Raw genomic sequence first — 54,975 nt, forward strand, 5'->3', positions numbered from 1 at the left:
GAGCGCGACCATGAGCAGGAGCGGCGAACGTGAGGCTCGAGAGCGGTAGCTTGCGTGACCAGCGAGGGCCAAGTGAGCGCGACCATGAGCAGGAGCGGCGAACGTGAGGCTCGAGAGCGGTAGCTTGCGTGACCAGCGAGGGCCAAGTGAGCGCGACCATGAGCAGGAGAGGCGCTCATGACGGCGGTGGCCACGCGCCGGGCGGTCTTCCCCTGGCTGCGGCTCGGGCTGCTGATCCTCTTCGTGGTGATCTTCCTGATCCCCATCTACGTGCTGCTGGTCACCAGCTTCAAGCCGCTCACGGAGGCCGACCCCGGCCAGGCGTGGAACCTGCCACAGACCTGGACGACCGAGGCGTGGCGGGTGGCCTGGGAGAAGCTGGCCCCCGGCCTGTGGAACAGCGTGCTGCTGGCCGTGCCCGGCTCGCTGCTGTCGTGCGCGCTCGGTTCCATGAACGGCTACGTGCTGTCCAAGTGGCGCTTCCCCGGGGCGGACGTGCTGTTCACGCTGTTCCTGTTCGGCATGTTCATCCCGTACCAGGGGGTCATGATCCCGCTGGTGCAGCTGCTCGTGGGGCTGAACGAGCTGACCGGGCTGCAGGGCGTCTTCTACGGCGGCATCCCCGGGCTGGTGCTGGCCCACGTCGTGTACGGCATCCCGATCTGCACGCTGATCTTCCGCAACTACTACGTCACGATCCCCGACGAGCTGATCGAGGCCTCCCGGGTGGACGGGGCCGGCATGCTGCGGACGTACTGGTCGGTGGTGCTGCCGGTGTCGGCGCCCGCCATCGCGGTGGTCGTCATCTGGCAGTTCACCTCGCTGTGGAACGACTTCCTGTTCGCCGTCTTCCTGACCGGGCCGACGAGCTGGCCCACGACCGTGATGCTGAACAACATCGCCGGTGCGCAGGCCACCCCGTACAGCCAGCAGATGGCGGCGGCCATCCTGTCGTCGATCCCGACGATGCTGATCTACGTCCTGCTGGGCAGGTTCTTCATGCGCGGGCTGATGGCGGGGGCGCTCAAGGGGTAGCCGCGTGGGCCAGGGGTTCGCCGCGGACGTAACGGGCCACGTCGGCGGCCACGATCGAGGCCGCGTTCATGGCCGTCTGCTTGCTGGCCCCGGCCAGGTGCGGGGTCATGATCAGGTTCGGGGTGGTGAGCAGGCGCGAGCCGGCCGGGATGGGCTCCTCCGGGAAGACGTCCATGGCGGCCCCGAACAGCTGGCCCGACACCAGGGCGTCGCACACGGCGTCGTAGTCGACCAGCGCGCCCCTGGCGCAGTTGACCAGGACCGAGCCGCGCGGCATGGCGGCGATCTCGGCCGCGCCGATCATGCCGTTGGTCTCGGGGGTGGCGCGGGCGTGCAGGGAGACGAAGTGGGAGCGCCGCAGCAGCTCGTCCAGCTCCACCCGGCCGGGCACGTCCACGTACGGGTCATAGACCAGGACCTCCGCGCCGAAGCCTTCGAGCATGCGGGCCACGCGGCGGCCGATGGCGCCGTAGCCGACCAGGCCGACCGTGCTGCCGTCCAGCTCGGGGCCGACGTTGTCGTACATGTAGTAGTCGCCCCGCCACACGCCCCCCGCCAGGTCGTTGTGCGTCTGGGGGATCCTGCGGGTGGCGGCCAGCAGCATGGCCAGGGTGTGCTCGGCGGTGGCCACCGCGTTGCGCCCGGGCGCGAACGTCACCGCCACGCCCGCCGCCTTGGCCGCCTCCAGGTTGGCGTTGACCGGGCCGCCCCGGCTCACGCAGAACAGCCGCAGGTCGGGGGAGGCGTCCAGGACCCGCTTGGTCAACGGGGCCATCTGGGTCACGCAGACCTCGACGCCGCGTAGCGCCTCGATCAGCTCGTCCTCCACGTCGGAGGCCTCGTCGACCTCGCCCACCCGGCCGAACGGCTCGACCGGCCACGGGAGCGTCAGCTCGCTGATGTCCACCTCGCCGGGGACCTCGCGCCTGAGCGCGTCGATGAGCAGGCGGTTCTGGACGAAGTGGTCACCCGCGGCAAGGACTCGGATGGTCAACGAACGGCTCCAATCGGGGAGTTGTACTGCAGCATCGCGGCCCGCCGTCCGTCGCGCAGGCGCAGCTCGGTGAGTGCACAGTTGTCCAGGCGCGGGAACAGCCGCCGGTACTCGCCGAGCGGCACCCCGATCAGGCGGCACAGGGCGAGCCTGATGGCGGTCGTGTGCGCGACCACCAGCACGCGCCCGTCGGGGTGGGCGGCGGCGATGTCGTCGAGGGCGGCCACGAACCGGTCGGCGGCCAGGTGCGGGTCCTCGCCGCCGGGCAGCGGGTGCCCGGCCGGGTCGGACTCGAACGCGGCGCGCGCCTCGGGGAAGCGAGCCGCCATCTCGGCCGAGGTCAGGCCCTCGCCCTGGCCGAAGTCCAGCTCGCGCAGCCTCGGGTCGGTACGCGGCTCCACGCCGGCCTGGTCGGCAGCGGCCGCGGCGGTGATCCGGGCCCGGCTGAGCGTGGAGGCCCACACGGCCGCCAGGCCCGCCTGACCGGCCCACTCGGCCAGCTGGGCGGCCTGGGCGTGGCCGCGCGGGGTCAGCTCGATGTCGCTGACTCCCGCGTAGCGGTTCTCGGCGTGCCAGACGGTCTCGCCGTGGCGGACCAGGACGAGGTCGGTCATCGGGTGGTCCTCTCGCGCGCGTGTCCGGCGGCGGCCGGGTCGAGCCAGCCGCGCCGTTCCAGCTCTGTGACGAAACGCAGGTAGGGCTCGGTGAGGTCGGCGCCCGACGGGTCGACGACCGCGCGGGTCCTGATCATCTGTTCGGGATCGCCGCCCGCCAGGACGGCCATGCCCAGGGCGGGCTCGGCGTTCTCCCGCAGCGTCACGGGACGTCCCAGGACGTCCGCCCTGAGCCGGGTCCAGTACGCGCTGCGGGTGGCGCCGCCGGTCAGGATGATCTCGCCGTCCACGGGGGCGCCGAGCAGGTCGAGGTAGTCGAAGCAGAGGCGTTCGACGAAGGCCGCGCCGAGCAGGATCGCCGCGTAACGCTCGACGTCGTCGGCCGGGTCGCCGAGCGTGAACCCCTCGGCCTCGGGGGCGTCGAACGGGAAGCGCTCGCCCCGCGAGACCAGCGGGTACGTGACGTTCGCGGGCGGGCCGGGGCGGGCGGCGGCCTGGGCGCTCAGCGCGTCGAGGTCGCGGCCGGGCAGGTCGCGGGAGAGCACGCCGGCGCCGGTGCTCGACGCGCCGCCCGGCAGCCACGAGCCGTCCGGCGCGCGGTGCGAGTAGACGACGCCGAGCGGGTCGTGGATCAGCTCCTTCGTCACGCCCTTGAGCACCAGCGTCGTGCCCAGCACGGAGTTCCAGCTCCCGACCCGGGTGGCGCCCGCGCCGAGCTGGGCGGCGCACCCGTCGGTGGTCCCGGCGATCACGGGCGTGCCGGCGGGGAGGCCGGTCTCCTCGGCGGCGGCCGCGCAGACCACGCCCAGCCGGGTGCCGGGCCGTACGACCTCGGGGAGCAGCTCCGCGGGCACGTCCAGGGCGTCCAGCACCTCGGACGGCCAGCGTTCTTCGATGAGGTCCACGCCGGTCTTGAGCGCGTTGCTGAGGTCGGTGGCGACCTCGTGGCCGACGAGGCGGCGGTTGACGAAGTCGTTCTGGTGCGCGAGCCGCGCCCCCGCGGGGGCGTCCCGGAGCAGCCACAGGAGCTTGGGCAGCGCCCAGTTGGGCTGCATGCGCCGGTAGCCGAGCCGCTCCCACACGGCGGCGCCCACCTCGTTGGCGCGCCCGGCGTCGGCGCGCCGGTCGTCGTACATGAGCGCGGGCGTCAGGGCCCGGCCGTCGGGGTCGGTGAGCAGGATCGTTCCAGATGTGGCGGCCACGGCCACGCCCGCGACCTGCTCGGACGGCACGTCGCGCAGCGCCTCGCGGGTGGCGGCGGCCAGTTCGCGCCACCACTGCTCGGGGTCCTGCTCGTGGCGGGGCCCGTCGCGGTGGCTGGTCAGCGGCCGGGCGGCCGTCCCGACCATCCGCCCGTCCCCGGCGACGGCCATCGCCCGCACGCTCTGGGTCCCGAGATCGATGCCTATCCAAACGTTCATGCGCCCTCCTTCGTCGGTCGCATGAACGTCAAACGGCTGCGTTCGATTGTTCGCTCGCTGCGCTCACTCATGTACGGCCCCTCATCTCGGCCAGCAGCGGCCAGGAGACCGCGTTCGTCTGGCGCAGGGTCAAGAAGTCGTCGAACAGCCGGTCGTACAACGCCTGGCGGGCGGGGTTGGGTTCGAGCGCGTCGCGCAGCCGTACATGCTCCGAGGCGGCCGCCGCGACGGACGGGGCGGCGGCGGTGGCGGCCAGCCCCACCAGGTACGCGCCCCGCGCGCCCACCTCGGTGTCGGCCGGGCGGCGCACGGGCAGCCCGGTGACATCGGCGATCAGCTGGAGCCAGGCGGTGCTGTTCGAACCGCCCCCGCACACGCGCAGCTCCGTGGGCGCGGCGCCGGTGGCGGCAAGGCAGTCGCGGATGACCATCGTCAGCCCTTCGAGCACCGCCCGCGCCACGTCCGGGCGGCCGTGCTCGAACGACATGCCCAGCAGAGACCCCCTGGCCAGCGGGTCCGAGAACGGCGCCCGCTCACCGGCGGGCGACATGTACGGCAGGAATGTCAGCCCGCGCGCGCCCGGCTCGCTCAGCAGGGCCAGGTCGCCCAGCTCGGCCGGGCCGCTCAGCCCCATCATGCGGCACGTCCACTGCACCACCTCGGTGCCCGCGAACGTGGGGAAGGCCCGCAGATAGCCGCCGGGCAGCGCGATCGTGATCCCGATCGGCTCGCCCGCCAGGTCGGCGGAGTCGACGATGACCTCGGTGCACAGCGTGGTGCCGAGGATGCCGCACGCCTGCCCGGCCCGCACCGCGCCCGCGCCCAGCGCCGTGGCGGCGATGTCGTACGGGGCCATCACGACCGGCGTCCCGGCGGGCAGCCCGAGCGCGGGAGCCGCGTCCCCGGACAGCTCGGCGACGTGGCCGGAGCGGATCGGGGGCAGCAGCCGCTCGGCCCACTCCGTCCCGAACAGGGCCAGCAGCGCGGGGGAGTACGCCCGCGCCCGCAGGTCCATGTACGGCGCGGAGGCGTCGGACTCGTCGGCGACCAGCTCTCCGGTCATCCGCGCGAAGATCCAGCCGCCGCAGGTGAGCATGGCGCTCGACCGGTCCAGCCGCTCGGGGTCGTTCGCGCGCAGCCAGGTCAGGATCGCGTGCGGCAGCCCGGAGGCGGCCGACGAGCCGTTGAGCCGGAACGCCTCGGCCGCGGTCCCGGAGCGGGTCCAGCCGTCCACGGCGGAGGCCGCCCTGGCGTCGTTCCAGAGGATCGCGGGCCCGGTCGGCTCGCCGTCCGGGCCGACCAGCCAGCAGCCGTCGCCCTGGGCCGTGACGGCCACGAAGTCCACCGTCCCCACCTGGGCGGCGACCTCGCGCACGGTGGCGGCGACCGCGTCCCAGACGGCGTTCATGTCCTGCTCGGCGTGGCCGGGCAGGGGCCTGGAGACCACCGTCTCCCGCCGGGCGACGGACGCCTCCGCGCCCTCGTCGTCATACCCGACCGCCTTGATGACCGTGGTGCCCGCGTCCACGCAGATGATCGCCATCAGGCCCTGCCGTGGGAGGTCCTCGACCGGCGCGACACGGAGTCGACGATCACGGCGAGTAGCAGCACCGCTCCGGTGACCACGAACCTGATCGACGAGTCGAGGTTGAGCAGGGTCAGGCCGCTGGAGATGGACTGGATGACGATGATCCCGAGCAGCGCGCCGAACGCGGTGCCGCGCCCGCCGAACAGGCTCGTCCCGCCGATCACGGCGGCCGCGATGGCGTTGAGGTTGACGTCGCCCGAGCCGCTGGACTGGTTGGCCGCGGCGAGCCTGGCCGCGGCCAGGATGCCGCCGACCGCGGCGAACGTCGAGCAGAGCACGAACACCGAGGTGTAGACGGCCCTGACGTTGATGCCGGCCCGGCGGGCGGCCTCCACGTTGCCGCCGACGGCGTAGACGGCCCTGCCCCACTTCGTCCGCGACAGCAGGTAGTGCATGATCAGCACGAGCGCCACGAAGAAGACGAACATCCAGCCCACACCGCGCGTCTGGCCCAGGTACCAGACCACGAACGCCAGCACCGCCAGCAGCGCCACGCTCCTGACGGCCAGCGTGGACACGCTCCTGGCCGAGAGCCCGGCCTTGCGCCGCTCCTGCGCGTGCAGGTATCCGGTGACGAACAGCCACACGGCCGCGATGGCCGCGAACGTGTACGACAGCCAGGCCGGCACGAAGTCGAGCTGCGCGAAGTTCACCAGGCCCGAGTCGAAGGGCAGGTTGATCGACCCCTTGGTGCCCAGCACGTACAGCTGGAGCCCGAGGAAGGCGAGCAGGCCGGCCAGCGTGATCACGAAGCTCGGAACGCCGAACCGGTTGAACAGCTGCCCGTACACCCAGCCGATGACCGCTCCCATGATCACCGCGGCGGCGATGGCCAGCCAGACCGGCAGTCCCTGACCCACGAACAGCACCGCGAGCACGGCGCCCGACAGCCCGCTGACCGAGCCGACCGACAGGTCGATCTGGCCTACCAGCAGGACGCAGACGATGCCGAGCGAGATGATGCCGACGGCGGCGGACTCCAGGGTGAGGTTCACCAGGTTCGCGCTGGACAGGAAGATCGGGTTCAGGATCTGCAGGACCGTCCAGATGACCACGAGCCCGACCACGACGGGGATGACGCCCAGGTCGCCGCCGCGGGCCCGCTCGACCACGTCGGCGAGCGCGCCGCGCAGCCCGTCGCGGTTCTGCAGCCGCTCGTCCTGACGGTCTGTCGTCACTGTGCTCAAGACCGAGCTCCCTTCTGCGCCCGCCTGGACACCACGTTGTCGGTGGCGCCGGTGATGGCGGCGATGATGTCCTCGGTGGAGACCTGGTCCACGTCGAACACGCCGTTGTTGCGGCCCAGCCGCAGCACGGCGACGGTGTCGGCGACGGCCTTCACGTCCGCCATGTTGTGGCTGATCATGATGACGCCCAGGCCGTTCTCGCGCAGCCGCTCGACCAGGTTGAGCACTTCCGCCGTCTGCGCCACGCCCAGCGCGGCGGTGGGCTCGTCGAGGATGATGACCTTCGGGTCGCCGAGCAGCGATCTGGCGATGGCCACCGTCTGCCGCTGACCGCCCGACAGCGCCGCGACCGGCACCCGTACGCTCGGGATCTTGGCGGAGAGCTGGCGGAGCAGCTCCCACGAGCGGGTCTCCATGGCCACGTCGTTGAGGCGCAGCGGGCGGATCTCCTGGCCGAGGAACAGGTTCTGGATCACGTTGAGGTTCTCGCAGAGCGCCAGGTCCTGGAAGACCGTGGCGATGCCGAGCTTGTGCGCGGCGGCCGGGGTGGGGATCTCGACCTCGTTCCCCTCGAACGTGATCGTGCCGCCGTCCGGCGGGTGCACGCCCGAGAGGATCTTGACCAGCGTCGACTTGCCCGCGCCGTTGTCCCCGACGACGGCGACGACCTGGCCGGCGGCGACGTCGAGCTCGATGTCGGTCAGCGCCGCCACCGCGCCGAAGGTCTTGCTGATCCCGCGCAGGGAGAGGACGGTCATCACTTGATTCCGAGCTCGGCGCAGCCCTTGGCGTACTCGCCGGTGCAGGCCTCGGCGGCCTTCATGATGCCGCTGTCGAACAGCACTTCCTTGATGTTCTCCGTGGTCACCACCGTGGGCACGAACAGCTCCGACGGGGTGTTGTAGAGCGTGGTCTTGCCCGCGGGCTTCTTGCCCTGCATGAACTCCCACGCCACGTTCGCGGAGGCCTCGGCCACGATCTTGATCGGCTTGGAGATCGTGTTGTACTGGTCGCCCGCGATGATGCGCTGGGCGGCGGCCAGCTCGGCGTCGTTGCCGGTGATCGGCGGCACCTTCACGCCCGCGGCCTTGAACGCGGCGATCGAGCCGCCGCCGGTGCCGTCGTTGGCCGCGACCACGCCGGCGATCTGGTCCTTGAACTGCGTGATCTGGCCGCTGACCCAGGTCTGCGCCTTCTCCGGCTGCCAGTCGGGGGTGTCGTACTCGGCCAGCAGCTTGAACCCGCTCGGGTCGACCGCGCTGTGGATGCCCTTCTTGATCAGACCGGCCGCCGCGTCCGTGGGCGAGCCGTTGACCTGGAGGATCCCGCCCTTGGCGTTCTCCTTCTTCAGGTGGTCGACCAGGGACTGGGCGATCATGGCGCCGATCTTCTCGTTGTCGAACGAGATGTAGTAGTCGGCGGGCGTGGCCGGGATCGGCCGGTCGTAGGCGATGACCGCCACCTGCTGCGACTGGGCCGTCTTGACGATGGTGGCCGCGGCGGCGGAGTCGACCGGGTCGAGCACGATGGCCTTGACGCCCTGGGCGAGCGCGGAGTTGGCCTGTTGCTGCTGCTTGGCGGCGTCGGAGTCGGCGTTCTGGTAGATGACCTCGCAGGTCGGGCAGAGCTGCTTCATCTTGGCCTCGAACAGCGGCTTGTCCGCGAGCTCGTACCGGGTCGAGGCGAGGTCGGGCATGAGGAAGGCGACCTTGGCGCTCTGGACGTCGCCGCCACCGCTGGTGTTCCCCCCGGTCGAGCCGGAGCCGGAGCCGGAGCCGGAGCCGCACGCGGCCAGCACCGAGCCTGCGAGCACTGCCACTGCGGCGAACGCGGAGGTCCGCATCTTAGCTCTGTTCACGGGTTTCGTTCCTCACTTGCTACCGGGATTCCTGACGCAAAGCCCCCGAAACAGGACAATGCCCTGCACAACCAGGCACATCCTGTGGTGCGGCTCACGGTAGCGCGCGTTCTGAAACTTTGTCCAGCAAAAATGTTCAGAGCTGGTGTGCGGCGGCCACCAGGCCCTCTGCCGTCGGGACATCCGTGACGAGCTGGTTGAAGTAGCCGCCCTTGGCGCCCGCGACGATGGACAGCACCTTCTCGGCGCCCACCGCGACCGCGATCGTGGCGGGGATGCGGCGCAGCTCCTCCGGCTGGGTGGCGACCAGGCGCTCGCTGCCCGGGTAGGTGACGGGCCGGCCGTCGCGGTCGTAGACGCGCATGCACACGTCGCCCACGGCCTGGCGCAGGCTGTCGGCGTCGCGCGGCATGAGGGCGGGCGTCATCTGCCGCATCAGCGGGGCCGAGCCGACGCCGACGATGGCGCACTTGGCGTGCGCCCACAGGTCCATGACCCGGCGTACGGACGGCTCGTGCTGCAGCGAGTAGAACAGCTCGGGGCCGGGCAGGGCGGGCGCGTAGAGGTAGGCGGGCACGCCGCCGGCGCGTTCGGCCAGGATGCGGGTGGTCTCGTTGGTCTGGAACCAGGGCTGCGGCTCCTCCTGGCCGCCCACCGCGGGCGCGATCGTGACCCCCGGATACTGGCCGAGCCCTTCGCGGGCGCACTCGTAGACCGTGGTGCCGGACGAGACGAGCACGACGTCGCCGGACTCCAGCCCGACCGCCGCCAGCGCGCGGGTCACGGCCGGTGCCAGCCACGGGCCCAGGGTCGGGCCGCTGACCTTGGGCACCAGGTAGACGCGCTGCAGGTCGAGCGCCTGCGCCACCTCGGCGGCCAGCGGGCCGTCCGCGAGCGCGGCGGGCCGGTGCACCTTGATCTCGACGATGCCCTGCTTGCGGGCCTCGGTGAGCAGCCGGCTCACGGTCGCCCTGGAGACGCCGAGCCGCAGGGCGATGTCGCCCTGGGTGGCCTCCTCGATGTAGTACTGCTGGGCGGCCGCGTACATCAGCTCAAGCGGGAACCTGGCCTGCGTCTCGGGTGCGACGTCGGCGGCATTCATGCGCGCGCTCCTGTGAACATTTTTGCTGAACCGATGCGCAAACGACTATAGGCGGTGATGTCCCGGGGGGCCAGCGCCGCACCCTCCGCTGAAAAGGCTAGCCGCCATTGGGGAACTCTAGGCAGGACAACTACTCTGCGCTTACGATCGACTGCGCAAGGTAGTGCTTCGGTGGGGGAGGGGCAATGTCCAAGGGGATGCTCGTCGTCGCGGTGGCCGTCGGTCTGATGGCCGGGAACATGGCGCCGCCCGCCGTGGCGGCGGCCACGGTCCTGCGCTGCGACACGTACGTGCACGCGCAGGACAACGACCTCGGCATCGCGTCCTGCACCAACCCCACGGGCCAGACCTGGAAGTTCCGGGCCGTGGTGGTCTGCGGCCGGGCGCCGGACGTCGTGGGCGAGTGGGTGACGCTCCCGCCCGGCGCGTCGGGGGAGTCGCAGGGATACTGCGGCGGCATCTTCACCAGCGGCGTGGGCGCCGTGGGCGTGGACGAGCGGGTCGTCTGACCGGTCAGCCCACCGGGGACAGCTCGCCGGAGCCGCGGGCGATGAGCCGTACCGGCAGCTCGATGTGCTCCGGCGGGCCCGCGTCGCCGCGCAGGCGGCGGAAGAGCAGCTCGGCCGCCACCCGCCCCATCCACGCCGGATCCTGCGCCACCACGCTCACCCCCGGGGTCAGCAGGTCGGCCAGCTCGAAGTCGTCGAAGCCCACCAGCGCCACCCGGCGCCCCGCCAGCGCCCGCAGCGCCGTCACGGTGTAGCGGCCGTTGCCGGTGAACAGCGCGGACGGCGGGTCGTCCAGGGCGAACATGCGGGCCAGGTCCGCGCGTACGGCCTCCGGCGAGGGCGGCCGCATCGACACCAGCCGCTCGTCGAACAGCCCTCCGAGCGCCTGCCGGTAGCCGTTGAGCCGCTCGGCCGCGGTGAAGATGCCCGAGGTGTCCCCGAGGAAGGCGATCCTGCGGTGGCCGTGTTCCATGAGGTGGCGGACCGCCTCCCCGGCGCCGCCCAGGTTGTCGGCGAGCACCGTGTCCACGTCGATCCCCGCGCCCGGCGGCCGGTCGGCGAACACCACCGGCGTGCCCGCCTCCAGTTCGGGCCGCAGGTACGTGTGGTCCTCGCCGGCGGGCACCACGATCAGCCCGTCCACCCGGCGCGCGCAGAACGTCTCGACCAGCTCGCGCTCCCTGAGCGGCTCCTCGCTCGACGACCCGCTCAGCAGCAGGCAGCCGTGCTCGATGACGACGTCCTCGACCGCCCTGCTCAGACCTGAGTAGAACGGGTCGGCCACGTCCTCGATGACCAGCCCGATCGTGGCGGTCCTGCCCCTGCGCAGCACCGCCGCGCTCTCGTTGCGGCTGTAGCCCAGCCGCTCGATGGCCACGCGCACCCGCTCGGCCGTGGCCGGGTGGACGCCGGGCTCGCCGTTCACGACCCGCGAGACGGTCTTGAGCGCCACGCCCGCCGCCGAGGCGACGTCTTTCATCGTCGGTCTCACGCCAGGATCATTCCTCACCCGGACCTGGTAGACAACGTTGTCAAGCGTTATGCGAGAGTGGTCCTCTATGTCGTTGAGATCTGCGGCGCTGGTGATCGGGGTCGTGCTGGCCGCGCTCAACCTGCGCCCCGCCATCGCCGGTGTCTCCCCGCTCCTCGACGAGATCATGAAGGACGTGGGCCTGTCGCCCGCCGGCGGCGGCGCGGTGACCACGGTCATGGTGGTCTGTCTCGGCGTGTTCGGGCCGCTCACGCCGCTGCTCGCGCGGCGCCTCGGGCTCGACCGCACGCTGCTGGCCGGCCTGCTGGTGATCGCGGTGGGCGTGACGCTGCGCGGCCTCGACGGCGCGCCCATGCTCTACCTCGGCTCGGCCCTCGCCGCCACGGCCATCGCCGTCATGAACGTCTCCATGCCCGCCGTCGTCAAGGAGCACTTCCCCACCCGGGTCAACCTGATGACCGGCGTCTACGTCGCCTCGGTGGTGGCCGGCGCCACCCTCGCCTCGGGGCTGGTCATCCCCGTCGAGCACGCCACCGGGTACGGCTGGCGCGGCGTCTCCGCGCTGCTCGCCGTGCCCGCCCTGCTGGCCGCGCTGTTCTGGCTGCCCCAGGCGCTGCGCGGGCAGAGCGGGGCGCAGAACGGGCCCAGGCCGTTCGGCGCGGTGCTCAGGAGCCCCGTGACCTGGGCCGTGACCGCCCTCATGGGCCTGCAGTCGCTCACCTTCTACGTCATGCTGGCCTGGCTGCCGACGATCTTCCTGGAGGCCGGACTCCCCGCCGACCAGGCCGGATACCTGCTCAGCCTGACGAACCTGGTCCAGGTCGTCACCTCGCTGGCCATCCCCGTGCTGGCCGGTCGGCGGGACTCCCAGGTGCCGTACGTGGTCGGCGCCGGGGTGCTGACCGTGCTCGGCTACCTCGGCATGCTGCTGGCCCCCACGACCGCGCCCTGGGTGTGGATGATCGTGCTGGGGATCGGGCAGGGGGCCTCGTTCGCGCTGGCCTTGCTGATCATCGCGCTGCGGCCCGCCGATCCGGCCACCGTGACCGCGCTGTCGGCCGTGGCTCAGTCCGTCGGGTACGTGATCGCGGCGCTGGGGCCGATGCTGTTCGGGCTCCTCAGGGAGGTCTCGGGCGGCTGGACGGTGCCGCTGCTGGCGGGACTGGGGGTGCTCGTGGCGCAGATCGCGGCCGGGTGGTTCGCGGGACGGCCTGCTACCTTAGGTAAGGCTAACCTTTAGGGGGATTCAGGGTGCTGACCGAGACGCTCCAGCGGGTCGCCGACGCGCGTGGCGGGGTGCTGGGCGTCGAGCCACGCCTGGTCATCGAGCCCGACGAGAGCTGGACGCCGGTCGCCGAGCTGCTGCGGGAGCCGTACCCGCGGCTGCTTGAGCTGATCGACGAGACGGCGGCGCGCTGGAACGCGCCACGCCACGTCGGCGCCGCGCTGTTCTGGAAGACCTACGGCTACTGGCACACGATGCCCATGGCGCTCGGCTGGGCGCTGGACGGGCGGGTGCCGGTCATGCGGCCGGCGGACACCTACTTCAAGGTGTCGGAGGCCGGGGTGACGATCGCGGCCACGCGGGTGAGCTGGTCCGCCGGCGCCGCCGCGATCCGCGAGGCGCTGGCCGAGTCGCAGCAGCCGCTGGTGACGGCCATCGGCGCGCTCGCCAAGGTGGGCGAGCGGACGCTGTGGGGATCCACCGCGGAGGCGTTCGCCCATCCGCTGACGTCGATCGTGCCGGGCGACTACCTGCGGCTGCTGAAGGAGATCGGCCCGCCGGTCGACGGGCTGATCGAGCCCGCCGGCGACGGCTACTTCCGCAGGACCTGCTGCTTGTGGATCACGCTGCCCGACGTCGAGCCCTGCGGAAGCTGCTGCGTGCTCAGGCCACCACGACGTCGTCCAGCGGCCTGAGCTCGTCGGCGTAGCTGACCGAGACGCGGCGCATGACGCCGGTGTCGTCGATGGAGTACTGGCCGAGCCGCCACAGCGGTGGCGAGTAGGCGTGGATGGAGACGCTCTTGTCCACCGCGCCGTTGAGCCGGTGGATGTGGTCGGGCCCGAACGAGAACGACTGCCCTTCCGAGACCACGGTCTCCAGGTGCTCGCCGCCGATGCGCGGGTTGCACTCCGCCAGCGCGCCCTGCACCACGTGGACGGCGCCGGAGGAGATGTCGTGGTCGTGCCAGCCGGTGTCGTCCTCGGGGCGCCAGCAGAGCAGCCAGACGTCCACGTACGCGTCGCGGTAGAGCGAGGCGTAATGCCTGCCGCCGTCCTCGGGGAACTCCACCTGGTCCCGCCACTCCTCGGGATGCGCGGCCAGTTCGTTCACCAGGTCGCGCAGTTCGCGCCGGTCGAGCGTGCGTTCGGGCAGTTGGGCACAGGTGCCCCCGTCCTGGATCTGCTTCGTGCTCACGTACGAGTCTCCTTTCTGCTCAATAGACGACGGGGGTTGGCGACCCGGATGGCGTGGCCGGCGGCCGCGCCGAGCCCGGGGTCGGGTGCGGTGGCGTAAGGGGCGTCCGAGCCGTTGACGACGACGTCGATGCCCAGCTCGCGGACGATCGCGTCGATCGCCCGGGGGCCGTAGGAGGAGGTCTCCACGAAGAAGTCGGGATCGACCAGGCCGCGGGTGCCGCCGCCCCTGGCGATCAGGCGCTCCGAGTGCAGCGGGGCCAGCCCCGCGAGCGCCGCGAAGCAGACCCGCAGCTCGGGGTGCCTGGGCCGGACGACGGCGTGGAAGTAGTGCCAGGCGGCGTGCAACTGCTGCACGTACGACACCACGGCCGGCCACCAGGGCGGCGTGCCCGGGGTCTTCGCGGCAGGGCCCGGGTGGACGAACAGCGGCAGGTCCCTGTCGGTCAGCACCTCGAGCAGGCCGTCGTCGGGCACGGCCGTCGCGGGGATCTGCAGCCCGGCGAAGCCGCGGTCGAGGTCCCGGGCCAGGCGCTCGGGGTCGGGCCGGCTGAGGCACGTGGACGCCCAGGCCCCGAACGGCTCGCCCAGCGCGAGCGCGCCGTCGTGGTAGGCGTCGACGACCGGCCAGGACTCCTCGGGCGGCAGGAACTCGATGCCCAGCGGGCTCGACGGCGACACCAGCGCCAGCTCCAGGCCGGTGGTGTCGCGGTGCTCCAGGTCATGGGGGTCGATCTCGTACGGGGCCTCGCCGTCGAGGAACAACGTCCAGCCGTCGACGTGGGGAGGGGCCGAGCGAGCGCGCAGCGCGTCGACGAGCGGGCGCGTCCAGACGTGCTGATGGACGTCGATGCTCACGGCTCCTCCTTCCCCTATTCCCTACTAACATTACAGGTAACCCGCGCCACCTTGCGACACCGGGCTGTGAAGCGTTTCAGTGATACGGTTCAGTGAACCGCTTCACAAGGCTGTTGTCAACGGCTCGGACGGCTGTCGCCGGACCCCGGGAACGCCGACCGGCCCGGCCTTCCCGGTGCGGCATCGGTTCGGCGGGAGATGTTCACTATGGAGGGCAAAGCCGACAATCCCGTGACGCGAAATCGGTTCTGTCGCTGCCAGCGAATAGGCTGGCTTAATGCCTCGCAAGAGAGCCACTATCCGGGAGGTGGCTCAGGCCACGGGCCTGTCACCGGCTGCCGTCTCGTATGCGCTGCGTGGCCTGCAGGTTTCCGAGGAGACCATGGAGCGCGTACGCGCCGCGGCGGCCGAGCTGGGCTACGAGGCCGATCCCATCGCCAGGGCCCTGGCCAGCGGGCGCACCGGCATGATCGGCCTGCTGTGCGGCTCGCTGGAGGACCTGTGGCAGCAGTCCCTGGCGGTCGGCATCAGCCGGGGGCTGCGGGAGAAGGATCGCTATGCCCTGATCCTTGACGCGGTGGGCGACCCCGCCCGCGAGCGGGCCTTCGCCCAGCGGCTGCGCGACCAGCGCGTCGACGGCCTCATCGTCCAGCCGATCGATCCGGCGGCGGCGTTCTGGCCCGAGCTGTGCGAGTCGCTGCCGGTGGTCGCGATCGGCGACTCGATCGCGGGCACGGCCGGGGAGGTCGTCTTCGACAACCGGCGGGGCGTGACGCTGGCGCTGGAGCACCTGCGCGCGCTGGGCCACCGGCGCGTCGCCGTCCTCACCCCGACCCGGGCCAGCACGCCCGACCGGCCCGCCGACCTGCACGTCACCGCCGAGGCCGACCGGCTGGGGCTGGACATCGAGGTCGCCACCGCTCCCCAGGGGCTGGCGGGGGCCACGGCCGCGGCGCGGGAGCTGCTGGCCGGCCAGGGGCCGAGCGCGGTGTTCTGCTTCGCGGACTCGATCGCCTACGGGGTTTACGCGGCGGCTCAGGAGCTGGGGCTGTCCGTTCCCGAGGACGTTTCGGTCATGGGGTATGACGACCACCCGATGTCCGGGCTGCTCACGCCGGGCCTCACGACCGTCGATTGGGACATCGACGGGATCGTCAAGGCCGCGGTCCGCCTCATCTCGGCCGCGACGGACGGGGGGACCCGGCGCCGGCGCGTCGTCCAGGCTCCCACCCTCCGCGAACGGGGGTCGGTGGCCCGGGTGCCCTGACGCCCCTTCGGCCGTCCGTGCGCTTGCTCGCCGTGACCCCCCGGGTGGCGGGTGGGTCAGAGGGGTGGGTGCTGGGTGAGGGCGTGGCGGGAGGTGGTGAGGTCGTCGGTGAGGGGACGGTCGGGGGTGGGGGTGTTGAGGGCGCGCAGGGCGGCGGTGCGCTCGCAGGCCAGGACGATTTCCAGGGGCTCCAGGCAGCGCAGCGCGTGGCGGGCCGCCTGTGTGGCGAAGCCCGCGTGGTCCTCCGTGCCCAGGGAGATCACCGCCACCCCCGTCGTCACCGGAGTCGCGAGGTGGCGGAGCTCGGCCAGGGCGTCCTGAGCCACGTACTCCAGGATCAGCGCCCCCGACGCCCCCGGGCGGTCGGCGAGGAAAGGGTGGCGGCCGGTGTAGGCGGGGTCCATGAGGGTGGCCAGGCGCGCGGCGCTGAGCTGGGCCGTCTGTACGAGCGCGGCGCGCAGCGCGTCGAGCGCCAGCGCCACCGGGGCCGAGTGGAAGTTGCCGTTGTGCCAGGCCAGGGAGCCGGAGATGAGGGGGTTCTCGGCGGCGGCGTTGAGGTCGATCTCGATGGCGGCCGTGGCCCGGTCGAGGGCGTCCACGGCGGTCCCGTGGACCTGGGCGAAGGCCCGGTAGCCGTACGGGTCCTGCACGCGGGTCGCCAGCTCCTGGGTGAGCAGGCCGCGCAGGCGGGCGGCCACGGCGGCCTGGCCGGGGTGGGGACGGGCCTCCTGTACGGCGGCGGCCAGCGGCTCGGCGGAGGCGCCCACGGCGGTGAACGACATCGCGGCCACGTCGACGACGGCCTCCAGGAGAAGACGGAGGCGGTGGCAGGCGATGGCGGCGTCGGCCAGCGTGGCGGCTCCCGAGCTGATGAACGGCAGCGCGTCCTCAGGGGCGAAGAGGAAGTGGGGAGCGGGGGAGGCGGGGGATTCGGGGTGCCAGGGGAGTTCGCCCAGCAGGCACAGGGCCGTGGTGGCCAGGGCGGACAGGTCGCCGGTGCCGATGGCGCCGTACGTCTGGATCGGCGGGGTGAACCCGCCGTTGATCGCCTCGGCCAGCACCGGCAGGACGGCCGGGTCGATGCCGGAGCCGCCGGCGAGGAGCTGGTTGAGCCGCACCACGAGCATGGCCCGGGCGCGGGCCGGCGGGATCAGCGGGCCGGCTCCGCACACGTGGCTGCGCAGCAGGTCGAGGCCGGGTTTTTCGAGGATGACGCCTCTGTTGGCCCCCACGCCGGTGCTCCGCCCGTACACGGGGCCGGTGAGTTCCTGGGCGGTGGCCCACGCGGCCCGGGCCCGATCGAGGGATGCGATCGTGACCCGGGCCCCGTCGTACGCGGCCTCGTGGACCTGCGCGCAGGTCAGGCCGGCGCCGTCGAGCTCCACCGGCGGCTCAGTCGCCGTCGGGAATGAACAGGCCCAGCAGCCAGCTCACCACGCTGATGATGATCGCGCCCCAGAAGGCGGCCGGGTAGAAGTTGTCGACGTGGAAGGGGATGTCGAGCTGGGTCGAGATCCAGCTCGTCAGCAGCAGCATGGCCGCGTTGATCACGAGGAGGAACAGGCCCAGCGTCAGGACGATGATCGCGCACCCAAGGGCCTTGACGATGGGCTTGACGATCGCGTTCACGATGCCGAAGATCAACGCCACGATCAGGAGGACGCCCCAGTATTTGGCGGAGTTGGGGGAGGTGCTGACCTCGATGCCGGGGACGAGCTGGATGGCCACCCACAGGGCCGCCGCCGCGGCGATGGTTCTGATGATGAATCTCACGCTGCTTGATCCTCCCACTTCAGAACGGCACTCCGATAGTGGCGCGGCCACTACGATTCCCAACGGTTACCGTGAGTAGTCGCCGGTTATGATCGGTCCAACTCGGGAAGAGGCGTCCATGGGGAGGGAGCGAGATGGACGCGAACGGGCTCGAGTCGTTGCCGGCCGACGAGTTGCACGATCGGGCGGTGCGCTACGCCGTACGTCACGGGGATCTGGGGTTCCTCTGGGACCTGCTGAAGGTGATCCCGGCCGCCGAGGCCGCCAGCGGTCACGGCACCGAGACCGCCAACGACCTCAGCAGGGTCTCCGCGCTGCTCAGCGATGCCATCGCCTCCGGCGAGGGCCAGCTGGGCGAGGCACTGCGCCCGATCTACATCGACTATTTGCGCAAACACCCCGACGCCTGACCGCGCGGCAGGGGGCGCCGGGGGTGACCGCGCGGGGTCGACGCGGGCCACCCTCCGTAACCATGCGAGCGCGCTCAGCCCGCCAGGCGGGCCTCGGCTCCGCTGTACTCGGCGAAGCCGGGCGTGCTGACCTCCTGCCCGTCCCGGGTGATGATCATCGTCTGGTACGGCCCCGCCGCCGCCAGGTCGGCCGCGAAGCGCCTGGCCAGCATGGGCCCCATGGCGTAGGCGGCAGTGGCGTACGCGTCGGCCATGCCCAGGTCGGGACCGATCACGGTGACCGAGCCGAGCCCCTCCTCCACGGCCCCCGTGTGCGGGTTGACGATGGGCGCGCCGCCGGAGGTGGCGATGCCGAGGTCGTGGGCGAAGACGACCTTGCGGACCAGGTCCTTGCGCGGATCGCGGATGCCGACGCGCCAGCGCTTGCCGGGGGCGGCCGAGCCGCGCACCCTGATGTCCTCGCCCGCGCTGATGCGGTGGTCGCCCGCGCCCGCGTTGACCAGGGCGCGGGAAAGCCGTTCGAGCGCCCAGCCCTTGATGTAGCCGGACGGGTCGATGACGCCGTTGATGCGGGCCTCGAAGTAGCCGTCGGTGGCCAGGCTGATCTCGTCGCAGCGGTGGAGGACCTCGATGAGCTCGGGGATCTGCCTGATCGTCTGGCCGCGGTTGAGCCGGCCGATCTGGCTGTCCTCTTTTACCGGGCTGAAGGTGTCTTCCACCCACCTCAACCAGGAGAACGCGTCATCCAGCAGGGGCGCCAGCTCGCGTGCCGGGAGAGCGGTGCGGATGTCCACACTGACCGGCATGCCCATGACCATCTCGACACGGGCGCTTCCGGGGAAAGTCGTCACCTTGCCTCCTTGTCCGCAGCCCACCGTTGCAGATGGCGCGTAATGTGGAGCTAAACCTTTTGCCGAGATTTGAAATGAACCTGTGATCTCGGGACAGCGAGGCGTGACAATGCGCCGCCCACGTACCTCTTGAACTGCCGCGGACCGGCCACCACCACGTCGCGCTCGGCGATGTCGGGAATCTGGCGGCTCAGGCCGGAGGCGCTCAGCCGCTCCTTGGCCCGCGGGTCGTGCTCGGCGCCCTCGATGAGGATAAGCCCGTATCGGGCCTCCAGGTCGCGCAGCTCGTCGGTGGCCCGCTCGGTCCGGTAGACGGCCACGGTGTCGGGCGCCCCGGTCAGCCGCTCGCGCAGGGCGGCCGCGTCGAGGCCGGTGGCGATCAGCAGGGTCGGCCTGGTCGTGTGGACGACCTGGTGGCTCCAGACCGCCATGACGGCGGCCATCGCGTACAGGATGAGCGAGCCCGCGCGGCTCAGCTCGGTCACATATGCCGAGGAGCTGAACTGGTGGGCCACCAGCAGCGCGCCGGCGAGATAGCTGCCGAGCCGCAGGCGCTGCCTGGCCTCCTCGGTACGGAGGTAGTCGGCGGCCTTGACGGTGAGCACGCCGAGCGCGACGAGCAGCGCCGCGGCGGCGTAGGCGGTGGGCCGCCACGGATAACCGAAGCCCGGCTGGATCGCCCCGAACTCGGCAACCGCGACGCCGCACCAGAACAGGACGGGACCGTGGTTCGCATTCGCCTCGCTAGCCATGCCTCTCACGATCCTGAACGAACATTAAAGGTTTCTGAGTAGGGTCTGAAACATGGCTAACGTGCGTGTCGAACGGACTGACGACGGCGGATTCCGGGCCACGAACGCCCGCGGCGCCGAGGTGCGGATGGGTGGCGGGGACGAGGACGGGGTGTTCACCCCGGTGGAGTTGCTGCTGGCGGCGATAGGCGGATGCAACATCGTGACGGTCGAGCCGTTGACCGCCAAGCGGGGCCACCGGCTGGTCCGCCTGGCGATGACGGTGCAGGCGGAGAAGGTCGAGCCGAGCAAGCTCGGCCCGGTCACCGTCACGTATGACGTCGAGCTGCCCTCGGAGGAGGCCGGCGAGGTGTTCAGGGCGGTCGCGGAGCGGGTGCACGAGAAGTACTGCACGGTGAGCAGGTCGTTGCAAGAAGGTACGGAGGTTCGGTTGGAGCTTCCGTAGTCGGATTAAACAGATATTCGACCCCGTTATGACGCGACCGTTGCATTCGTCTCGGTAACGTTGTAGCAGGTCAAGAGGCCAATAGACCTTCACCGAAGCGGACGCGGAGGGGGACCGCGGTTCGCCAGTGCGGGACCGCCGGCGTTTTGGGGGAATCGCCGGCCTGGACCGCCAACGATCGGGCCGGGCAGCTTTGGGGGAACTGCCCGGCCCGATCTATGCGTAAGCTCCCCTTACGTGAAGAAAGTCCTCATTGACTGCGACCCCGGCATCGACGACGCGCTCGCCCTGGCCCTGGCGGCCGGATCCCCTTCCCTGGACGTGGTGGGCGTGACCACCGTGGGCGGCAACGTAGATCTCTCCTTGACCACCGCGAACGCCCTCGCCCTGCGGGAGTTCCTGGAAATGGGGGATGTCCCCGTGACGCCGGGCAGCGCCGGCGCCCTGCTGGGCGAGGCCGTGCGCGCCACCCGCGTGCACGGCACCACGGGCCTGGGCGGCGCGGTGCTCCCCACGCCGCAGCGGGGGCCCTCCGACGGCCACGCGGTGGACTTCATCGTGGACACCCTGAAGGCCGCCCCGGGCGAGATCACGCTGGTGGCCGTGGGCCCGCTGACGAACATCGCCCTCGCCGTACGCCGCGAGCCGCGCGTCGTGGAGTGGGCCCGCGAACTGGTGATCATGGGCGGCTCGTTCACACGCGGCAACTCCAACCCGGCGGCCGAGTTCAACATGCTGGCCGACCCGGAGGCGGCCGCCATCGTCTTCGGCGCCGGGTGGACGGTGCGGATGCTGGGGCTGGACGTGACCTTGTCCGCCGTGGTGACCTCGGACGTCCTGGACCGGATGCGGCCCCTCGGCAAGCTGGCCGAGCTGCTGGTGCCGGCCGCGCAGTTCTACGGGGTGGTGACGGCCGAGGGGGGCCCCGCCATCCATGACGCGTGCGCGGTGGCGTACGTGCTCGACCCCTCCCTCTTCACCTGCGTCCCCGCCGTGGTGAACGTCGAGACCGCCGGGCTGTACACGCGGGGGATGACCGTGACGGACTTCAAGGTGAGCGAGCAGGACGCGAACGCGCTCGTGGCCACGTCGCTCGACGTCAAGGGGTTCTGGGACCTGGTGCTGGGAGCGTACGGGAGGTTGGCGGGGCGGCTCGGATGATGTGCGGGCAGGGCTCAGCGGCTGATACAGTTACACCTGTTGCGCCGCTAGCTCAGTTGGTCAGAGCAGCTGACTCTTAATCAGCGGGTCCGGGGTTCGAGTCCCTGGCGGCGCACAGCGAAAGCCCAGGTCACCCAGGTGGCCTGGGCTTTTTTGATCGTACCGGAGGCCGGGCTCAGCCGCCGGCGCCCGGCCGCAGCAGGCCCGTCTCGTAGGCGGCGGCGACGGCGGCCGCGCGGTCGTTCACGTCGAGCTTGGCGAAGATGTGCAGCAGGTGCGTCTTCACGGTGGCCTCAGTGATGAACAGCTTCTTGGCCACCTCGCGGTTGGTGGCGCCCCGGGAGATGAGCGACAGGACCTCCAGCTCGCGGGGGCTGAGAGGCTGCTGACGCGGCGCGCGCAGCTTCTGCGCCAGCACGCCGGCGACGGAGGAGGACAGCACGGTCTCGCCGCGCGCCGCCGCCTGCACGGCGCGGCGCAGCTCGGCGCGCGGGGTGTCCTTGAGCAGGTAGCCGGTCGCGCCCCCCTCGATGGCCGGCAGCACGTCCGCGTCGTCATCGAACGTGGTCAGCACGAGCACGCGCACGCCGGGCGCCTGCTCGCGCAGCCGGCGGATGAGCTCCGCGCCCGTCATCCTCGGCATGCGCAGGTCGGTGAGCACGACGTCGGGGTCGGTCCGCTCCACCACGGCCAGCGCCTCGAGCCCGTCGCCCGCCTCCCCGACCACCTCGAACCCGTCGCCGGTGAAGATCCCGCGCAGCCCGTCGCGGACCACCGGATGATCGTCCACGATGATCAGCCGAATCGGCATGTCTCACCCGGCGTTTCCGGATCGGCCCGACGGCTCTTCTGCGGGAACGGCGGGGAGGGCGGGGAGGGTGGCGGAGACGCCGGTGCCCTCGCCGGGGGCCGACTCGATCTGGAAGTCGCCCGCCAGCCTGGTCACGCGCTGGCGCATGGAGAGGAGGCCGAAACCGCCCGTCTCTGAGGCGGGCGCGGCCGGGCGGCCAGGTGGCTCGGGGGCGAAACCGGCTCCGTCGTCGCGTACGTCCAGCACCACGACATCTTCCATGTACGACAGAGTGAGGGCAACCCGTCCGGCCGAAGCGTGCTTGGCGACGTTCGACAGCGCCTCCTGCGCCACCCGCAGCAGGGTGACCTCCACCTCCGCGTGCAGCGGCCGGGCCTCGCCGGTGACCTCCACGGACGAGGGCACGCCGCCGGCCCGCGACCACTTGGCGGAGACGTCCCGGAGGGCGGCGGGCAGCTGCGACCCGGCCAGCGGCGCCGGGCGCAGCGCCTGCACCGAGCGGCGGGCCTCCTGCAGGCTGTCCCTGGCCAGCGTGCGGACCGTGTCGAGGCGGGCGCGGGCGGCCTCGACGTCGTCGAGCGCGTCCTCGGCGGCCTCCACCTGGGTGACGATGGCGGTCAGGCTCTGCGCGATCGTGTCGTGGATCTCCCTGGCCAGCCGCTGCCGCTCCCCGAGCACCCCGGCCTCGCGGGCCCTGGTCAGCAGCTGGGCCTGCAGGTCCGCGTTCTCCGCCGCGAGGGCGGCCAGCTTCGCGCCGGTCTCCTGGAGTTGCGCGATCATCACTCTGCGGCTCTCGTTCTGGTCGGAGATGGTCTGGACCACCAGGCCGACCGTGGCGGCGACCAGCGTCGCGACCAGGAACGAGAAGAGCAGCTGACCCGGGCTCCGCCCGGCCTCCGGCCGCGTCGAGACCAGCACTCCGGCGGTCGCGACCACCCCGGCGTAGGCCCACCAGCGGGGCAGCAGCGCGAAGGACTGGATGAACACCGCCGGACCGGCCACCGTGAACACCGAGTCGATGCTGACCAGCGCTCCGACGACGGCGAGCAGGCCGACGAAGTAGACGAGCGCGACGGGGCGGCGCCTGGTCCACTCCGGGTGCGCCCCGACCAGGTACCAGTGCCAGGCCACCCCGATCAGCGCCAGGACCAGCGTCTCCAGCCGCCAGTCCCGCAGCAGGGAGAAACCGGCAGGGAGCGCGATGAACAGGTAGGGCAGGAAGGGCCAGACCCGGTCCCACCGGGAAGGGCCGGGGCCGGCGGACGTGTCCACCGGCCCCGGCCCGACGCCGCTCACCACCGGAAGGCCTTCACGGCGACGCCGCCGGCGACGAGGCAGATCGCGATCATGATGGCGAGCGACAGCGGGGAGGCCGCGTGGCCCTCCCAGCCGTCGCGGATCGCCTGGACGGCGGGGGCCATGGGGGTCAGGTCGCCGATCGCCCGCATGCTCTCGCCCATGGTCTCGCGCGGGATCACCGCGCCGGAGATGAAGACCATCGGGAAGAACAGGCTCAGCCCGATCACGGTCGCGGCGCGTCCGGAGGGGACCACGGCCCCGAGGAGGAAGCCGATGCCGCTGAGGCTCAGCGCGGCCAGGAGCCAGGCCACGACCACGGCGCCGAGGTCGGCGGGGGTCGTCAGGTCGTAGGCGACGAGGCCGATGGCGACCAGCAGCACCGTGCCGAGCACGGCCAGCAGCATGTGCGCGACCCATTGGGCGCCGAACAGCATGCCGGGCGAGGCGGGGGTGGCCAGCAAGCGCTTCAGCACCCGGCGCTCGCGGTGGTTGGCCAGGGTGGCCGGCAGGATGACCAGCGCCGCCAGGCCGATGACGAAGACGCTCAGCATCGGCACCGTGGCGTCCACCGCCGGCAGCCCGCCGGGAAGGGGTTTGCCGCTGCGCAGCTTGACCCAGAGCATGATCACCGGGAAGGCCAGCGCGAAGAACGCCGACATCGGATCCCGCACGATCAGCTTGAGCTCGACTCCGATGGTCTGGGTGATGCCTCTCATCATGCCGCCTGCCCTTCCGTCAGCGCGAAGTACGCGTCCTCCAGCGATTCGGCACGCCCCTGGGCGATCAGCTCGCCCGGGGTGCCCTGGGCGATGACGCGGCCGTGATCGATGATCGCCATCCGGTCGCACAGCGCCTGGGCCTCGTCCATGAAGTGGGTGACCAGCACCACGGTCACGCCGCGGTCGCGGATGCCGCGGACCAGACCCCACGTCATGCGGCGGGCGGCGGGGTCCAGGCCGGTGGTGAGCTCGTCGAGGAAGACCACCTCGGGGTTGCCGACCAGGGCCAGCGCGATGAACAGGCGCTGCTTCCAGCCGCCCGACAGGCTCGCGAAGCTGGAGCGCCGCCGCTCGGTCAGCCCCCACTCCTCCATGAGCACCCGCCAGTCGGCGGGCCTGTCGTAGAAGGAGGCGTACAGCTTCAGCGCCTCGCCGACCTTGAGCGCGTCGGGAAGGGCCGCTTCCTGTAACTGGACGCCGATGCGCGGAAGCAGCCGGCGCCGGTCCGCCCGCGGGTCCAGCCCCAGCACGCGCAGGACGCCGCCGTCGCGGTCACGCAGGCCCGACGCGCACTCGACGGTGGTGGTCTTGCCCGCTCCGTTGGGGCCGGCGATCCCGAAGATCTCGCCTCTCTCCACCTTCAGGGACACGTTCTCCAGGACCTGCCTGCCTCGGTAGCTCTTGCTCATGCCCTCGATCTCGATGACTGTCATGTCTAAGAGCATCATCGGGGCCGGCGGCCGCCAACATCCTCCGAACGGTTGATAGGGGGTCAGCCCGTCGTCGGGATAAAGCCGAGCTCATATTGAATCGCGGCTTTCCCACCCCTAGCGAACCCTTAAACGGTCATGCGCCGAGATCTAGGAGTTCGCGGCGCGCCGGCCGGCTCCGGCGCCGGACGACCCCTACCGCCGCGTACCGCCACCAGGGGACGGCTCCGATATAGGGGGGTCATGGGGTAACCGGGAATTGCCGACCGTGTGACACTCGGGATGTGCTGTTAATCACATCCAGGGGAAAGGCCCGGACGTCATGAAACGCATACGGCTGAGAAAGGCCACACGGATCACGGTGCGAAATGAGGAGCCGGACACGCGCACCCCGTCCGGCCGGCTGCTGCGGTTCTAGGAGCTCCGGATGACGAGCGAGATCACCGCGCCGGCCCTCGGCCTGGCCACGCTGCTCGACCAGGACCCCGCCTTCCGCCTGCACGCGGGCGGAAAACTGGAGACGCGCCCCTCGGTGCCGGTGCGCGACGCCGGCGACCTGTCGCTCGCGTACACGCCGGGGGTGGCCCGCGTGTGCACGGCCATCGCCGAGCGGCCCGAGCTGGCCGACGACTACACCTGGCGGTCCAACGTGGTCGCCGTGGTCACCGACGGCACCGCCGTGCTCGGGCTCGGCGACATCGGCCCGGCCGCGGCCATGCCGGTCATGGAGGGCAAGTCGCTGCTGTTCAAGCAGTTCGGGGGCGTGGACTCGGTGCCCATCTGCCTGGACTGCACGGACGTCGACGACCTGGTGGACACGATCGTCCGCCTGGCTCCGTCCTTCGGCGGCATCAACCTGGAGGACATCAGCGCCCCGCGCTGCTTCGAGGTGGAGCGCCGGCTCAAGAAGAGGCTGGACATCCCGGTCTTCCACGACGACCAGCACGGCACGGCGATCGTGGTGCTGGCCGCGCTGCGCAACGCGGCCAGGCTGACCGGCCGGCGGCTGTGGGACCTGCGGGCCGTCGTGGCCGGCGCGGGCGCCTCCGGGCTCGCGGTCGCCGGCACCCTGGTCAGGGCCGGCATCGCCGAGGTCGTCGTGTCCGACAGCAGGGGGGTGATCCACCAGGGCCGCAAGGACCTCAACACGTACAAGGCGCTGATCGCCACCTGCACGAACCGGTCGGGTCACACCGGCACGACCGAGGAGGCCATGGCGGGGGCGGACGTCTTCGTCGGCCTGTCGGGCGCCACGGTCAGCGAGCGGGCCGTCGCGTCGATGGCGCCGGACGCGATCGTGTTCGCCCTGTCCAACCCCGAGCCGGAGATCCACCCGGAGATCGCGCGGGAGCACGCCGCCGTCGTGGCCACCGGGCGCAGCGACTTCCCCAACCAGATCAACAACGTGCTCGCCTTCCCCGGCGTGTTCAGGGGCGCCCTGTCGGCGCGGGCTGTGGAGATCACCGAGAACATGAAGCTGGCCGCGGCGCACGCCCTGTCCACCGTGATCGAGGAGGAGCTGTCGGTGGAGCGGATCATCCCGGAGCCGTTCGACCCGCGGGTGGTGCCGGCGGTGGCCGCGGCGGTGGCCGACCAGGCCCGCCGCGACGGCGTGGCCCGCCTGCGTGGCCTTTGACGGCCCGCACAGGCGGGGCGCACCGGCTGGGCGCCCGGCTCCGTCTGGAGGCCGGGCGCGGGACGGGGTCAGGCGTAGTAGCCCTCGACGGGTACGCGTGCCTCGTCGTACAGGGCCGGACCTTCGGCGGGCGCGTCGACGAAGGCGGTGCCCGGCGGCTTGAGGCCGTCGAGCTGCTCGCCGGACAGCGCGTAGACGACGCGCCCCAGGCCGGAACGGGCGATCGCGCCCGCGCACATCCCGCAGGGCTGGCAGCTGGTGTACATCGTGGTCGTGGCCGCGGCGGCGGGGTCGAGCTCCCGGGCGGCCCACCGGGCCAGCTTCAGCTCCGGGTGCGCGGTGATGTCGCGGTCGGTGAGCGAGCTGTTGCGCTCCTCGACCAGGATCGACCCGTCCGGGCCGGCCAGCAGCGAGCCGAACGGCGGGTTGCCGCCGGCCCGGGCCTCCGCGGCCAGCTCGATGGCACGGCGCAGGAGCTTCTCTTCGTCGTGGGTCACGCTCATCCTCCGATCACGGGCATCTGGCCATATTTTCCACCGGCCGCGGAGGCACTGACCACACGGGGGTCACGTCTCCTGGAGGCGGCGGATCATGGCCTGCTTGGCCGCCGCGAACTCCTCGTCTGTCAGCACCCCGGACCGGTGCAGCTCACCGAGCTCCTTCAGTCGGCGCAGGACCGCGTCGTGCACGTCGTCGGAGACGGGCGGCGGCGGAGGCGGCGGCAGCTCGGCCTCCCGCGGCAGCCGGGCCAGCACGGCCGCGGCGACCAGGGCGGTCGTGCCGCCGAAGCGCTGGATGCCCCACGACACGCAGTGGAGGTCCTTCTGCGGCGGCTGCGCGGGTCCCTCGTCCTTGACGCGGAACCGCAGCGTGCCGTACCCCATGCCGGACTGCGGCTTCCACTCCACCCCGGCCACGTCCGACAGCGGGAACTCCTGCGGCCCCGCCTTCTCCTTCTCCGTGCTCGCGAACCCGGTCCACTCCAGCCGCACCCGCTCCCCGTCGAAGAGCGCGGTGCCGTCGCCCGCCGTGGCCGAGACGGGCACGGAGGGACCGGGCAGGAGGTAGTCGTCGCAGGCGGCGGTGGGCGTCTGGTAGACGAGCAGGGTGTCGCGGACCTCGTCGGCGAAGTATTCGGCCGCGCCCGCGCGGCTCTTGGGGACGGTCAGCCGGTAGGGGTCGGCGGGCGGGCCGAGCAGCCCCGCCACCGCGTCGGAGAGCGGGTCGGCCCCCTTCCGCAGCCGCATCCGCACGTGGCCGCCCTTGCGCGACGGCTCGAACGCCATGCTCGCGATCGCCTCCAGCGGCACCACGACCTCGCCCAGCGTCCTGCGCAGCTCGTGCACGCCCTTGTCGCTTCCGGGGACGATGCGCAGAAACTCGCCGTTGAACGTCCACGAGCCGTCGGCGACGGCGATCTCGGCCATATTCTCAGCCTAGGACACGCGGGGTCGAGGGGAGCGGGATGGAGATCTTCACGAGCTGGTCGTCCTGGGCGCAGGCGGAGGGCCCCCTGAGCGAGGCGCTTCCGCCCGGGACCACGGAGTCCCTGCGCGACGCGGTGGCGTTCGCCCGCACGCGGCACGGGGTGCAGCAGCGGCCCACCGGGCGCCCGTACCTGGAGCATCTGCTCGAGGCGCTGGAGGTGGCCGTGGTCGGCGCCGAGCTGACCGACAGGGACGTGCTCGTGGCGATCGTGCTGCACGACGTGCTGGAGGACACGCCGTGCACCGAGGCGGAGGTCGCGCGCAGGTTCGGCCCTGACGTGGCCGAGCTCGTACGGTGGGCGACCAGGCCCCGCGGGGTCGCGAAGGCCGACTACCTGAGCTCGCTCGTGCAGGCGCCGCTGCGCGCCGTGTTCGTGAAGCTGGCCGACCGGGTGAGCAACGTGCAGGAGCTGCAGCGGATGCCGTGGCGGTTCCAGCGGCGCTACTACCTGGAGACCGTCGCGTACATCATGCCGCTGGCCGGAGCCCACCCCTGGTTCGCCAGGTGGTACGGGGAGTGGCGCACGCGCTGGCATCCCCGCGTGGAGCGGCTCAGCGCCTACTAGCGGCCGATCCTGGCCACCCGGTTGCGTACGCCCTCGAAATGGGCGTGTACGGCGGCCACGGCCGCGGCCCGGTCGCCGGCCAGCACGGCCGTGTAGATGTCGCGATGGCGCCTGACCACGTCGCCCGGCGGCTCGTCGGGCGCGCCCAGCTCGTCGCGCAGCTGGTAGTAGACGTCCCAGAACGCCCCCAGGAGCTGGCTCACCAGCGGGTTGCCGAGCGGGCGGTAGAGGAGGTCGTGGAAGAGGCGGTCCGTCTCGGGGGAGACCGGCCCGGTCGGCGCCTCGGCCTCCATCCTGGCGATGACCTCGGCGACCGGCGTCAGGTCGACCTCGGGCCCCAGCTCGATGAGGCGCTCCACGAGGCCGCTCTCCAGGATCTCGCGGATCTCGACCAGGTTGGCCAGGTGGTTCCTGCCGTTCTGGAGGGTGATGCGGCTGTGGAAGGTCAGCTCGTCCACCAGCCCCGCCAGCGACATCCGGCCCACGAACATGCCGAAGCCGTGGCGGATGTCCACGATGCCGACCGCCTGCAGGGCCTTGAGGGCCTCTCTGACGGAGTTGCGGCTGACCCGCAGCTCCTCCATGAGCTCCGACTCGGTCGGCAGGGGGTCTCCGGCCACCAGCCCACGCCGGACGATCAGGTCCTTGACGCCCTCCTGGGCCTCGACGGCACGGCTGGGCCGCGCCGGACGCGGGACAGTGGCCATGAAAATTCCTTTCGCCGGTAGGTAACATTCCGGAAATCTTCTGTTGACCTCAAGCCGGGGCAGCATCTAGCGTCCACGTTACGGTAAAGATAGGACATGGGATGTCCCACGTTCTACCCCTCAGGAGGCATCCGTGAGCTCTGAGTTCAGCCGCCGCGACTTCCTGCGTTACAGCGGGGCGACGGGTGCTGCGGCGTTCGTCGCGGCGACACTCTCCGCGTGTTCCGGCGGCCCGGCCTCGACCGGGTCGGTCGGCGCCGGATCCAACAAGGACCTGATCACCGCAGTCATCGGATACGGCAACGACCAGAGCTGGGATCCGACGCAGACGGCGTCGGCATTCGCGATGGCGGGGATCCAGCACATCTACGAGGGGCTGCTCGACACCGACCCGATCACGCGCGAGCCGTACCCGGCCCTGGCCACCGCCCTGCCCACCGACCTGAACGCGACCTCCTGGAAGTTCACGCTCAGAGACGGCGCCAAGTGGCACGACGGGCAGCCGGTCACCGCCGACGACGTGGTGTTCACCTTCGAGCGGATCCTGGGCCCGGAGAACGTCCTGGCCGGCAACTTCTTCAAGTCCTGGCTCCAGGAGGTGAAGAAGGTCGACGACAAGAACGTCGAGCTGGTCTTCAAGTTCCCCTTCCCCGACGCGGCACCCAGGCTGACCATCGCCAAGATCCTCCCCAAGCACGTGTTCAGCCAGGCGGGCGCGTGGGACAAGGCCAAGAGCGGCATGACGATGGGCTCGGGGCCGTACAAGCAGACCGCCCACAACCCCAAGTCCAACACCACCTTCGAGGCGTTCGACGGCTACAACGGCCCGCGCCCGGCCACGGCCAAGAAGATGAACTGGCTGACGATCGTGGACGCCGCCGCCCGCGTGGCCAAGATCTCCGGCGGCTCGGCCGAGGCGCAGATCGCCGACAACATCCCCTACGCCAACGTCGACCAGCTCAAGCAGCAGGGTCTGACGGTCGAGGGCGGCAAGGGCATGAACCACATGTTCCTGATGTTCAACACCGGCGCCAAGCCGTTCGACGACATCCGCGTCCGCCAGGCCCTGCACTACGCGATCGACAAGCAGAAGATGATCGACGTGGCGCTCAAGGGCCACGGCACGGCCTCCACTTCCTTCCTCAACGAGGGCAACCCCGACTACAAGCGGGCCTCGGTCGTCTACGACTACGACCCGGACAAGGCCAAGGCGCTGCTGGCCGAGGCCGGGGTGAAGGATCTCACGATCAACCTCATGGCCGTGAACGTGAGCTGGATCGCGGACTGCCTGCCCACGATCGCCGCCTCCTGGGAGGCCATCGGGATCAAGACGACGCTGGAGCCGCAGGACACGGCCGCGCTGTTCGCCAAGATGGACCAGTTCCAGGACTACCAGGTGGTCGCCGCCGCCTCGAACCCCAACCAGTTCGGCATGGACGCCGACCTCATCCTGCACTACAACTACGTACCCGGCGGCCTGTGGATGAAGTACAGCCACTGGGACGGCACCGCGGACGCCAAGAAGCTGTTCGCGATGATGGACGAGGCCAGCAAGGAAACCGACAAAGCCAAGCGGACCGAAGTTATCCACAAATATCTGGACTTCGTGGCTGAGCAGGCGATCCTCTACCCCGTCGTCCACAACGAGCTGATGACCGCCTGGGACCCGAAGAAGCTGTCCGGCATCCGGGCCCAGCCCTACCCCGGCATCAACCTGCTGCAGGCCAAGAGGACATGACGCTCGTCGCCAGGATGCTGCTGCGGCGGCTCCTCATGCTGATCCCGCTGCTGCTCGGCGTGGTCGCGTTCGTCTTCATCGTGATGCGCTTCTCCAACAGCAAGCCGGAGTACGCGTACTTCCAGGGAGCGAACCCGACCCCCGAGCAGATCCACCAGTTCCAGCTCGAGAACGGCCTGCTGGACCCGCTGCCCCTGCGCTATGTCCGGTTCGTCGGCGACCTGGCCCGGGGTGACATGGGCACCAGCGTGCTCACCAAGCAGCCGGTGGTGGACTCCATCACGACCGCGCTGCCGCTGACGCTGCAGCTGACGTTCCTGGGCCTGGCCGTCGCGGTGGTGCTGTCGCTGGTGTTCGGCGTCACCGCGGCGCTGTTCCGCGACCGCTGGCCGGACCAGGTGATCCGCGTGGTGTCGCTGATCGGGGTGGCGGCGCCGTCGTTCTGGCTGGCGCTGCTGATGATCCAGTACCTGGCCGTCGGCCAGGGCCTGTTCCCGACCGGCGGCTACATCAACCCGGCCGACTCCACGACCGGCTGGCTGCAGTCGATGACGCTGCCCGCCCTGTCGCTGTCGCTGCCGATCGCCGCCCAGCTCACCCGCATCATCCGCACCTCGATGGTGGAGGAGCTGGACCGCGACTACGTGCGCACCGCGATCGGCAGCGGCCTGCCGCCGATCGTGGTCGTCGGCAGGAACGTGCTGCGCAACGCCCTGATCACCCCGCTGACCGTGCTCGGCCTGCGCATCGGCTACCTGATCGGCGGCACCGTGGTCATCGAGACCATCTACGGCCTGCCCGGCATGGGCCAGCTCATGATCAGCGCCGTGCTCAACGGCGACCCGGCCGTCGTCCAGGGCGTGGTGCTGACCATCGCGGTCGGCTTCATGGTCGTCAACCTGGTCGTGGACATCCTCTACCTGCTGGTCAACCCCCGCCTCAGGAGCGCCTCATGAGACGTGGACTGACGGAACGGCTCTCCCGGCCGGGCAGCGGCCTGCGCCGCCTCAAGCCCCTGTCGTGGGTCGCGGTCGGCATCGTCGCCGTGGTCGTGCTGGGCGCGCTGCTGGCGCCGTGGATCGCGCCGCACTCGCCGTACGTCCAGGAGGCCACGGGCGGCGGCCCGTCGGCCGCGCACTGGATGGGCCTCGACAGCGCCAACCGCGACATCCTGTCCAGGCTCCTGTACGGGGCCCGCTGGTCGCTGATCATCGGCCTCGGCGCGACCGGGCTCGCCCTGGTGGCCGGGGCGATCGTCGGCGCGACCGCGGCCACCTCGCGCAGGGCCGTGGACGAGACCATCATGCGCGTGCTCGACATCATCATGGCCTTCCCCGGCATCGCGCTGGCGGCCGTGCTGGTGGCGGTGTTCGGCGGCAGCATCCCGGTGCTGGTCATGGCCATGGCCTTCCTCTACATGCCGTCCGTCGCCAGGGTCGTGCGGGCCAACGTGATCGCCCAGTACGGCGAGGACTACGTGGCGGCCGAGCGGATCATCGGGGCGCGCACGCCGTACATCGTCGTCAAGCACGTCGCGATCAACTGCGCGGCGCCGGTGCTCGTCTTCTGCACGGTCATGGTGGCCGACGCGATCGTGTTCGAGGCGTCGCTGTCGTTCATCGGCGCCGGCGTCCGCCCGCCGAACCCCTCCTGGGGCAGCGTCATCGCCGACGGCAAGAACCTGGTGCTGCTCGGCGGCTGGTGGGCCACGGTCTTCCCCGGCCTGATGATCCTGCTGACCGTGCTCGCGCTCAACATCCTCTCGGAGGGCATCTCCGACGCCTGGGCCGCGCCCGCCGCCCGCAGGGCCGTCCCGAAGAAGGACGACGCGTTCGAGCGGGCCAGGCCCGGGTCCGGCGAGGTCGTCGAGCTGCCGGGGCTGGCCGAGGCCGCCCGCAGGCTGGCCGAACGCGCCCGCCCGCTCCCGCAGGGCCCGCCGATCCTCACGGTGGAACGGCTGCGGATCGGGTTCGCGGACGGCGTGGACATCGTGGACGGCATCGGCTTCGAGGTGCACCCGGGCGAGGTGCTCGGCCTGGTCGGCGAGTCGGGCTGCGGCAAGTCGCTGACCGCGCTGACCATCATGGGCCTGCAGCCACGAGAGGCCCGCGTCAGCGGCCACGTCCGCTTCGACCAGCGCGAGCTGCTCTCGGAGTCGCGCAGCGCCCGCCGCCGCCTGCTCGGTCACGAGATGGCGATGGTCTACCAGGACGCCCTCTCGTCCCTGAACCCGGCCATGACGATCAAGGCCCAGCTCAAGCAGCTCACCCGCCGCGGCGGCCGGCGCACCCCCGCCGAGCTGCTCGAACTCGTCGGCCTCGACGCCCGCCGCACCCTGTCCGCCTACCCGCACGAGCTGTCGGGCGGGCAGCGGCAGCGGGTGCTGATCGCGATGGCGCTGTCGCGCGACCCGAAGCTGATCGTCGCCGACGAGCCCACCACCGCGCTCGACGTCACCGTCCAGGCGCAGGTCATCGAGCTGCTGCTGAGGCTGCGCGAGGAGCTGGGGTTCGCGCTGATCCTCGTCTCGCACGACCTCGCGCTGGTCGCCGACGTCACCGACCGCGTGGTCGTCATGTACGGCGGCCAGATCGTCGAGACCGGCGCCACGGCGACCCTGGTCGGGGCGCCCGCCCACCACTACGCCCGCGGCCTGCTGGGCTCGGTGCTGTCGCTGGAGTCGGGCGCCGAGCGGCTCACGCAGATCCCCGGCGTGGTGCCCGCCCCGGCCGACTTCCCGCCCGGCTGCCGGTTCGCCGACCGGTGCCCCATGGCCACGGACGTGTGCCGTACCGAGGCTCCGGTGCTGACGGGGGACACCACGCACGCGGTGGCCTGCCATCATCCGGCGCTCGTAGGGAGTGAGCAGCGTGCTTGAGCTGAAGAACGTGCACGTCGTGCACAAGGCCCGCTCGGGCGGCCTGTTCTCGCGGGACCGCGTCCACGCGCTGACCGAGGCCGACCTCGCGGTGAGCCCCGGCGAGACGGTCGGGGTAGTGGGCGAGTCGGGCTGCGGCAAGTCCACGCTGGCCAGGGTGCTGGTCGGCCTGCAACGGCCCACCCAGGGCACCGTGAGCTTCCGCGGCAAGGACCTGTGGGCGCTGAAGGAGTCCGAGCGGCGCGCGCTGATCGGTTCGAGCGTCGGGATGATCTTCCAGGACCCGTCCACGGCGCTCAACCGCCGCCTGCCCGTCAGGCAGGTGCTGCGCGACCCGCTCAACGTGCACCGCCGCGGCACCCCCGCCGAGCGTGACGCCCGCGTACGCGAGCTGCTCGACCTGGTGGGCCTGCCCGCCAGCGCCGCCGACGCGCTGCCCAGCCAGCTGTCCGGCGGGCAGCGCCAGCGCGTGGCCGTGGCCAGGGCGCTCGCGCTCGAACCCGAGCTGGTCGTGGCCGACGAGCCCACCAGCGCGCTCGACGTCTCGGTCCGCGCCCAGATACTCAACCTGCTGCTCGACCTGAAGGAGCGGCTCGGGCTCGCGCTGGTGTTCGTCTCGCACGACATCCAGACGGTACGCAGGATGAGCGACCGCGTGGTCACCATGTACCTCGGCAGGATCGTCGAGCAGGCGCCCGCGCAGGCCGTGCCGATGGGCGCCCGCCACCCGTACACGCGGGCCCTGTTCTCCGCGACCCCGGGCCTGATCTCGCCCATCAACCCGATCCCGCTCGTGGGCGTGGTGCCCTCCGCCACCAAGCCGCCGAGCGGCTGCCCGTTCCGCACCCGCTGCTGGCGGGCAGATCACCTCTGTGCCGAGGACTGGCCCGCGGCGCAGACCGAAGGCGACCACCTTTTCCACTGCCACCACCCGGTGGCGGCGGGAGCGACCGACGTAGAGCTGATCCAGGAGCGTGTATGACTTTGACCGGTGTCATTCCCCCGGTTTGCACCCCCTTGACCCCTGACTACGAGGTGGACGCCGCCTCGCTGGTCCGGCTGGTCGACCACCTGCTGGAGGGGGGTGTGGACGCGCTGTTCGTGCTGGGGTCGTCGTCGGAGGTGGCGTACCTGACGGACGCGCAGCGGCGGGTGGTGCTGGACACCGTGGTCGGCCACGTGGGCGGGCAGGTGCCGGTGCTGGCCGGCGTGATCGACATGACGACGCCGCGCGTGCTCGAACACGCGCGGGTCGCGGCCGAGGCCGGGGTGGCGGGGCTGGTGGCGACCGCGCCGTTCTACACGCGTACCCATCCGGACGAGATCCGCACCCACTTCCGGACCATCGCCGCGCGGGGCGGTCTGCCGGTGTACGCGTACGACCTGCCGGTTTCCGTGCACACGAAGCTGAGCGCCGAGCTGCTGCTCGGGCTGGCCGCCGAGGGCGCGCTGGCCGGGGTGAAGGACTCCAGCGGTGACGACGGCGGCCTGCGGCAGGTCATCCTGGGCCGCGAGGCGTCCTTCAGCGTGCTCACCGGGTCCGAGGTGACCGTGGACTCGGCGCTGTGGATGGGCGCGGACGGCGTGGTGCCCGGTCTGGGCAACGTGGACCCGCAGGGATACGTCGAGCTCTACCGGTGCGCGTCCCGGGGCGACTGGCAGGCGGCCAGAGCGGAGCAGGAGCGCCTGGTCAGGCTGTTCGAGATAGTCCGTGTAGGCGGTTCACGCATGGGCGGCAGCTCGTCGGGCCTGGGGGCCTTCAAAGCCGCACTCCACCTACGCGGTGTCATCGACTGCCCGATCACCGCGCTCCCGCAGATTCCGCTCAACGACGACGAGGTCGGCCGGATCGGCAAGCTCCTCGCTGCCGCCGGACTGCTCTGAGCTATGCCGTTCCGGCCAGCTGGGCCACGTCGTCAGCGCCGTCCTCGATCAACTTCGAGGCCAGCACCGACAGGGCCCGCCCGGCGGCCAGCTCGTCCCCGATCCCCGGGACCGGCCGGTCGCCGGGGTTGCGTCGGGCGTGCGCCACGCTTTCGTGCCGTTTGCCGTCCGCGGTGAACAGCACCGCCGTGGCCGTGGTCACGGCGTCCTCGTCGTCCTCACTGATCCAGATCTGTATGTTCCACTGTTTGTACTCCATGGAGACCCACCTCCCTACCTTCGAGGGTCTCTCGGATGAGTCCAAAGGTAAAGGTCAGGGGGCCTGTTAGGGCCTGCCGCCGGTCATCTGTCCACGCCGTCGGCGGGCCGCCGCAGCAGGCTCAGGTCGGCCCGCCGCGGCAGGCTCTCCCAGTCGCCCTGCGAGGTCACCGCGAACGCCCCCGCCGCGCACGCCGTGCTGAGCCGCTCCGCGGGCTCCGCCCCGGCCAGCCAGTCCGCCAGCCAGCCGGCCGCGAACGCGTCCCCGGCTCCCACGGAGTCCACCTCCGTCACCCGGTACGGCTCCGCCCGCCACACGACGCCCTCCGACAGCTCCATCGCGCCCCTCGCGCCGAACTTGACCAGCACGTGCCGCGGGCCGAGCGCCGCCAGCGCCTTGGCCAGCTCCTCGGGGCCCTCCACGTCGGCGATCAGCCGGCCCTCGGCCTCGGTCGCGAACAGCACGTCCACGTTCCCGACCGTCTCGCGCAGCCACGCCCCGGCCTCCTCGGGCGTCCAGAGCGCCTTGCGGAAGTTGACGTCCAGGGAGACGAGCACCCCGGCTGCCCGGGCCACGGCGATGGCGTGCCGTACGGCCTCGCGCGCCGACTCCGAGAGCGCGGGCGTGATTGCGGAGACGTGCAGCACCCTGGCCGACCTGATGAGCTCGGGGTCGAGGTCGGCGGCGCTCAATCGGGAACCTGCGCTGCCCTTGCGGTAGTAACGCACGTCGATGAGGTCGGCGGTGCGCCTGCCCTTGATCATCAGCCCGGTCGGCGCGCCGGGATCGGGGATGGCCCGCACGTCCACGCCCTCGCCCGCCAGCGTGGCGCGGATGAGGTCGCCGAACTCGTCGGCGCCGACCCTGCCGACCCAGGTCACGCCGTGCCCCAGCCGGGCCACGCCGATGGCGACGTTGGACTCGGCGCCGCCCAGGCCCAGGTCGAAGTCGCGGGCGAAGCGCAGCGGCCCGGTACGGCGGGCGGCGAACAGCGCCATGGTCTCGCCGAAAGTCACAAGGTCGATCACCGGTTTGTGCATGGCTGCAGCCTAGTGTCCGGGCTTGGACGGCTTGTCGGAGATCGAGATTTCGTGTTTGTCCCCCGGGGCCAGGAACTCCAGCAGCCTCCGCGCCTCCGCCTCGACCTCCTCCAGCACCGGGATCGGCGTCCACTGGTGGACGGTGAGCGTGGAGGTGCCCTTGGCGCGGGCGACCGTCCAGTCGCCGGCGGTGAAGCCGTCCACCAGGATGACGCGCGGCACCACGTTCGTGCCCACGTAGCCCTGGAGGGCGGCCCGTCCCGTGTCGTCGATGACCCGGGAGCGGTCGGCGTGCGACAGGAACAGGTTGTCGAAGTCGTACATCAGCCGCACCGGCGCCGGGGCGTCCTCGCCGGGCCGCGCGGCGTCGGGGAGGTCGTACAGGGTCAGGCCGGACTCGTCCCTGAAGCGGACCAGGTCGAGCGACTCGACCACCTCGCCCAGCCGGGTCAGCCCCGACCACGTCTGCACGTCCATCACCGACGCGGGCCCGAAGGCCGCGAGGTAGCGCAGCACCAGCTCGGCCGGGGTCATCGGCGGCGCCTCGACGTCCAGCCAGGACTCGGCGCTCGTGTGCGCGACGGGCCCGCTCCTGCCCCACAGGCCCCTCGGCGGCACCTGTACGAGCGGCACCAGCCACCGCACGCCCTGGCCGAGCGCGTGCGGATCGTTCGACGGCCACCGCTCGGCCAGCTTCCCGCCCAGTTCGGCGAACGTCATGGGCCGCTCCTCCAGCAGCTCCCGCGCGGTCGCCGCCAGCTCGTCCAGATCGACTCCCTCCAGCCTTTTGCCGAACGTCGACCTGGTCATGCGCCCGATGGCGGGCTGCAGCAGCGGCCGGACGGCCAGGCAGTCGCGGGCGGTGACGAGGTGGATCGTCCCGCGCTGCAGCGCGATGCGGACGAGCTCGCGCGAGAGCAGCAGGTCGGCGGCGTCGGCGGGCTTGAAACCCTCGACGCGGGTCCACAGGCCGGTGTACCAGGTGTGCGGGGTCTGCGCCTGAAGCCCGCCGAGGTGCTCGACGACCTCGGTCACGGTGTTGCCGGTGCGGCGCAGCAGGTGTTGCCGGTCGAGCGTGGCCCGGTTGAGCGCTCTGCGGCTGATGAGCGGATCCATGGTCCAAAGGTAGGGGTTATTGCGGTCTGTAACAGACCGCAATGGTGCGCTGATCGAACGAAATCAAAACGATCACTTCGAAAGGCATAGGATCGGGAGCATGTCCGTCGAGCAGCGCCACCGGCTCATCCTCCGCCAGGTCCGCGACCGCGGCTCGGCCCGGGTGGCCGACCTGGCCGAGGCGCTGGGCGTCTCCGCCGTCACCCTGCGCAGGGACGTCGAGCACCTGGCCGCCCAGGGCCTGCTCACCAGGGTGCACGGCGGCGTAACCCTGCCCGCCGAGGCCCCCGCCCCGCGCGCCTCCGGGCTGACCATCGGCATGCTCGTCCCGACCGCGCACTACTACTACCCGGCCGTGATCAAGGGCGCCCAGGAGCGGGCGGCCAGGGCCGGGGCGCGCCTCGTGCTCGGCATCTCCCGCTACGAGGACGCCGAGGACCGCGCCCAGGTGCGCCAGCTCGTCAAGGGCGGCATCGACGGCCTGCTGCTCACCCCGAGCAGGCAGCCCGACGACTCCCACGCGGAGTGGCTGGCCGGGCTGCGCGTCCCGGCCGTGCTGGTGGAGCGCCGGGCGGAGCCGGCCGGCCCGGCCGCCACGCTCGACGCGGTCGCCTCCGACCATGCCCACGGCGCCTACCTCGCCGTGCGCCACCTGGCCGGGCTGGGCCACCGCGGGCTCGCGCTGGTCGCCTACCCCAGCCCGACCACGCCCGGGATCAGGGCGGGCCTGCTGGCGGGCGCATCGGCGCTGGGCCTGGACGCCCCCGCCGAGATCGTCATCGACCGCGACCGCACGGACGACCTCGTGGCGGGCGTGCTGCGCCTGGTGCGCGACCGGGGCGTGACGGGCCTGCTCGTGCACAACGACGAGGACGCGCTCACGCTGGTCAGGCACCTGGGCGCGGCCGGCGTGGACATCCCGGGCGAGGTGTCGCTGGTCGCCTACGACGACGAGGTGGCCGCGTTCTGCTCGCCCTCGCTCACCGCCGTGGCGCCGCCCAAGGAGGAGGTCGGGCGCTGCGCGGTGGACCTGCTGGTCACCCGGCTCACCGCGGACGCCGCCCCGGTCGGCCGCCACCTGGCGCTGCTGCCCGAGCTCAGGCCCCGCGAGTCGTCCGCACCCCCTTCGTTATGATCGATTCGATCGTATTGATTGCGGGGGGAGCGATATGAGCGGATCACGGCCGAAGACGCTGCTGGCCATGGGGCGACCGGTGGCGGCCCGGCTCGTCACCGGCGAGGTGCGCGACCGCCTGGTCGGCATCGCCGACGTCGATCCCGGCCTGGTGGCCGAGGATTTCGCCGACCCGGCCGTGGCCGAGGCGCTGGCCGGCGCCGAGGTGCTCTACACGAGCTGGTGGTGCCCGCCCGTTACGGCGGACGTGCTGGCCAGGGCGCCCAGGCTGCGTGCGATCGTGCACGCCGCCGGCACGGTGAAGCACCACGTCACCGAGGCGTGCTGGGAGCGCGGCCTCCTCGTGTCGTCCGCCGCGGCGGCCAACGCCGAGCCCGTGGCAGAGTTCACGCTGGCCTCGATCCTGTTCGCCAACAAGCGCGTGCTCGACATCGCCGGGCTCTACCGCGAGCAGCGGACGCGGATCGACGCGGACGGCCGCTTCCCCGGGTTCGGCAACTACCGGCGCACGGTCGGCATCGTCGGGGCCTCCAGGATCGGCCGCCGGGTGATCGAGCTGCTGCGGCCGTTCGAGCTCGACGTGCTGGTCGCGGACCCGTACCTGACGGAGGACCTGGGCGTGCCGCACGTCGGGCTGGACGAGCTGATCGAGCGGTGCGACGTGGTCAGCCTGCACGCGCCTTCGCTCCCGGAGACCCGGCACCTCATCGACGCGGCCCGCCTCGCCCGCATGCGCGACGGCGCCACGCTGATCAACACCGCCAGGGGCGCGCTCGTCGATCAGGACGCGCTCGTCGCCGAGCTGGCCGGCGGGCGGCTGTACGCGGTGATCGACGTGACCGAGCCCGACCCGCTGCCCGCCGACTCGCCCCTCTTCGACCTCCCGAACGTCCTGCTCACCCCGCACATCGCCGGGTCGCTCGGCGGCGAGCTGCCCCGCCTGGCCCACCAGGCGCTCGACGAGCTGTCCAGGTACGCCCAGGGCCTGCCGTTCCGGTACGGCGTCGAAGCGGGGTCGCTGGCGATAAGCGCGTAATGCCCGTTCTGTCGGGGTCCGATGGCGCGGGCACCGGGACGGCCCTACGCTGCTCTGCATGCACAAACGGGTGATCGACGGCCGCTTCGAGCTCAACGAGCGGCTCGGTGGCGGGGGCATGGGCCTGGTGTGGCGGGCCTGGGACGTGGCCCTGCACCGCGAGGTCGCGCTCAAGGAGGTACGCCCGCCCGACCCCTCCATGGACGAGCAGGACCCGGCGGGCGCCCGCGAGCTGCGTGCCAGGGTGCTGCGCGAGGCCCGCGCCCTGGCCCGGCTGAACCATCCGCACGTGGCCACCATCCACCACATCGTCGACCCCGGCGAGGAGGGCTACCCCTGGATCGTTATGGAGCTGGTCACGGGCGGCTCGCTCCAGGACCGCATCCAGCGCGGGCCCATGCCGCCGCACGAGGTGGCGCGCCTGGGCCGGGAGGTCCTGTCCGCGCTGCGGGCCGCGCACGCCGTCGGCATCCAGCACCGCGACGTCAAGCCCGCCAACGTCCTGTTACGCGAGGACGGCCGCTCGGTGCTCACCGACTTCGGCATCGCGGCGGTACGCGAGTCCACGAGCCTGACGGCCACCGGGTCGTTCATCGGCTCGCCCGAGTACATGGCGCCCGAGCGCATCAACGGCGTCGAGGGCGACCCGGCCTCCGACTTCTGGTCGCTCGGCATGATGCTGTACGTGGCGGTGGAGGGGCGGCACCCGCTGCGCAGGAGCACCACGCTGGCGACCCTGGCAGCCGTGCTCAACCAGGAGGTGCCGCCGGCTGAGCGCGCCGGAGCGCTCAGCCCCGTGCTGGGCGCGCTGCTCAGACGAGATCCGGCGGCCCGCCCCGACGCGGAAAGCCTCGACCGCATGCTCGCCGCGGCGGCCGACCCCGGCGCGGCGCCGCCCCCGATGCCCGCCGCGCCCGGCCCGATGGGCCCCGCGATGGGCCCTTTCATGGGCCCTGGCCCGGGGATGGGCCCGGGGATGGGCCCTGGGATGAACCCGGCGGCGTCCGGGCCGCACGGAGCCCATACGGTGCCGCCCATGGCCGGTCACACCGGGCCTCCCATGGCCGGTCACACGGGGCCGCCGGCGTCCGGGCACACCATGCCGCCCGGGTACGGGCACGCGCCGCGGCAGCCCCCGTGGGGCCCGGCGCCGATCCCCAAGGCGACCACCGTGAACTCGCGCCGCCGTCGCAGCAGCACCGCCCGCGTCGTGGGCATCGTGACGCCGGTCGTCGCAGTCACGGTGGTGGGCGTGCTGGTGTGGCAGCTGGTCCCCTCCCAGACCAAGGACACCACGAGGGACGACCCGAAGACGCCGTCCACCTCGCGGGAGGTCGCCGATCCCGAGGATTCCGAGTCCCCGAGAGCCAGCACGCCCGCCACGCCGGGCAACCTGCACACCGCTTCGGGAATGCGGTCGCTGATCGCCAAGATCAAGTCGGAGCTCGGTGGCACCAAGGTCGTCAGGATGACCGTGTACCCCACGTACGCCTCGATTGAGGCACCGCTGAAGAGGGACAAGGAGCTCTACGACACGTACTACTACCGCGACGGCGAGATCACCCGCTCGAGCGCCGGAGGGAAGGTGAACACCCCTGTCGTGGACCTGCAGAAGTACAACTGGGACGCCCTCCCGGCCCTGCTGAAGAAGGCGAACACGGGCCTCGGCGTCCCCAGACCGAAGACGCGGTACCTGATCGTGGACCCCGACTACGCGTTCGCCAACCCGCGCCAGGTGCTGCTCGTCTACGCGTCCGACGACTATCGCTCGGGCTACCTGGTCGCCAACCTCCAGGGCAAGGTGGTCAGGACCTACCCGAGCGACTGAGCGTCAGCAGACCTTCTGGTATCCGCTCTCCGGGATCAACCGGCTCCACTCCGCCCTGCTCAGCGCCCCGCCCGCCCTGACGCACACCTCCTGTGCCGCCAGCGCGGGGTCGACCGGGCTCTCGCGTACGGTGCCGTCGAGCCCGACGCCGCGCAGCCGCTTGCCGTCCTGGGTGAACGCCGGTCCGGCGGCCCACGAGCCGGCCTGGCCGACCTCCCGCATCGTGCCGGCGTCCCAGAGCGAGGTGCGGGCGGCGTCGATGGCCAGCAGGTCGCCGCCGGGGGAGAAGCGCAGCTCGTCCACCGGGGCCGTACCCGTCTGGATGGTGCCCCGCGGCTTCCGCTTGCGGATGTCCCAGAGGAGCACGTGCCCGCCCTCCAGCCCGAACGCCAGCGTGCGGCCGTCGGGGGAGAAGGCGAGCGCGGTCGGCGCGGGCGGGTCCTCGCCGGGGTCGGCGGACCGCTCGAGGTCGAGCGGGGTGATCGCGCCGGTGCGCAGGTCGACGAGCTTGGCCCCGGCGGCCAGCGTCGAGCCGTCGGGGCTGAAGGCCATCGCCAGGTCGCCCGCGCCCTCGTACGCCTTGATGCGCTTCCCCTTGCGCACGTCCCAGGTCTCCAGGGTCCTGCCGCGCGCGGTGGCCAGCGTGTCGCCGGCGGGGGAGAGCGCCACGGCGAGCACGTCGCCGCCCGCGTCGATGGCGGCGACCCGCCGGCTGCTCGTCACCTCCCACACGGTGACCGGGTCGCCCGCGACGGCGAGCAGCCGGCCGTCGGCGTCGAAGGCCAGGTCGCCGGCGGCGGCGATGCGGCCGAGCCGCCTGCGCTCCACGGTGTCGGTGAGCTCGATGGAGTCGCCGACCTCCTTGGCGGCGACCCGCCCGTTGCCGGAGAAGGCGGCGGAGGGGGCGTCGGACGGCACGGGCAGGCCCGCGACGTCGAGCGAGACGACGGAGCCGGTGCCGCTGAGGTAGCGCAGCGAGTGGCCGTCGGCGGAGAAGGCCAGACCGCGTTCGGGGTTCCTGAGCGGGTAGGCGCCCGCGAGGCGGCGTTCGGCGACGTTCCAGACCCGGACCTCGCCGTCGCCCGGCAGGGCGAGCAGGCGCCCGTCGGGGCTGAAGGCGGGCGGGTCGGCCGAGGTGTGGCCCAGGGTGTCGGCTCCGACCACCTCGATGCCACGCACCGATTCGCGGGTCATGCCGTCGTTCGTCCGGAAAATCTCGGGCGCTCCGGACGCCGTGGGGTTCGGCGTGGTCGCCTGCTTGGGGCTGACGGGGTTCGGGGTCCTGGCCCCCACGAGCGTGACCCCGTCGCGCCCGGCGATGGCCAGCGTGGCCCCGTCGGGGCTGAACGCCAGGGCGGGCGCCGCCGCGTCCGCGCCGGTGGGCGGCTGGACCGTGACCGTGCCGGTCCTGGTCCGCCCGGCCAGCTCCCACAGCTCGACCCGCCCGCTCAGGCTGGAGAAGGCGGCCCTGGTCCCGTCGGCGGAGAGCGCCACCTGGCGGTCGGCGACGTCGAACAGCAGCCGTCCGCCCCGGTAGACCCTGGTCCTGTTGCCCTGGCCGATCGCGTAGGTGACCGGCTCTAAGGGCGCGCGCCCCGTGGCCACCTCGAACGGCCGGCCGTCGGCCCCCTCCGCGTACTTCCCGTCGTCGCTCAGCACGCTCCCCGCCGGCAGCGCGTACGAGCCGAGCCGCCGCCCGCGGCCCAGGTCCCAGGTGGAGACCGTGCCGGTGCCCCATTTGACCAGCTCGTCGCCGCGCAGCAGGTAGCGCGCCCGCAGGTCGGCGGCGGGGTCGGTGAACACCCCCAGCTCCGGCTGCACCAGCGAGGCCTGCAGCGCCGCCCGCGCCTCGAACACCGGCGACAGCTTCCAGGCGGCCACGCTCAGCCGCATCGCCGTACGCGGGTCCGCCGACCGCAGCGCCTCCGCCCTGGCGGCCACGGCCCGCGCGTTGGCCTCGACGAGCTGCCCGCGCAGCTGGTTCTGCCCGTGCACGGACACCACGGAGAGCGTCACGGCGATGGCCAGCACGGCGGCCAGCGCCGTCAGCGCGGGTGTTACCAGCCTCCTGCGCTGCTTGGACAGGGCCACGCTGTCGTTGACGAAGTCGCGTTCGAGCTGGTTGAGGCGCAGATGGCGGCGCTTGGTCGCGGCCCAGGCGAGCGCCGTGTCGAGCGCCTGACCGCGGAAGAGGTGGCTCCTGCCGCGCCGGTGCTCGGACCAGTGCCTGGCGGCGTCGCGGATCTCCCGGTGCGCCTGCATGCTCTCGCGCTCGTCCTCGACCCAGTCGCGCAGCCGGGGCCAGGCCCGGTAGAGGGCCGCGCTGGCCGGGGCCACCCGTTGGTCGCTGACCGCCACGAGCTTGCCCACCGGCGTCTCGGTCGGCGGCACGCGTACGCTGCGCCGCACCAGGAGACCCGCCTCCAGGAGCGGGCCGAGCACGTCGCCCTCGTCGTGCGGGCTGTCGCCGTCGAGCAGGCGCAGCAGCAGCCCCGGCACCTCGGCCTGCTGCCGCGGCGTGAGCGCCAGGTACGCCTCCTCGGCCACCTCGCCCAGCGACCGCGGCCCCGCATGCCCCGCGGGCGGCCGCACCTCGGCCTGGCTCTCGACGCGCAGCTCCCGCGCGGCCGGCCGGTCGGCGGGGTCCTTGGCCAGGGCGCGCCCGACCAGCTCGCGCAGCGGCTCCGGCAGCGCGCCGAGGTCGGGGTCGACGGTCAGCAGCCGGTGCATGACCCCGCCCAGGCTCTGCCCGCTGAACGGATCGTCCCCGGTGGCGGCGAACAGCACCACCGCGCCCCACGCGAACACGTCGGCCGCCGCCCCCGAGTCACGCCCGGTCAGGGCCTCGGGAGCCGTGTACGTGTACGTGCCGCCGGCCGGCAGGCCCAGCTCGATCACCTTGGGGCCGTCGGCGGCCAGCAGCACGCTCTCCGGATTGAGACCCCGGTGCGTCAGCCCCGCCTCGTGCAGCGCGCTCAGCGCGGTCGCCAGCGCCCCGGCCAGCGCGACCAGCTCGTCGCCCGTGTAGGGGCCGTGCAGCTCGACCGCACGTCGCAGGTCAGGTCCGTCCACGTATTCGCTCACCACGTACGGCACGCCCTCGTCGTCGCCGACAGCGACCACCTCCGCCAGATGGGGGCAGGTGACCCGCTCGAATCGGCGCCCGACCTCGCCACGCGGCACCGTCACCGCGAAGCGGCGGCCCTCGTCGTCGTACGCGTCGTAAACCACGCCGCGCCCGCCCGCGCCGAGTCTGGCCGCCGGCCAGAAGCCGCCGAGCCTCTCGGGGTCACCGGGCACCAAGCGCATCGTCACTGATGCTTAGATGCACGGCACCGCCCAATGGTTGTCCCAAAGACGCCACAGGTCCCCCGCGCGCCTCGGGGGACCCATGCGTCATGATCATTATGCCAGGCTTCCGGATCTTGTCGGCCATTCGTGCCGCAGCACCGACATGAGCACCGCGTCGTGCCACTCGCCGTCCCACAGCAGGGCGTCGCGTTCCACGCCCTCCTCGACGAAGCCGACCTTCTTGTACACGTGCCGCGCCCGCTCGTTGAAGGCGTAGACGCCCAGCCTGATCCGGTGCAGCGGCGTCGTGGCGAAGGCGTGGTCGAGGACCAGCTCGATGGCCTCGGAGCCGTACCCCTTGCCGAAGGCGCGCTCGCCGATGAGCGCTATGCGGAGATTGCAGGCGAGGTTGTGCGGGTCGAGCTCGTTGAGCACGATCTCGCCGACGTATTCGCCGGAGGCCATGATGGCCAGGTCGAGCCGGTCGGCGTGGTCCTTCCTGGTGGCGTACCACTGGCGGGCGGCCCCGAGGTCGATCTCGCCGTGCGAGCCGGTCAGGCGGCCCACCTCGGGATCGGAGACCAGCTCGAAGAGGCCGTCGACGTGCTCGGGACCGACCGGGCACAGGGTCACGCGGTCACCCGTCAGGGTGGGCTTCTCGGCGAACATCCCCCCTGGCTATCAGTGCCGATCGCCCCCGGGCAAACCCATTTTCCGCAGCGCCGCGTCCCGCACCTGCTCGGGCGTCATGTCGCCGACGTCGCACCTCAGGTCCGCGACCTCGCGGAAGAACGGCTCGCGGCGGGCCCGCATGGCGGCGGGGCCGAAGTCGGGGCGATGGCTGCTCGACTTCATCCGCCGGGCCAGCACCTCGTCGGAGGCGTCCACCCACACCACGAAGGCGCCGCGCAGCGCCGCGCGCACCTCGGGGAACTCGACCGTGCTGGCCGCCGCCGCGACCACCTCCGGCTCTCCGGCCAGCTGGTGCAGCACGTGGTCGGCCTCGTACCGGTGCAGGGCGTCTGCGCCGTCGCGTTCGGCGAGCTGCGCGGCGGTGCCGCCGTACCGCTGCTTGAGGAACGCGTCACTGTCGCTGAACGGCAGCCCGAGCGCCTCCGCGATCAACCGCCCGGCGCTCGTCTTGCCCGAGCCCATCAGCCCGATCAGCACGACTGGTTTGTTTTTCGACATGTGGATAGAGGTTCCCGTGTCAAGGAGGTAAATCTGATGACCATCGCCGGAAGCATCATCCTCATCATGCTCGGCGCGATCCTCACCTGGGCCGTCGAGTTCGACCTCGCCGGCCTCGACATCAACGTGGTGGGGGTCATCCTCATGCTCGGCGGCCTCGTCGGACTCCTGTTCGGCATCTACAGGATCAGCGTCACGCGTAGGGCGGTCGGCCCCATCGACGAGCCGGTTCACCGTCACGAGGTGTACGAGGAGCCTGAAGCCCGCAGGACCACCGTCTACGAGGAGCGCCGCCGCTACGACGAACCACCGCTGTAGGAGGTGAATCGACATGCCAGCTGTTGAAGAGCTGCCGTCGACCATCAAACGTTCGCCGAAGAAGGCACAGAACACGTGGATCAGGGCGCACGACAACGCCGTGAGAGAGTACGGCGAGGGCCGGCGCGCCCACATGACCGCGTTCGCCGCGATGAAGCGGTCCTTCGAGAAGGTCGGCGACCACTGGGAGCCGAAGAAGGGCGTCTCCGAGAAGGCGACGATGGGCCGGACCGCTACGACCCGGACCACCCGGACCACCAAGGCCGCGACCCGGACGGGTACCAAGGCCGGGATGACGGCCAGGACCGGTACCAAGGCCGGGATGACGACCCGGACCACCACCAAGGCCGCGACCCGTACCGGTGGTAAGACCGGGGCGACGACCCGGACCACCGCCAAGGCCGCGACCCGGACCGGTGGCAAGGCCGGGATGACGACCCGGGCGACGAAGGCCGTGACCCGGACCGCGAAGGCCGCGATGACCCGCACGGCCAAGACGACCGAGGGCGTCAACCTCAACGCCACCAAGGAGTACCTGCAGAACATGGCCGCCAGGCTCGACGTGCGCGGCCGGTCCAAGATGACCAAGCAGGAGCTGGTGAACGCGATCAGGAGGGCCAACAGGAGGCTGACGACGAAGGCCCGTTGACGGGAGGCGTCCCGCTCAGAGAGGGCGGCGCCAAGAGGGCCGGGGGCATCTCGCCCGTCGGCCCTCACTTATGTCCGCGTGTCCGTCACAGGAGCCGCTTGACCGCCTCGGCGATGGCGTGGCGGTCGATGCCCGCGTCGGCCAGCTGCTCCTCGGGCGTCGCGGACCCGGGCAGGCCCGTCACGGCCAGCTTCACCACCCGCGGCCCCAGCTCGCTGACCGCGTCCATCACCGCGTCGCCGAGCCCACCCTCCAGCCGGTGGTCCTCCACCGTGATGAGGTTACCCGTGGTGGTGGCCGCCTCGACCAGCGCGGACGCGTCGACGGGCTTGACCGAGTACAGGTCGATCACCCCCACCGGGATCCCGGCCTCCCGCAGTTCGTCGGCCGCCGCCAGCGCCTCGTGCACGGTCACGCCCGCGGCCACGATCGTGGCCCGGTCGTCGGGCGAGTGCCGCAGCACCCGCGACCCGCCCACGGGGAACCGCTCGCCCGGCGGGTAGACGACCGGGGTCTCCCCGCGCGTGGTGCGCAAGTAGGAGACGCCTTCGACGTCCGCCAGCTCGGCGGTCAGCGCCGCGGCCTGGTTGGCGTCGCACGGGTAGAGCACGGTGCTGCCGTGGACGGCCCGCAGCATCGCCAGGTCCTCCAGGCCCATCTGCGAGGGCCCGTCCTCGCCGATCGCCACGCCCGCGTGCGACCCCACGAGCCGGATGGACGCCCCGCTCACGCCGGCCATCCTGATGAAGTCGTACGCCCTGCTCAGGAACGCCGCGAACGTGGCCGCGTACGGCTTCCACCCGCGCACCTGCAGACCGACGGCGGCGGCCACGAGCTGCTGCTCGGCGATGTACATCTCGAAGAAGCGCTCGGGGAACTCCTTCCCGAACGCCTCCGTCCTGGTCGAGTCCGCCACCTCGCCGTCCAGCGCCACGACGTCCCCGCGCGCCGCGCCGAGCGCCACCAGTGCCTCCCCGAACGCCGTCCGCGTGGCCGCCCTGTCGCCCACCTTGTACGCCGGCAGGCTCATCGGCCCGGTCTCGAACCGGTACGGCGCCGCCGCGGCCTCGGGCTTGTGCACCTCGACGCGCAGGTCCCGCTGCCCGCCCAGCTCCTCGACGGCCTTGCCCGGGTCCTTGAGCGGCTTGCCGTGGTGCCCTTCGCGGTTCTCGACCTCCACGGCCCCCTCGCCCTTGCGCGTCTTGGCCAGGATCACGGTCGGCCGCCTGCGCGTGTTGCGGGCGTCGGCGAGCGCGTAGTCGATCTGCCCGGGATCGTGCCCGTCGATCTCGATCGTGTGCCAGCCGAACGCCCCGAACCTGCGCGCGTAGGCCCCCGTGTCCCATCCGTGCCGGGTGGGCCCGCGCTGGCCGAGGCGGTTCACGTCCACGATGGCGGTCAGGTTGGCCAGCCCCTCGCAGCCCGCGTGCTCGGCCGCCTCCCAGATGGACCCCTCGGCCAGCTCGCTGTCCCCGCAGAGCACCCACGCCCGGTACGGCACCCGCTCCAGCCGCCCGGCCATGGCCACCCCGACCCCGACCGGCAGACCCTGCCCGAGGGACCCGGTGGCCACGTCCACCCAGGGCAGCCGCGGCGTCGGATGCCCCTCCAACCGGCTGCCCCGCCGGCGGAACGTCAGGAGCTCCTTGTCGTCGACGACCCCCGCCGCCTTGAAGAGCGCATATAGGAGGGGGGACGCGTGCCCCTTGGAGAAGATCAAGTGGTCGTTGGCGGGGTTGTCCGGGTTCTCGAAGTCGTAGTGCAGGTGGCACGCGAAGAGCACGGCCATCAGATCGGCTGCCGACATCGACGAGGTCGGATGGCCGGACCCGGCCTCCGCTGCCGCCCGCACGGAGTCGACCCGTAGTTGCGCGGCCAGCTCGGTCAGGTACTGAAGATCGCGCTCAGGCATCATGACCTCCTCGGGAAACGGTTCTTCGCCCGTGCAGTCCCTAACCAGTGCCCAGGAGCGAGCCTCGTACCCAACAGGTGGGCCTGATGGCGGCATGGCACCACTACGCGCCCTGGTAGTGGTGCCATGCCGAGATCAGCCTGCCTCTCCGTCCTGTCGCATCTTCTGGCGCCGAACGGCCAGCGCGATGTCCACCACCGTCGCCACGGCCAGCACGATCGCCAGGCCCGTCATGACGGGCGCCCCGACGATGACCCCGAGCACCGCGAACGCGAACAGGAACACCAGCAAGAACGACCCCACCCTGATGTGCGCCACGTCGCGCGGCGTCGCGGGCACCATGGCGTGGCCCCTGACGTCCCGCTCCTCGTGCCACTTTCCGTCGTCCGGCATGTCCCTGTTATCAGACATGTGGCCCACCTGCCCGCTCTTTTTGTCCCCTAACGTCCAGAGAAAGCCTTGTATGACCTGACGGTTGTTGACGCTATTTATGCCGTTTGAGGTGTTCATCCTGGGGCATGCGGCGACAGAAGAGGGAGGCGAGCGATGGAAGCTCCGCAGTACGTCGCGGCCCGCGTCCAGCAGGCGCTGGCCGAGGACGGACGCACGCACGAGCTCGGAATCCGCGTCGACATCCGAGGTGATCAGCTGTTCCTGCGCGGCGAGGTCAGCGGGACCGGGCAGCGTGAGCGGCTCGGCCAGGTGGCGCACGAGGCCGCGCCCGAGCTCCACCTGCACAACGAGATCAAGGTCGTGGAGGCGAACGAGCCGGGGGAGGATGAGCGTCTTGACTGACCTGCGTATCGCGGCCGTCGGAGACATCCACCTGGGGCAGGACGACAGAGGCCAGTACCGTAAAAAACTGGGGGGCATCGAGGAGCGCGCGGACGTGCTCATGGTGGCCGGGGACCTGACCAGGCACGGCACGCTGGAGGAGGGGCGGGTCGTGGCCGACGAGCTGCGCGGCCTGCCGATCCCCGTCGTCGCGGTGCTCGGCAATCACGACTACCACTCCGACCTGCAGTACGAGATCGCCGGCGAGCTACGCGACGCCGGCGTCGTCGTGCTGGACGACGACGGGGCCGTCATCCAGTGCGGTGACCGCAAGCTCGGCGTGGTCGGCGGTAAGGGCTTCGGCGGCGGGTTCGCGGGCAAGTGCGCCAGCGAGTTCGGCGAGCGCGAGATCAAGAACTTCGTCGCCCACACCCGCAACATCGCCGAGTCCTGGAAGGTCGCGCTGAAGGAGATCGTGGCCGAGAAGCGCGTCGTGCTGTCGCACTACTCCCCGATCAAGGAGACCCTGGAGGGGGAGCCGCACGAGATCTACCCGTTCCTGGGCAGTTACCTGCTGGCGGAGGCGGTCGACACGGCGGGCGCCGACCTGATCCTGCACGGCCACGCGCACAAGGGCAGCGAGAAGGGCATGACGCCGGGCGGCATCCGGGTCCGTAACGTGGCGCTGCCGGTGCTGGGCCGGGCCTACGCCGTCTACTGCCTCGACTGCGAGACCGGGTTCTAGCGGAGTCCCGGCCGGCGGCTAGAGGACCTTGGCGGCCAGGAGGCAGATGTCGTCCTCGGCGTTCTCCCCGCCCAGCCGCCTGAGCAGGCAGCTGATCAGCTCCTCGGGGTCGTCCCCGGCGCAGTGGCGCGCGGCCTTGACCAGCGCGTTCATGCCGGTCTCCAGGTCCAGCCCGCGGCGCTCGACGATCCCGTCGGTGTAGAGCAGCAGGACGTCGCCGGGCTCCAGCTGCGTGGTGGTCAGGCCGTACTCGGTCGCGTCGAACGCCCCCAGCATCATCCCCGACACCCCCTCGACCAGTGCGGCGTTCCCGCCCCTGATCAGCACGGGAGCGGGGTGTCCCGCGTTCGTCCAGGCGTAGACGCGGGTCTTCGGGTCGAAGTGGCCGACGATCGTCGTGCCCGTCACCGTGACGGCCTCGCCGGCGTGCACGATGAGGTCGTTGAGCCAGGTGGTGAGCCGGCCCGCGTCCGCCCCCGTGTACGCCAGCCCGCCCAGCCCCGAGCGCATCTGGAGCATGATGCTGGCCGCGGTCAGCCCGTGGCCCATGGCGTCGCCGATCGCCAGCAGCACCCGGCCGTCGGGGATGAGGCGGGCCTTGAACCAGTCGCCGCCGAGCCGGGCGAGCTCCTCGCCGGGCAGGTAGCGTACGCCGACGGTCAGCTGGGGCAGGTGGATGAGGCCGCGGCGCATCGGCATGATCGTGTTCTGCAGCTGGACGGTGATCCGGTGCTCCTCCTCGGCCCGCTGGCGCTGCCAGTGGGCCTGCTCGTGCGCCACCGCCAGGGCCCGTTCCCTGCGCCGGTTCTTGGTCACGTCCTGGGCCAGGCAGCGCACCTTGACCGGCAGGCCGTCGGTGTCGAGGATCGGCTCGCTGAACACGCTGAGATGCCGCACCCCGTGCCGGTGCTGGATCCTGAACTCGGTCTCCACCGCCTCCCTGAACTCCAGCAGGGAGTGGATCATGTCCTCGACGATCGGCAGGTCCTCGGGCACGACGATGGAGGGCAGCTCTTCGAGGGACATCGGCCCGTCGTCGCGGTCGCGGCCGAACATCTCGTACATCTCGGGTGTCCAGAGCGTGCGCTCCGTGGCCAGGTTCCACTCGCCCCAGCCCAGCTCGGCCAGGCGCTGGGCGCGTTCCCAGCCGGAGACCAGCAGTTCCTCGTCGTCGAGCATCCGCCAGGTCACCAGCAGCCCGTCGTCCACGCGGGACGCGCGCACGCTCAGCGTGGCGGGGCAGAGCAGGTAGTCCAGCACCTCGACGTATTCGAGCGGCTCGCGGTGCACCGACACGCCGGTCTCGTACACGGCGATGTAGTCGTCGAGCAGCCCCGAACTGGCCACGCCCGGGGTGACCGCCAGGAGCCGGCATCCGGCCAGCTCGCCGGCGGGGCGCCCGGTCACGGTCCTGGCATGCCGGTTGGCCGCCAGGATGCGGAAGTCCACGACGCGGCCCAGCGAGTCTTTGACGGGGGTCAGGTAAAGGGCCGAGGCGTGGACCGCCTCCAGCATCCCGCGCACCGAGGCGGGCACTTCGAGCGCCCGCACCGGTTCCTCCGGCGGACGCTCGATGCCCTTGGCGACCTCGACCGGGTCGAGCCCGCTGTGGTGCGCCATTCTGGCGAGCTGCTCGGCGGCCTCGCCGGGGCGGATGTTGAGCTCGGTCGCCAGCCGGGCCGTGGCCTCGTCGAGTATGGCTTCGGAGCGCCTGTGATGCCGCAGCCGCGCCAGTTGTTCACGTACTCTCGCCGATGCCGCGCTGGTTTCGAAGCGGCTCAACGGCGGATATTTGTTCACCCGCTCCCCATGCCCTGGGGAGCGCCGGACTTACACGTTGAAGATGCTTACTCCGCCGGGTCCGACCAGGAAGCCGAGGATGATGAGCACGATTCCCCAGAGGAGGTCGCGTCTGGCCAGGATCACGTAGATCCCGGAGACGACGAGAATTACCGCGATGATCCAGAGTAAAGTAGCCATGGGCTTCTCTCTGCCCTCGTGGGGATTCGCATAACATGTTTTTTCCATCGCCGATGGGCAAGTGACCCCGATATTCAACGCCTAGTTGACGATTGTTTGGGTAGCCCGAACTCATGACGAGCCACGGCCACGCTGTCACCGACGCCATCCTGGACACGCTCAAGCGTGCCAGCTCAGGGCTGAAGGACGCCGGGGTCAAATTCGCCCTGGCCGGCGGGTGCGCAGCGTACGCGAGAGGCGCCGCTCCGTCGTTGCACGACGTGGACTTCATGCTCACGGAGCACGATGTGCCGACCGCGCTGGAGGCCCTGCGCGGGCTCGGCTTCCAGACGGCCAAGCCGCCGGAGGACTGGCTGGTCAAGGCGTACGACGAGGGGCGGCTGGTGGACCTGATCTACCGGGTGTCCGACCAGCCGATCACCGACGCGCTGCTGGACCGGGCCGAGCCGCTGAAGGCGTCCGCGGTGATCGTGCCCGTGCTGGAGGCCACCGACCTGGTCATCTCGTGGCTGCTGCCGCTGTCGGAGCACGCCTGCGACTACGGGGCGCTGCTGGCCCAGGTGCGCGCGCTGCGCGAGCAGGTCGACTGGCCGCGGGTGGCCGCCGTGCTCCAGGACTCGCCGTACGCGATGACGTTCATCACGCTCCTGGAGCGGCTGGACGTGCTGCAGGGCCCGATCGAGCCGAAGGGCGACCCGAAGTGGCCGTAAGACAGTGGCCGGCAGACAGGCGGAGGGCCGCACCCCGGTGGGGTGCGGCCCTCCTGTTGCGGCACGGAAGGTCATCCGATGAACCGGCCGTAGTAGTCCCCTAGCCGCGTCCGGTACTCGGCCCTCTCTTCTTCCGTCTTTCTCGGGCACGCCTCCAGCTACCCGGGCACGTCCGGTTAAACGTCTTGCAAAGCACTTGCCTGCAGGCGGGCGGCAAGCGGCCGGGCGCACCCTCTCCATGACAGGAGGGGGCGGAACCCATGCGAACCAGCTCAGACCGGCTTTATGAGATCGACGGCCTACGGCTGCTGGCGGCGCTCTGCGTCGTGCTCTTCCACTTCACGTTCTCCGGCTGGGCCGGCGGCACGAGCCCGGTGGCCTTCGCCGCCGAGAGCTCCTGGTCCAAGTACGGATACCTGGGCGTGGACCTCTTCTTCCTGATCAGCGGGTTCGTGGTGCTGATGAGCGCGTGGGGCAGGAGTCCGCGCTCGTTCCTGGTGTCGCGGGCCGTGCGGCTCTACCCCGCGTACTGGGTGGGCATCGTGGTCACCGCCCTGGTCACCGTGACGCTGGGGCAGGGGCTGTTCCAGGTGACGCTGCCGCAGGTGCTGGCGAACCTGACGATGTTCCAGGCGGTGCCGGACGTCGCGAACGTGGATGTCGTGTACTGGACGCTCTGGGCCGAGATGCGGTTCTACTTCCTCATCCTGGCGCTCACCTGGATCGGGATGACGCGCGGCAGGGTCATGGCGGGGCTGTGGGGCTGGCTGGGGCTGACGTTCGCGGTGGAGACGGGGCTGCTGCCCGGGTTCGCCGACCTGATCGTGCAGTCGGAGTTCTCCCACTACTTCATCGCCGGGATGGCCCTGTTCATGCTCTACAAGTTCGGGCTGAACCTCCAGATCGCGCTGCTGGTGCCGATCTGCCTGGGCAACGCGGTCTACCGGGCCATCGGGTACGCCGACGCCGTCGGCTCGCGATACGCGGTGTCGTACTCACACACGGTGATCACCGCCGTGGTCGTGCTCGTCTTCCTGGTCATGACGCTCGTGGCGTTGCGCGCCACCCGCGTGCTGGCCCGGCCGTGGCTGGTGACGGCCGGCGCGCTCACGTACCCGCTCTACCTGCTGCACGCGCACATCGGGTTCATCGCCTTCAACCGGCTGGGGGACGCGCTGAACAAGTACGTGCTCCTGGTCGTGATCGTCGTGGTCATGTGCGGGGCCGCGTACCTGGTGCACAGGTTCGTGGAGCGGCCGCTGGCGCCCAGGTTCAAGCGCCTGCTGTCCGGCCGGCCGGTGGCCCCGTCACTGGGTGTG

At 71.5% G+C, this 54,975-nt stretch carries 55 protein-coding genes, 1 tRNA gene and 1 pseudogene (1 of these 57 only partly in view); 25 read left to right on the plus strand and 32 right to left on the minus strand.

The features are described 5' to 3' along the window. Positions 1–177 precede the first annotated feature (177 nt). A complete protein-coding gene (locus tag ABZS69_RS36360; protein WP_355380027.1) occupies positions 178–1,035 on the plus strand; it encodes a carbohydrate ABC transporter permease in 858 nt (285 codons plus the stop codon). Here the strand turns inward: ABZS69_RS36360 and ABZS69_RS36365 are convergent. From ABZS69_RS36365 to ABZS69_RS36400, 8 genes are all read right to left on the minus strand, one after another. Next, positions 1,025–2,029: a 2-hydroxyacid dehydrogenase gene (locus ABZS69_RS36365; protein ID WP_355380030.1), complete on the minus strand. Its 1,005-nt coding sequence runs from the start codon at positions 2,027–2,029 to the stop codon at positions 1,025–1,027. The two genes, ABZS69_RS36360 and ABZS69_RS36365, sit on opposite strands and share 11 nt — an antisense overlap. Beyond that, positions 2,026–2,643 carry a histidine phosphatase family protein gene (locus ABZS69_RS36370; RefSeq protein ID WP_355380032.1) on the minus strand — a complete coding sequence of 206 codons (618 nt, stop codon included), beginning with the start codon at positions 2,641–2,643 and terminating at the stop codon, positions 2,026–2,028. Before ABZS69_RS36370 ends, ABZS69_RS36365 begins: the two co-directional genes overlap by 4 nt. Further along, complete coding sequence (locus tag ABZS69_RS36375; protein WP_355380034.1) at positions 2,640–4,064, minus strand: FGGY family carbohydrate kinase; 1,425 nt, start codon at positions 4,062–4,064, stop codon at positions 2,640–2,642. The genes ABZS69_RS36370 and ABZS69_RS36375 overlap by 4 nt, the downstream gene beginning before the upstream one ends. A gap of 67 nt (positions 4,065–4,131) precedes the next feature. Further along, a complete protein-coding gene (locus ABZS69_RS36380; protein ID WP_355380036.1) occupies positions 4,132–5,607 on the minus strand; it encodes an FGGY-family carbohydrate kinase in 1,476 nt (491 codons plus the stop codon). Then, positions 5,607–6,830 carry a sugar ABC transporter permease gene (locus ABZS69_RS36385; protein ID WP_355380380.1) on the minus strand — a complete coding sequence of 408 codons (1,224 nt, stop codon included), beginning with the start codon at positions 6,828–6,830 and terminating at the stop codon, positions 5,607–5,609. The genes ABZS69_RS36380 and ABZS69_RS36385 overlap by 1 nt, the downstream gene beginning before the upstream one ends. Before the next feature lie 5 nt (positions 6,831–6,835). Continuing rightward, entirely contained in the window at positions 6,836–7,597 is a 762-nt protein-coding gene (locus ABZS69_RS36390) for an ATP-binding cassette domain-containing protein (protein ID WP_355380038.1), read from the minus strand. Next, positions 7,597–8,697 carry a sugar ABC transporter substrate-binding protein gene (locus tag ABZS69_RS36395; RefSeq protein WP_355380040.1) on the minus strand — a complete coding sequence of 367 codons (1,101 nt, stop codon included), beginning with the start codon at positions 8,695–8,697 and terminating at the stop codon, positions 7,597–7,599. Before ABZS69_RS36395 ends, ABZS69_RS36390 begins: the two co-directional genes overlap by 1 nt. A 136-nt stretch (positions 8,698–8,833) precedes the next feature. Further along, positions 8,834–9,799 carry a sugar-binding domain-containing protein gene (locus ABZS69_RS36400; protein WP_355380042.1) on the minus strand — a complete coding sequence of 322 codons (966 nt, stop codon included), beginning with the start codon at positions 9,797–9,799 and terminating at the stop codon, positions 8,834–8,836. Between the two features lie 185 nt (positions 9,800–9,984). Here ABZS69_RS36400 and ABZS69_RS36405 point away from each other — a divergent pair, with 185 nt between their 5' ends. Continuing rightward, positions 9,985–10,308 (plus strand): hypothetical protein, encoded by a 324-nt coding sequence (locus ABZS69_RS36405; protein WP_355380044.1) that lies wholly within the window; start codon positions 9,985–9,987, stop codon positions 10,306–10,308. 4 nt (positions 10,309–10,312) lie between these two features. On the opposite strand, the gene ABZS69_RS36410 is transcribed toward ABZS69_RS36405, so the two are convergent. After that, positions 10,313–11,287 carry a LacI family DNA-binding transcriptional regulator gene (locus ABZS69_RS36410; RefSeq protein ID WP_355380382.1) on the minus strand — a complete coding sequence of 325 codons (975 nt, stop codon included), beginning with the start codon at positions 11,285–11,287 and terminating at the stop codon, positions 10,313–10,315. A gap of 79 nt (positions 11,288–11,366) precedes the next feature. On the opposite strand from ABZS69_RS36410, the gene ABZS69_RS36415 reads away from it, so the two are divergent. Together ABZS69_RS36415 and ABZS69_RS36420 are read left to right on the plus strand one after the other, a co-directional pair. Continuing rightward, the gene (locus ABZS69_RS36415) at positions 11,367–12,539 is read left to right on the plus strand and encodes an MFS transporter (RefSeq protein ID WP_355380046.1); all 1,173 of its coding nucleotides are present in this window, start codon (positions 11,367–11,369) and stop codon (positions 12,537–12,539) included. An 11-nt stretch (positions 12,540–12,550) separates the two neighbouring features. After that, positions 12,551–13,219 carry a (2Fe-2S)-binding protein gene (locus tag ABZS69_RS36420; protein ID WP_355380048.1) on the plus strand — a complete coding sequence of 223 codons (669 nt, stop codon included), beginning with the start codon at positions 12,551–12,553 and terminating at the stop codon, positions 13,217–13,219. Here ABZS69_RS36420 and ABZS69_RS36425 read toward each other — a convergent pair. Further along, entirely contained in the window at positions 13,188–13,721 is a 534-nt protein-coding gene (locus ABZS69_RS36425) for a cysteine dioxygenase family protein (protein WP_355380050.1), read from the minus strand. The genes ABZS69_RS36420 and ABZS69_RS36425 overlap by 32 nt on opposite strands. Further along, a complete protein-coding gene (locus tag ABZS69_RS36430) occupies positions 13,718–14,578 on the minus strand; it encodes an amidohydrolase (RefSeq protein ID WP_355380052.1) in 861 nt (286 codons plus the stop codon). Before ABZS69_RS36430 ends, ABZS69_RS36425 begins: the two co-directional genes overlap by 4 nt. Before the next feature lie 307 nt (positions 14,579–14,885). On the opposite strand from ABZS69_RS36430, the gene ABZS69_RS36435 reads away from it, so the two are divergent. Beyond that, positions 14,886–15,845 (plus strand): LacI family DNA-binding transcriptional regulator, encoded by a 960-nt coding sequence (locus tag ABZS69_RS36435; RefSeq protein ID WP_355380054.1) that lies wholly within the window; start codon positions 14,886–14,888, stop codon positions 15,843–15,845. 56 nt (positions 15,846–15,901) lie between these two features. Here the strand turns inward: ABZS69_RS36435 and ABZS69_RS36440 are convergent, their stop codons facing one another. Both ABZS69_RS36440 and ABZS69_RS36445 read right to left on the minus strand, forming a co-directional pair. Then, entirely contained in the window at positions 15,902–17,230 is a 1,329-nt protein-coding gene (locus ABZS69_RS36440) for an aromatic amino acid lyase (RefSeq protein ID WP_355380056.1), read from the minus strand. 7 nt (positions 17,231–17,237) lie between these two features. After that, positions 17,238–17,618: a phage holin family protein gene (locus ABZS69_RS36445; protein WP_185068013.1), complete on the minus strand. Its 381-nt coding sequence runs from the start codon at positions 17,616–17,618 to the stop codon at positions 17,238–17,240. Between the two features lie 134 nt (positions 17,619–17,752). Here ABZS69_RS36445 and ABZS69_RS36450 point away from each other — a divergent pair, with 134 nt between their 5' ends. Beyond that, on the plus strand, positions 17,753–18,028 hold the full coding sequence (locus ABZS69_RS36450) for a hypothetical protein (protein WP_355380058.1): 276 nt from the start codon (positions 17,753–17,755) through the stop codon (positions 18,026–18,028). A gap of 74 nt (positions 18,029–18,102) precedes the next feature. On the opposite strand, the gene ABZS69_RS36455 is transcribed toward ABZS69_RS36450, so the two are convergent. Continuing rightward, entirely contained in the window at positions 18,103–18,879 is a 777-nt protein-coding gene (locus ABZS69_RS36455) for an FAD:protein FMN transferase (protein ID WP_355380060.1), read from the minus strand. Between the two features lie 50 nt (positions 18,880–18,929). Further along, positions 18,930–19,631 (minus strand): hypothetical protein, encoded by a 702-nt coding sequence (locus tag ABZS69_RS36460; RefSeq protein ID WP_355380063.1) that lies wholly within the window; start codon positions 19,629–19,631, stop codon positions 18,930–18,932. Between the two features lie 52 nt (positions 19,632–19,683). Between ABZS69_RS36460 and ABZS69_RS36465 the strand changes: the two genes are divergently transcribed. From ABZS69_RS36465 to ABZS69_RS36475, 3 genes are all read left to right on the plus strand, one after another. Then, complete coding sequence (locus ABZS69_RS36465) at positions 19,684–20,076, plus strand: OsmC family protein (protein ID WP_355380065.1); 393 nt, start codon at positions 19,684–19,686, stop codon at positions 20,074–20,076. Positions 20,077–20,313: 237 nt separating this feature from the next. Then, positions 20,314–21,237, plus strand: coding sequence for a nucleoside hydrolase (locus ABZS69_RS36470; RefSeq protein WP_355380067.1), 924 nt, complete (start codon positions 20,314–20,316; stop codon positions 21,235–21,237). Positions 21,238–21,278: 41 nt separating this feature from the next. Next, positions 21,279–21,352, plus strand: a tRNA-Lys gene (locus tag ABZS69_RS36475). Positions 21,353–21,412: 60 nt separating this feature from the next. On the opposite strand, the gene ABZS69_RS36480 is transcribed toward ABZS69_RS36475, so the two are convergent. Genes ABZS69_RS36480 through ABZS69_RS36495 form a run of 4 tightly spaced genes read right to left on the minus strand, consistent with a single transcriptional unit; the run spans position 21,413 to position 24,779 of the window. Further along, positions 21,413–22,048 carry a response regulator transcription factor gene (locus tag ABZS69_RS36480; RefSeq protein ID WP_355380069.1) on the minus strand — a complete coding sequence of 212 codons (636 nt, stop codon included), beginning with the start codon at positions 22,046–22,048 and terminating at the stop codon, positions 21,413–21,415. Positions 22,049–22,051: 3 nt separating this feature from the next. Beyond that, entirely contained in the window at positions 22,052–23,344 is a 1,293-nt protein-coding gene (locus tag ABZS69_RS36485) for a sensor histidine kinase (RefSeq protein ID WP_355380071.1), read from the minus strand. Continuing rightward, positions 23,341–24,066, minus strand: a complete 726-nt coding sequence (locus tag ABZS69_RS36490) for an ABC transporter permease (RefSeq protein WP_355380073.1) — start codon at positions 24,064–24,066, stop codon at positions 23,341–23,343. Before ABZS69_RS36490 ends, ABZS69_RS36485 begins: the two co-directional genes overlap by 4 nt. Continuing rightward, positions 24,063–24,779, minus strand: coding sequence for an ABC transporter ATP-binding protein (locus ABZS69_RS36495; protein WP_355380075.1), 717 nt, complete (start codon positions 24,777–24,779; stop codon positions 24,063–24,065). Before ABZS69_RS36495 ends, ABZS69_RS36490 begins: the two co-directional genes overlap by 4 nt. A gap of 424 nt (positions 24,780–25,203) precedes the next feature. Between ABZS69_RS36495 and ABZS69_RS36500 the strand changes: the two genes are divergently transcribed. Continuing rightward, positions 25,204–26,412: an NADP-dependent malic enzyme gene (locus ABZS69_RS36500; protein ID WP_355380076.1), complete on the plus strand. Its 1,209-nt coding sequence runs from the start codon at positions 25,204–25,206 to the stop codon at positions 26,410–26,412. Between the two features lie 68 nt (positions 26,413–26,480). Here the strand turns inward: ABZS69_RS36500 and ABZS69_RS36505 are convergent, their stop codons facing one another. Together ABZS69_RS36505 and ABZS69_RS36510 are read right to left on the minus strand one after the other, a co-directional pair. After that, positions 26,481–26,909, minus strand: coding sequence for a nucleoside deaminase (locus ABZS69_RS36505; RefSeq protein ID WP_355380078.1), 429 nt, complete (start codon positions 26,907–26,909; stop codon positions 26,481–26,483). Between the two features lie 69 nt (positions 26,910–26,978). Continuing rightward, entirely contained in the window at positions 26,979–27,839 is an 861-nt protein-coding gene (locus ABZS69_RS36510) for a DUF4429 domain-containing protein (RefSeq protein WP_355380080.1), read from the minus strand. A gap of 38 nt (positions 27,840–27,877) precedes the next feature. Between ABZS69_RS36510 and ABZS69_RS36515 the strand changes: the two genes are divergently transcribed. Further along, the gene (locus ABZS69_RS36515; RefSeq protein ID WP_355380083.1) at positions 27,878–28,465 is read left to right on the plus strand and encodes an HD domain-containing protein; all 588 of its coding nucleotides are present in this window, start codon (positions 27,878–27,880) and stop codon (positions 28,463–28,465) included. Here ABZS69_RS36515 and ABZS69_RS36520 read toward each other — a convergent pair. Continuing rightward, on the minus strand, positions 28,462–29,172 hold the full coding sequence (locus ABZS69_RS36520; protein WP_355380085.1) for an FCD domain-containing protein: 711 nt from the start codon (positions 29,170–29,172) through the stop codon (positions 28,462–28,464). The genes ABZS69_RS36515 and ABZS69_RS36520 overlap by 4 nt on opposite strands. 133 nt (positions 29,173–29,305) lie before the next feature. Between ABZS69_RS36520 and ABZS69_RS36525 the strand changes: the two genes are divergently transcribed. From ABZS69_RS36525 to ABZS69_RS36545, 5 genes are read left to right on the plus strand one after another with little or no spacing between them, the layout of a single operon-like run. Then, positions 29,306–30,910 (plus strand): ABC transporter substrate-binding protein, encoded by a 1,605-nt coding sequence (locus ABZS69_RS36525; RefSeq protein WP_355380087.1) that lies wholly within the window; start codon positions 29,306–29,308, stop codon positions 30,908–30,910. Further along, positions 30,907–31,866: an ABC transporter permease gene (locus tag ABZS69_RS36530; RefSeq protein ID WP_355380089.1), complete on the plus strand. Its 960-nt coding sequence runs from the start codon at positions 30,907–30,909 to the stop codon at positions 31,864–31,866. The genes ABZS69_RS36525 and ABZS69_RS36530 overlap by 4 nt, the downstream gene beginning before the upstream one ends. After that, the gene (locus ABZS69_RS36535; protein WP_355380091.1) at positions 31,863–33,788 is read left to right on the plus strand and encodes a dipeptide/oligopeptide/nickel ABC transporter permease/ATP-binding protein; all 1,926 of its coding nucleotides are present in this window, start codon (positions 31,863–31,865) and stop codon (positions 33,786–33,788) included. Before ABZS69_RS36530 ends, ABZS69_RS36535 begins: the two co-directional genes overlap by 4 nt. Then, complete coding sequence (locus ABZS69_RS36540; protein WP_355380093.1) at positions 33,781–34,770, plus strand: ABC transporter ATP-binding protein; 990 nt, start codon at positions 33,781–33,783, stop codon at positions 34,768–34,770. The genes ABZS69_RS36535 and ABZS69_RS36540 overlap by 8 nt, the downstream gene beginning before the upstream one ends. Further along, entirely contained in the window at positions 34,767–35,672 is a 906-nt protein-coding gene (locus ABZS69_RS36545; protein WP_355380096.1) for a dihydrodipicolinate synthase family protein, read from the plus strand. Before ABZS69_RS36540 ends, ABZS69_RS36545 begins: the two co-directional genes overlap by 4 nt. A gap of 1 nt (position 35,673) precedes the next feature. On the opposite strand, the gene ABZS69_RS36550 is transcribed toward ABZS69_RS36545, so the two are convergent. The 3 genes from ABZS69_RS36550 to ABZS69_RS36560 form a co-directional block, all read right to left on the minus strand. Next, positions 35,674–35,931 carry a dsRBD fold-containing protein gene (locus ABZS69_RS36550; RefSeq protein ID WP_355380098.1) on the minus strand — a complete coding sequence of 86 codons (258 nt, stop codon included), beginning with the start codon at positions 35,929–35,931 and terminating at the stop codon, positions 35,674–35,676. An 83-nt stretch (positions 35,932–36,014) separates the two neighbouring features. Continuing rightward, positions 36,015–36,971 carry a sugar kinase gene (locus ABZS69_RS36555; RefSeq protein WP_355380100.1) on the minus strand — a complete coding sequence of 319 codons (957 nt, stop codon included), beginning with the start codon at positions 36,969–36,971 and terminating at the stop codon, positions 36,015–36,017. Between the two features lie 9 nt (positions 36,972–36,980). Beyond that, positions 36,981–38,087: a winged helix DNA-binding domain-containing protein gene (locus ABZS69_RS36560; RefSeq protein WP_355380102.1), complete on the minus strand. Its 1,107-nt coding sequence runs from the start codon at positions 38,085–38,087 to the stop codon at positions 36,981–36,983. Positions 38,088–38,187: 100 nt separating this feature from the next. Between ABZS69_RS36560 and ABZS69_RS36565 the strand changes: the two genes are divergently transcribed. From ABZS69_RS36565 to ABZS69_RS36575, 3 genes are read left to right on the plus strand one after another with little or no spacing between them, the layout of a single operon-like run. Further along, a complete protein-coding gene (locus tag ABZS69_RS36565; protein ID WP_355380104.1) occupies positions 38,188–39,222 on the plus strand; it encodes a substrate-binding domain-containing protein in 1,035 nt (344 codons plus the stop codon). A 34-nt stretch (positions 39,223–39,256) separates the two neighbouring features. After that, positions 39,257–40,258 (plus strand): hydroxyacid dehydrogenase, encoded by a 1,002-nt coding sequence (locus ABZS69_RS36570; RefSeq protein ID WP_355380106.1) that lies wholly within the window; start codon positions 39,257–39,259, stop codon positions 40,256–40,258. A gap of 58 nt (positions 40,259–40,316) precedes the next feature. Then, entirely contained in the window at positions 40,317–42,086 is a 1,770-nt protein-coding gene (locus ABZS69_RS36575) for a serine/threonine-protein kinase (RefSeq protein WP_355380108.1), read from the plus strand. Between the two features lie 3 nt (positions 42,087–42,089). Here the strand turns inward: ABZS69_RS36575 and ABZS69_RS36580 are convergent, their stop codons facing one another. The 3 genes from ABZS69_RS36580 to ABZS69_RS36590 all read right to left on the minus strand — a co-directional run bounded on the left by ABZS69_RS36580 (position 42,090) and on the right by ABZS69_RS36590 (position 46,568). Then, positions 42,090–45,386, minus strand: coding sequence for a serine/threonine-protein kinase (locus tag ABZS69_RS36580; RefSeq protein ID WP_355380110.1), 3,297 nt, complete (start codon positions 45,384–45,386; stop codon positions 42,090–42,092). 105 nt (positions 45,387–45,491) lie between these two features. Continuing rightward, positions 45,492–46,046 carry a GNAT family protein gene (locus tag ABZS69_RS36585; RefSeq protein ID WP_355380112.1) on the minus strand — a complete coding sequence of 185 codons (555 nt, stop codon included), beginning with the start codon at positions 46,044–46,046 and terminating at the stop codon, positions 45,492–45,494. Between the two features lie 12 nt (positions 46,047–46,058). Next, complete coding sequence (locus ABZS69_RS36590; RefSeq protein ID WP_355380114.1) at positions 46,059–46,568, minus strand: shikimate kinase; 510 nt, start codon at positions 46,566–46,568, stop codon at positions 46,059–46,061. 36 nt (positions 46,569–46,604) lie between these two features. Between ABZS69_RS36590 and ABZS69_RS36595 the strand changes: the two genes are divergently transcribed. Further along, complete coding sequence (locus tag ABZS69_RS36595; RefSeq protein WP_192787484.1) at positions 46,605–46,886, plus strand: hypothetical protein; 282 nt, start codon at positions 46,605–46,607, stop codon at positions 46,884–46,886. A gap of 13 nt (positions 46,887–46,899) precedes the next feature. Then, positions 46,900–47,088: pseudogene (locus ABZS69_RS36600) on the plus strand (ChaB family protein); the annotation flags it as partial. A gap of 532 nt (positions 47,089–47,620) precedes the next feature. Here the strand turns inward: ABZS69_RS36600 and ABZS69_RS36605 are convergent. Next, complete coding sequence (locus ABZS69_RS36605) at positions 47,621–49,450, minus strand: transketolase (protein WP_355380116.1); 1,830 nt, start codon at positions 49,448–49,450, stop codon at positions 47,621–47,623. Positions 49,451–49,582: 132 nt separating this feature from the next. Further along, positions 49,583–49,858, minus strand: coding sequence for a hypothetical protein (locus ABZS69_RS36610; protein WP_355380118.1), 276 nt, complete (start codon positions 49,856–49,858; stop codon positions 49,583–49,585). 135 nt (positions 49,859–49,993) lie between these two features. Between ABZS69_RS36610 and ABZS69_RS36615 the strand changes: the two genes are divergently transcribed. Together ABZS69_RS36615 and ABZS69_RS36620 are read left to right on the plus strand one after the other, a co-directional pair. Next, complete coding sequence (locus ABZS69_RS36615; protein ID WP_355380120.1) at positions 49,994–50,242, plus strand: BON domain-containing protein; 249 nt, start codon at positions 49,994–49,996, stop codon at positions 50,240–50,242. Next, positions 50,235–50,966, plus strand: coding sequence for a metallophosphoesterase (locus ABZS69_RS36620; protein WP_355380122.1), 732 nt, complete (start codon positions 50,235–50,237; stop codon positions 50,964–50,966). The genes ABZS69_RS36615 and ABZS69_RS36620 overlap by 8 nt, the downstream gene beginning before the upstream one ends. A gap of 18 nt (positions 50,967–50,984) precedes the next feature. Here ABZS69_RS36620 and ABZS69_RS36625 read toward each other — a convergent pair whose 3' ends face one another. Then, positions 50,985–52,748 (minus strand): SpoIIE family protein phosphatase, encoded by a 1,764-nt coding sequence (locus ABZS69_RS36625; RefSeq protein ID WP_355380124.1) that lies wholly within the window; start codon positions 52,746–52,748, stop codon positions 50,985–50,987. Between the two features lie 48 nt (positions 52,749–52,796). Then, the gene (locus ABZS69_RS36630; protein WP_355380126.1) at positions 52,797–52,946 is read right to left on the minus strand and encodes a GPGG-motif small membrane protein; all 150 of its coding nucleotides are present in this window, start codon (positions 52,944–52,946) and stop codon (positions 52,797–52,799) included. A 113-nt stretch (positions 52,947–53,059) separates the two neighbouring features. On the opposite strand from ABZS69_RS36630, the gene ABZS69_RS36635 reads away from it, so the two are divergent. Further along, complete coding sequence (locus tag ABZS69_RS36635; RefSeq protein ID WP_355380128.1) at positions 53,060–53,656, plus strand: nucleotidyltransferase; 597 nt, start codon at positions 53,060–53,062, stop codon at positions 53,654–53,656. 260 nt (positions 53,657–53,916) lie between these two features. Further along, positions 53,917–54,975, plus strand: partial view of an acyltransferase gene (locus ABZS69_RS36640; protein ID WP_355380130.1) — the 5' portion only. Its footprint extends 27 nt past the window's final position; 1,059 of the gene's 1,086 nt are visible here — the first part of the coding sequence; the start codon lies at positions 53,917–53,919; its stop codon lies beyond the right edge, outside the window.

Source organism: Nonomuraea sp. NPDC005650 (assembly GCF_040605375.1).
GTDB lineage: Bacteria > Actinomycetota > Actinomycetes > Streptosporangiales > Streptosporangiaceae > Nonomuraea.

Excerpts from the sequence above, each read along its gene's own strand:
- ABZS69_RS36360 (WP_355380027.1), top strand. The coding sequence starts at position 178 with ATGACGGCGGTGGCCACGCGCCGGGCGGTCTTCCCCTGGCTGCGGCTC.
- ABZS69_RS36370 (WP_355380032.1), bottom strand. The coding sequence starts at position 2,643 with ATGACCGACCTCGTCCTGGTCCGCCACGGCGAGACCGTCTGGCACGCC.
- ABZS69_RS36375 (WP_355380034.1), bottom strand. The coding sequence starts at position 4,064 with ATGAACGTTTGGATAGGCATCGATCTCGGGACCCAGAGCGTGCGGGCG.
- ABZS69_RS36380 (WP_355380036.1), bottom strand. The coding sequence starts at position 5,607 with ATGGCGATCATCTGCGTGGACGCGGGCACCACGGTCATCAAGGCGGTC.
- ABZS69_RS36390 (WP_355380038.1), bottom strand. The coding sequence starts at position 7,597 with ATGACCGTCCTCTCCCTGCGCGGGATCAGCAAGACCTTCGGCGCGGTG.
- ABZS69_RS36400 (WP_355380042.1), bottom strand. The coding sequence starts at position 9,799 with ATGAATGCCGCCGACGTCGCACCCGAGACGCAGGCCAGGTTCCCGCTT.
- ABZS69_RS36405 (WP_355380044.1), top strand. The coding sequence starts at position 9,985 with ATGTCCAAGGGGATGCTCGTCGTCGCGGTGGCCGTCGGTCTGATGGCC.
- ABZS69_RS36410 (WP_355380382.1), bottom strand. The coding sequence starts at position 11,287 with ATGAAAGACGTCGCCTCGGCGGCGGGCGTGGCGCTCAAGACCGTCTCG.
- ABZS69_RS36415 (WP_355380046.1), top strand. The coding sequence starts at position 11,367 with ATGTCGTTGAGATCTGCGGCGCTGGTGATCGGGGTCGTGCTGGCCGCG.
- ABZS69_RS36450 (WP_355380058.1), top strand. The coding sequence starts at position 17,753 with ATGGACGCGAACGGGCTCGAGTCGTTGCCGGCCGACGAGTTGCACGAT.
- ABZS69_RS36460 (WP_355380063.1), bottom strand. The coding sequence starts at position 19,631 with ATGGCTAGCGAGGCGAATGCGAACCACGGTCCCGTCCTGTTCTGGTGC.
- ABZS69_RS36465 (WP_355380065.1), top strand. The coding sequence starts at position 19,684 with ATGGCTAACGTGCGTGTCGAACGGACTGACGACGGCGGATTCCGGGCC.
- ABZS69_RS36480 (WP_355380069.1), bottom strand. The coding sequence starts at position 22,048 with ATGCCGATTCGGCTGATCATCGTGGACGATCATCCGGTGGTCCGCGAC.
- ABZS69_RS36490 (WP_355380073.1), bottom strand. The coding sequence starts at position 24,066 with ATGATGAGAGGCATCACCCAGACCATCGGAGTCGAGCTCAAGCTGATC.
- ABZS69_RS36495 (WP_355380075.1), bottom strand. The coding sequence starts at position 24,779 with ATGACAGTCATCGAGATCGAGGGCATGAGCAAGAGCTACCGAGGCAGG.
- ABZS69_RS36500 (WP_355380076.1), top strand. The coding sequence starts at position 25,204 with ATGACGAGCGAGATCACCGCGCCGGCCCTCGGCCTGGCCACGCTGCTC.
- ABZS69_RS36510 (WP_355380080.1), bottom strand. The coding sequence starts at position 27,839 with ATGGCCGAGATCGCCGTCGCCGACGGCTCGTGGACGTTCAACGGCGAG.
- ABZS69_RS36515 (WP_355380083.1), top strand. The coding sequence starts at position 27,878 with ATGGAGATCTTCACGAGCTGGTCGTCCTGGGCGCAGGCGGAGGGCCCC.
- ABZS69_RS36520 (WP_355380085.1), bottom strand. The coding sequence starts at position 29,172 with ATGGCCACTGTCCCGCGTCCGGCGCGGCCCAGCCGTGCCGTCGAGGCC.
- ABZS69_RS36530 (WP_355380089.1), top strand. The coding sequence starts at position 30,907 with ATGACGCTCGTCGCCAGGATGCTGCTGCGGCGGCTCCTCATGCTGATC.
- ABZS69_RS36535 (WP_355380091.1), top strand. The coding sequence starts at position 31,863 with ATGAGACGTGGACTGACGGAACGGCTCTCCCGGCCGGGCAGCGGCCTG.
- ABZS69_RS36545 (WP_355380096.1), top strand. The coding sequence starts at position 34,767 with ATGACTTTGACCGGTGTCATTCCCCCGGTTTGCACCCCCTTGACCCCT.
- ABZS69_RS36550 (WP_355380098.1), bottom strand. The coding sequence starts at position 35,931 with ATGGAGTACAAACAGTGGAACATACAGATCTGGATCAGTGAGGACGAC.
- ABZS69_RS36555 (WP_355380100.1), bottom strand. The coding sequence starts at position 36,971 with ATGCACAAACCGGTGATCGACCTTGTGACTTTCGGCGAGACCATGGCG.
- ABZS69_RS36560 (WP_355380102.1), bottom strand. The coding sequence starts at position 38,087 with ATGGATCCGCTCATCAGCCGCAGAGCGCTCAACCGGGCCACGCTCGAC.
- ABZS69_RS36565 (WP_355380104.1), top strand. The coding sequence starts at position 38,188 with ATGTCCGTCGAGCAGCGCCACCGGCTCATCCTCCGCCAGGTCCGCGAC.
- ABZS69_RS36570 (WP_355380106.1), top strand. The coding sequence starts at position 39,257 with ATGAGCGGATCACGGCCGAAGACGCTGCTGGCCATGGGGCGACCGGTG.
- ABZS69_RS36575 (WP_355380108.1), top strand. The coding sequence starts at position 40,317 with ATGCACAAACGGGTGATCGACGGCCGCTTCGAGCTCAACGAGCGGCTC.
- ABZS69_RS36585 (WP_355380112.1), bottom strand. The coding sequence starts at position 46,046 with ATGTTCGCCGAGAAGCCCACCCTGACGGGTGACCGCGTGACCCTGTGC.
- ABZS69_RS36590 (WP_355380114.1), bottom strand. The coding sequence starts at position 46,568 with ATGTCGAAAAACAAACCAGTCGTGCTGATCGGGCTGATGGGCTCGGGC.
- ABZS69_RS36595 (WP_192787484.1), top strand. The coding sequence starts at position 46,605 with ATGACCATCGCCGGAAGCATCATCCTCATCATGCTCGGCGCGATCCTC.
- ABZS69_RS36605 (WP_355380116.1), bottom strand. The coding sequence starts at position 49,450 with ATGATGCCTGAGCGCGATCTTCAGTACCTGACCGAGCTGGCCGCGCAA.
- ABZS69_RS36610 (WP_355380118.1), bottom strand. The coding sequence starts at position 49,858 with ATGTCTGATAACAGGGACATGCCGGACGACGGAAAGTGGCACGAGGAG.
- ABZS69_RS36615 (WP_355380120.1), top strand. The coding sequence starts at position 49,994 with ATGGAAGCTCCGCAGTACGTCGCGGCCCGCGTCCAGCAGGCGCTGGCC.
- ABZS69_RS36630 (WP_355380126.1), bottom strand. The coding sequence starts at position 52,946 with ATGGCTACTTTACTCTGGATCATCGCGGTAATTCTCGTCGTCTCCGGG.
- ABZS69_RS36635 (WP_355380128.1), top strand. The coding sequence starts at position 53,060 with ATGACGAGCCACGGCCACGCTGTCACCGACGCCATCCTGGACACGCTC.